General features: G+C 47.8%; 47 protein-coding genes and 4 tRNA genes (2 of these 51 running past the window's edge). 25 read left to right on the top strand and 26 right to left on the bottom strand.

Annotated elements, in window-relative coordinates; genetic code table 11:
- From DXD78_RS02820 to DXD78_RS02780, 9 genes are all read left to right on the top strand, one after another.
- Positions 1–862: the 3' portion of an efflux RND transporter periplasmic adaptor subunit gene (locus DXD78_RS02820; protein ID WP_005828067.1), read on the top strand. Its footprint begins 368 nt before the window's first position; the window shows 862 of its 1,230 coding nt (coding positions 369–1,230); its start codon lies off the left edge, out of view; it ends in the stop codon at positions 860–862.
- 15 nt (positions 863–877) lie between these two features.
- Positions 878–1,624 (top strand): ABC transporter ATP-binding protein, encoded by a 747-nt coding sequence (locus tag DXD78_RS02815; protein WP_117652478.1) that lies wholly within the window; start codon positions 878–880, stop codon positions 1,622–1,624.
- Positions 1,625–1,677: 53 nt separating this feature from the next.
- Entirely contained in the window at positions 1,678–2,895 is a 1,218-nt protein-coding gene (locus DXD78_RS02810; protein WP_117652477.1) for an ABC transporter permease, read from the top strand.
- Positions 2,896–2,907: 12 nt separating this feature from the next.
- Positions 2,908–3,186, top strand: coding sequence for a hypothetical protein (locus DXD78_RS02805; protein WP_009036876.1), 279 nt, complete (start codon positions 2,908–2,910; stop codon positions 3,184–3,186).
- On the top strand, positions 3,164–4,231 hold the full coding sequence (locus tag DXD78_RS02800; protein WP_034528704.1) for a sensor histidine kinase: 1,068 nt from the start codon (positions 3,164–3,166) through the stop codon (positions 4,229–4,231). Before DXD78_RS02805 ends, DXD78_RS02800 begins: the two co-directional genes overlap by 23 nt.
- On the top strand, positions 4,228–4,929 hold the full coding sequence (locus DXD78_RS02795; protein WP_005836276.1) for a LytTR family DNA-binding domain-containing protein: 702 nt from the start codon (positions 4,228–4,230) through the stop codon (positions 4,927–4,929). The genes DXD78_RS02800 and DXD78_RS02795 overlap by 4 nt, the downstream gene beginning before the upstream one ends.
- 412 nt (positions 4,930–5,341) lie before the next feature.
- Positions 5,342–6,028 carry an energy transducer TonB gene (locus DXD78_RS02790; RefSeq protein WP_005828058.1) on the top strand — a complete coding sequence of 229 codons (687 nt, stop codon included), beginning with the start codon at positions 5,342–5,344 and terminating at the stop codon, positions 6,026–6,028.
- Between the two features lie 316 nt (positions 6,029–6,344).
- Entirely contained in the window at positions 6,345–6,989 is a 645-nt protein-coding gene (gene pdxH, locus DXD78_RS02785) for a pyridoxamine 5'-phosphate oxidase (protein ID WP_005828057.1), read from the top strand.
- Positions 6,990–7,088: 99 nt separating this feature from the next.
- Positions 7,089–8,132: a DUF2776 family protein gene (locus tag DXD78_RS02780; protein ID WP_009036873.1), complete on the top strand. Its 1,044-nt coding sequence runs from the start codon at positions 7,089–7,091 to the stop codon at positions 8,130–8,132.
- On the opposite strand, the gene pgl is transcribed toward DXD78_RS02780, so the two are convergent.
- From pgl to gnd, 3 genes are read right to left on the bottom strand one after another with little or no spacing between them, the layout of a single operon-like run.
- Positions 8,125–8,841 carry a 6-phosphogluconolactonase gene (pgl, locus tag DXD78_RS02775; RefSeq protein ID WP_009036872.1) on the bottom strand — a complete coding sequence of 239 codons (717 nt, stop codon included), beginning with the start codon at positions 8,839–8,841 and terminating at the stop codon, positions 8,125–8,127. The genes DXD78_RS02780 and pgl overlap by 8 nt on opposite strands.
- Positions 8,838–10,334, bottom strand: a complete 1,497-nt coding sequence (gene zwf / locus DXD78_RS02770; RefSeq protein WP_034528973.1) for a glucose-6-phosphate dehydrogenase — start codon at positions 10,332–10,334, stop codon at positions 8,838–8,840. Before zwf ends, pgl begins: the two co-directional genes overlap by 4 nt.
- Positions 10,335–10,351: 17 nt before the next feature.
- Positions 10,352–11,827: a decarboxylating NADP(+)-dependent phosphogluconate dehydrogenase gene (gnd, locus tag DXD78_RS02765; RefSeq protein WP_034528970.1), complete on the bottom strand. Its 1,476-nt coding sequence runs from the start codon at positions 11,825–11,827 to the stop codon at positions 10,352–10,354.
- Between the two features lie 128 nt (positions 11,828–11,955).
- On the opposite strand from gnd, the gene DXD78_RS02760 reads away from it, so the two are divergent.
- From DXD78_RS02760 to DXD78_RS02730, 7 genes are all read left to right on the top strand, one after another.
- Entirely contained in the window at positions 11,956–13,116 is a 1,161-nt protein-coding gene (locus DXD78_RS02760) for a dicarboxylate/amino acid:cation symporter (protein WP_005837656.1), read from the top strand.
- 74 nt (positions 13,117–13,190) lie between these two features.
- Positions 13,191–14,267, top strand: coding sequence for a GDP-mannose 4,6-dehydratase (gmd, locus tag DXD78_RS02755; protein WP_005836261.1), 1,077 nt, complete (start codon positions 13,191–13,193; stop codon positions 14,265–14,267).
- A 26-nt stretch (positions 14,268–14,293) separates the two neighbouring features.
- On the top strand, positions 14,294–15,370 hold the full coding sequence (locus DXD78_RS02750; RefSeq protein ID WP_022401522.1) for a GDP-L-fucose synthase: 1,077 nt from the start codon (positions 14,294–14,296) through the stop codon (positions 15,368–15,370).
- Between the two features lie 20 nt (positions 15,371–15,390).
- Complete coding sequence (locus tag DXD78_RS02745) at positions 15,391–17,805, top strand: TonB-dependent receptor (protein ID WP_034528698.1); 2,415 nt, start codon at positions 15,391–15,393, stop codon at positions 17,803–17,805.
- A 100-nt stretch (positions 17,806–17,905) separates the two neighbouring features.
- Positions 17,906–19,564, top strand: a complete 1,659-nt coding sequence (locus DXD78_RS02740; RefSeq protein ID WP_005828046.1) for a long-chain fatty acid--CoA ligase — start codon at positions 17,906–17,908, stop codon at positions 19,562–19,564.
- Positions 19,565–19,619: 55 nt separating this feature from the next.
- On the top strand, positions 19,620–21,167 hold the full coding sequence (locus DXD78_RS02735) for a sulfatase (RefSeq protein ID WP_005828045.1): 1,548 nt from the start codon (positions 19,620–19,622) through the stop codon (positions 21,165–21,167).
- Positions 21,168–21,176: 9 nt separating this feature from the next.
- The gene (locus DXD78_RS02730; protein WP_009036867.1) at positions 21,177–22,463 is read left to right on the top strand and encodes an LA_2272 family surface repeat-containing protein; all 1,287 of its coding nucleotides are present in this window, start codon (positions 21,177–21,179) and stop codon (positions 22,461–22,463) included.
- Position 22,464: 1 nt separating this feature from the next.
- Here DXD78_RS02730 and DXD78_RS02725 read toward each other — a convergent pair whose 3' ends face one another.
- The 9 genes from DXD78_RS02725 to DXD78_RS02685 form a co-directional block, all read right to left on the bottom strand.
- A complete protein-coding gene (locus DXD78_RS02725) occupies positions 22,465–24,453 on the bottom strand; it encodes a fructose-1,6-bisphosphatase (protein ID WP_005828043.1) in 1,989 nt (662 codons plus the stop codon).
- A gap of 54 nt (positions 24,454–24,507) precedes the next feature.
- Positions 24,508–26,178, bottom strand: a complete 1,671-nt coding sequence (locus tag DXD78_RS02720; RefSeq protein ID WP_005828042.1) for a putative transporter — start codon at positions 26,176–26,178, stop codon at positions 24,508–24,510.
- Between the two features lie 93 nt (positions 26,179–26,271).
- Entirely contained in the window at positions 26,272–27,285 is a 1,014-nt protein-coding gene (locus DXD78_RS02715; RefSeq protein WP_005828041.1) for an inorganic phosphate transporter, read from the bottom strand.
- Between the two features lie 12 nt (positions 27,286–27,297).
- Positions 27,298–27,945, bottom strand: a complete 648-nt coding sequence (locus tag DXD78_RS02710; protein ID WP_005828040.1) for a DUF47 domain-containing protein — start codon at positions 27,943–27,945, stop codon at positions 27,298–27,300.
- Positions 27,946–27,973: 28 nt separating this feature from the next.
- Positions 27,974–28,621, bottom strand: coding sequence for a DedA family protein (locus DXD78_RS02705; RefSeq protein ID WP_009036866.1), 648 nt, complete (start codon positions 28,619–28,621; stop codon positions 27,974–27,976).
- 95 nt (positions 28,622–28,716) lie between these two features.
- Complete coding sequence (locus tag DXD78_RS02700; RefSeq protein WP_005828038.1) at positions 28,717–29,130, bottom strand: hypothetical protein; 414 nt, start codon at positions 29,128–29,130, stop codon at positions 28,717–28,719.
- 96 nt (positions 29,131–29,226) lie between these two features.
- Positions 29,227–29,298, bottom strand: a tRNA-Glu gene (locus DXD78_RS02695).
- A 15-nt stretch (positions 29,299–29,313) separates the two neighbouring features.
- A tRNA-Lys gene (locus DXD78_RS02690) sits at positions 29,314–29,386 on the bottom strand.
- A gap of 3 nt (positions 29,387–29,389) precedes the next feature.
- Positions 29,390–29,479 (bottom strand) — tRNA-Ser (locus tag DXD78_RS02685).
- A gap of 228 nt (positions 29,480–29,707) precedes the next feature.
- Between DXD78_RS02685 and DXD78_RS02680 the strand changes: the two genes are divergently transcribed.
- The 3 genes from DXD78_RS02680 to DXD78_RS02670 all read left to right on the top strand — a co-directional run bounded on the left by DXD78_RS02680 (position 29,708) and on the right by DXD78_RS02670 (position 33,249).
- Complete coding sequence (locus DXD78_RS02680) at positions 29,708–31,057, top strand: MATE family efflux transporter (RefSeq protein WP_009036865.1); 1,350 nt, start codon at positions 29,708–29,710, stop codon at positions 31,055–31,057.
- Between the two features lie 87 nt (positions 31,058–31,144).
- Positions 31,145–31,729: a Crp/Fnr family transcriptional regulator gene (locus DXD78_RS02675; RefSeq protein ID WP_009036864.1), complete on the top strand. Its 585-nt coding sequence runs from the start codon at positions 31,145–31,147 to the stop codon at positions 31,727–31,729.
- Positions 31,730–31,890: 161 nt separating this feature from the next.
- Complete coding sequence (locus DXD78_RS02670) at positions 31,891–33,249, top strand: transposase (protein ID WP_009036863.1); 1,359 nt, start codon at positions 31,891–31,893, stop codon at positions 33,247–33,249.
- Positions 33,250–33,479: 230 nt separating this feature from the next.
- On the opposite strand, the gene DXD78_RS02665 is transcribed toward DXD78_RS02670, so the two are convergent.
- The 7 genes from DXD78_RS02665 to DXD78_RS02635 form a co-directional block, all read right to left on the bottom strand.
- On the bottom strand, positions 33,480–34,241 hold the full coding sequence (locus DXD78_RS02665) for a creatininase family protein (RefSeq protein ID WP_009036862.1): 762 nt from the start codon (positions 34,239–34,241) through the stop codon (positions 33,480–33,482).
- 62 nt (positions 34,242–34,303) lie between these two features.
- Positions 34,304–35,182: an AraC family transcriptional regulator gene (locus DXD78_RS02660; RefSeq protein ID WP_009036861.1), complete on the bottom strand. Its 879-nt coding sequence runs from the start codon at positions 35,180–35,182 to the stop codon at positions 34,304–34,306.
- 74 nt (positions 35,183–35,256) lie between these two features.
- Positions 35,257–37,581: a TonB-dependent receptor gene (locus DXD78_RS02655; RefSeq protein WP_009036860.1), complete on the bottom strand. Its 2,325-nt coding sequence runs from the start codon at positions 37,579–37,581 to the stop codon at positions 35,257–35,259.
- Positions 37,582–37,732: 151 nt separating this feature from the next.
- Positions 37,733–38,071, bottom strand: coding sequence for a hypothetical protein (locus tag DXD78_RS02650; protein WP_009036859.1), 339 nt, complete (start codon positions 38,069–38,071; stop codon positions 37,733–37,735).
- 45 nt (positions 38,072–38,116) lie between these two features.
- Entirely contained in the window at positions 38,117–39,862 is a 1,746-nt protein-coding gene (locus DXD78_RS02645; RefSeq protein ID WP_009036858.1) for a bifunctional UDP-sugar hydrolase/5'-nucleotidase, read from the bottom strand.
- 26 nt (positions 39,863–39,888) lie between these two features.
- Positions 39,889–41,799: a HAMP domain-containing sensor histidine kinase gene (locus DXD78_RS02640; RefSeq protein ID WP_034528967.1), complete on the bottom strand. Its 1,911-nt coding sequence runs from the start codon at positions 41,797–41,799 to the stop codon at positions 39,889–39,891.
- The gene (locus DXD78_RS02635) at positions 41,792–42,355 is read right to left on the bottom strand and encodes a hypothetical protein (RefSeq protein ID WP_008663017.1); all 564 of its coding nucleotides are present in this window, start codon (positions 42,353–42,355) and stop codon (positions 41,792–41,794) included. Before DXD78_RS02635 ends, DXD78_RS02640 begins: the two co-directional genes overlap by 8 nt.
- A 133-nt stretch (positions 42,356–42,488) precedes the next feature.
- Here DXD78_RS02635 and DXD78_RS02630 point away from each other — a divergent pair, with 133 nt between their 5' ends.
- Positions 42,489–44,624, top strand: coding sequence for a Tex family protein (locus DXD78_RS02630; RefSeq protein WP_009036856.1), 2,136 nt, complete (start codon positions 42,489–42,491; stop codon positions 44,622–44,624).
- A 67-nt stretch (positions 44,625–44,691) separates the two neighbouring features.
- Here DXD78_RS02630 and DXD78_RS02625 read toward each other — a convergent pair whose 3' ends face one another.
- Positions 44,692–45,588 carry a CPBP family intramembrane glutamic endopeptidase gene (locus DXD78_RS02625; protein ID WP_009036855.1) on the bottom strand — a complete coding sequence of 299 codons (897 nt, stop codon included), beginning with the start codon at positions 45,586–45,588 and terminating at the stop codon, positions 44,692–44,694.
- A gap of 112 nt (positions 45,589–45,700) precedes the next feature.
- On the opposite strand from DXD78_RS02625, the gene DXD78_RS02620 reads away from it, so the two are divergent.
- Positions 45,701–46,753, top strand: coding sequence for a leucine-rich repeat domain-containing protein (locus DXD78_RS02620; protein WP_009036854.1), 1,053 nt, complete (start codon positions 45,701–45,703; stop codon positions 46,751–46,753).
- A gap of 258 nt (positions 46,754–47,011) precedes the next feature.
- On the opposite strand, the gene DXD78_RS02615 is transcribed toward DXD78_RS02620, so the two are convergent.
- On the bottom strand, positions 47,012–48,631 hold the full coding sequence (locus DXD78_RS02615) for an ABC-F family ATP-binding cassette domain-containing protein (RefSeq protein ID WP_005827934.1): 1,620 nt from the start codon (positions 48,629–48,631) through the stop codon (positions 47,012–47,014).
- A gap of 221 nt (positions 48,632–48,852) precedes the next feature.
- Between DXD78_RS02615 and DXD78_RS02610 the strand changes: the two genes are divergently transcribed.
- Both DXD78_RS02610 and dnaJ read left to right on the top strand, forming a co-directional pair.
- Positions 48,853–49,485, top strand: a complete 633-nt coding sequence (locus DXD78_RS02610; RefSeq protein ID WP_005827933.1) for a nucleotide exchange factor GrpE — start codon at positions 48,853–48,855, stop codon at positions 49,483–49,485.
- Between the two features lie 11 nt (positions 49,486–49,496).
- Positions 49,497–50,672: a molecular chaperone DnaJ gene (dnaJ, locus tag DXD78_RS02605; protein WP_005827932.1), complete on the top strand. Its 1,176-nt coding sequence runs from the start codon at positions 49,497–49,499 to the stop codon at positions 50,670–50,672.
- 81 nt (positions 50,673–50,753) lie between these two features.
- On the opposite strand, the gene DXD78_RS02600 is transcribed toward dnaJ, so the two are convergent.
- The 5 genes from DXD78_RS02600 to DXD78_RS02580 all read right to left on the bottom strand — a co-directional run bounded on the left by DXD78_RS02600 (position 50,754) and on the right by DXD78_RS02580 (position 56,935).
- Positions 50,754–51,215, bottom strand: a complete 462-nt coding sequence (locus DXD78_RS02600) for a WbuC family cupin fold metalloprotein (RefSeq protein WP_009036853.1) — start codon at positions 51,213–51,215, stop codon at positions 50,754–50,756.
- Positions 51,212–51,559 carry a UpxY family transcription antiterminator gene (locus DXD78_RS02595; RefSeq protein WP_005827910.1) on the bottom strand — a complete coding sequence of 116 codons (348 nt, stop codon included), beginning with the start codon at positions 51,557–51,559 and terminating at the stop codon, positions 51,212–51,214. Before DXD78_RS02595 ends, DXD78_RS02600 begins: the two co-directional genes overlap by 4 nt.
- Positions 51,538–52,644: a Wzz/FepE/Etk N-terminal domain-containing protein gene (locus DXD78_RS02590; protein WP_005836078.1), complete on the bottom strand. Its 1,107-nt coding sequence runs from the start codon at positions 52,642–52,644 to the stop codon at positions 51,538–51,540. Before DXD78_RS02590 ends, DXD78_RS02595 begins: the two co-directional genes overlap by 22 nt.
- A gap of 8 nt (positions 52,645–52,652) precedes the next feature.
- The gene (locus DXD78_RS02585; RefSeq protein ID WP_009036852.1) at positions 52,653–55,121 is read right to left on the bottom strand and encodes an SLBB domain-containing protein; all 2,469 of its coding nucleotides are present in this window, start codon (positions 55,119–55,121) and stop codon (positions 52,653–52,655) included.
- Between the two features lie 140 nt (positions 55,122–55,261).
- A complete protein-coding gene (locus DXD78_RS02580) occupies positions 55,262–56,935 on the bottom strand; it encodes an SDR family NAD(P)-dependent oxidoreductase (protein WP_034528693.1) in 1,674 nt (557 codons plus the stop codon).
- A gap of 199 nt (positions 56,936–57,134) precedes the next feature.
- Here DXD78_RS02580 and DXD78_RS02575 point away from each other — a divergent pair.
- A tRNA-Thr gene (locus DXD78_RS02575) sits at positions 57,135–57,207 on the top strand.
- A gap of 380 nt (positions 57,208–57,587) precedes the next feature.
- On the top strand, positions 57,588–57,671 hold the start of the coding sequence (locus DXD78_RS02570) for a hypothetical protein (protein ID WP_009036850.1). 222 nt of this gene lie beyond the right edge of the window; 84 of the gene's 306 nt are visible here — the first part of the coding sequence; it begins with the start codon at positions 57,588–57,590; its stop codon lies beyond the right edge, outside the window.

Genomic DNA, 57,671 nt, shown 5'->3' with positions numbered 1-57,671 from the left:
CAACAAGACGCTGAACGAAAAGCAGCTCATCGCCGCCACGGACTATGAGCAGTCCGTCTATAACTACGAGAAGGCCAAGAGCAACTACGAAAGCAGCCAGGCATCACTGGCAAAGGCTGAACGCAACCTCTCCTACGCCACCATCACCTCTCCCATCGACGGTGTGGTCATCAGCCGCGACGTGGAAGCAGGACAGACCGTGGCTTCCGGCTTCGAGACACCGACACTGTTCACCATCGCTGCCGACCTGACGCAGATGCAGGTTGTGGCCGACGTGGACGAAGCGGACATAGGCGGTGTGGAAGAGGGACAGCGCGCCACGTTTACCGTAGACGCCTACCCGAATGACGTGTTCGAAGGAGTGGTCACACAAATTCGTCTGGGAGATGCCAGCTCAAGCAGCACGTCGAGCACCAGCACCAGCACGGTTGTGACCTACGAAGTAGTCATCTCCGCCCACAACCCGGACCTGAAACTGAAACCACGCCTGACAGCCAACGTCACCATCTTCACCCTCGACCGCAAAGACGTACTGTGCGCTCCTGCCCGTGCCCTGCGCTTCAACCCCGAAAAACCGCTTATCGGCGACAATGATATCGTGAAGGATTGCGAAGGGGAACATAAACTCTGGACCCGCGAAGGCAACACCTTTACCGCCCATCCGGTGAAGATAGGTATCTCCAACGGAGTCAACACGGAAATTATCAGCGGCATTAACGAAGGTACCGTAGTGGTGACCGAAGCCACCATCGGCAGCATGCCCGGCAGCGGCGCTCCGGACATGAGCCAGGAAGCTCCCGGAGGTGAGAAGAGTCCGTTCATGCCTGGCCCTCCGGGAAGTAAGAAGAAGAGCGGAAAATAATACAAAAAAAGAATTATGAATAAAGCAGTCATTGAACTTCAAAATATCAAACGCAACTTCCAGGTGGGGGACGAAACCGTGCATGCCCTGCGCGGCGTCTCGTTCACCATCCGTGAAGGCGAGTTTGTCACCATCATGGGTACATCGGGCTCCGGAAAGTCGACTTTGCTGAATACCCTCGGCTGCCTGGACACGCCCACCAGCGGCGAATACCTGCTGGACGGTATCTCCGTACGCACCATGAGCAAGCCTCAACGCGCCGTACTACGCAACCGTAAAATCGGCTTCGTATTCCAGAGTTACAACCTGCTGCCCAAAACCACTGCCGTGGAAAATGTGGAGCTACCGCTGATGTATAACTCCTCCGTCTCGGCTTCCGAAAGGCGGAGACGTGCCATCGAAGCCCTGCGAGCCGTGGGGCTGGGCGACCGACTGGAACATAAGTCCAATCAGATGTCCGGCGGTCAGATGCAACGCGTAGCCATCGCCCGCGCCTTGGTGAACAATCCCGCCGTTATCCTGGCAGACGAAGCTACGGGTAACCTGGACACCCGTACTTCTTTCGAGATTCTGGTACTGTTCCAAAAGCTGCATGCCGAAGGACGCACCATCATCTTCGTCACCCACAACCCCGAAATAGCCCAGTACAGCAGCCGCAACATCGTGCTGCGCGACGGACAAATCAAGGACGATACCATCAACACCCAAATCCAGAATGCAGCCGAAGCCCTGGCAGCATTGCCTAAGCAGGAGGAGGAATGAGGGATAAGGGATTAAGGATTAGGGATTAATTTTAAACTTTCCATTAAAACGATATGAACGGAACAAACCTTTTCAAAATAGCCTTGCGAGCCTTGAACAACAACAAGCTGCGCGCATTCCTCACCATGCTGGGCATCATCATCGGCGTGGCGTCCGTCATCACGATGCTTGCCATCGGACAAGGTTCGAAGAAAAGCATCCAGGCGCAAATCTCCGAAATGGGCTCCAACATGATTATGATTCACCCCGGTGCCGACATGCGCGGCGGTGTCCGCCAAGACCCCAGCGCCATGCAGACCTTGAAGCTGACCGACTACGAAGCCCTGCGAAACGAAACCAACTTTCTGGCTGCCGTCAGCCCCAATGTCTCCTCCAGCGGGCAGCTCATCGCGGGCAACAACAACTATCCCTCCTCCGTGAGCGGCGTGGGCACGGACTATCTCGAAATCCGGCAGCTCAGCGTGGAGAACGGCGAGATGTTTACCGAAGCCGACATACAGACCTCTGCCAAGGTGTGCGTCATCGGAAAGACCATCCAAGACAACCTCTTCCCCGGCGGAGAGGACCCCGTGGGACGTATCATCCGTTTCAACCAAGTGCCCTTCCGCGTGGTGGGCGTGCTGAAGTCCAAAGGCTACAACTCCATGGGCATGGACCAGGACGACGTAGTGCTTGCCCCCTACAGCACCGTGATGAAACGCCTGCTGGCACAGACCTACCTTAGCGGCATCTTCGCCTCCGCCCTCACCGAGGACATGACGGACAATGCCACCGACGAAATCACCGAAATACTGCGCCGTAACCACAAACTGAAGGAGAGTGACGACGACTTCACCATCCGCAGCCAGCAGGAGCTCAGCACCATGCTGAACTCCACCACCGACCTGATGACCACGCTGCTTGCCTGCATCGCCGGCATCTCGCTCGTAGTGGGCGGCATCGGCATTATGAACATCATGTACGTATCGGTGACGGAACGCACGCGCGAAATCGGCCTGCGCATGAGTGTAGGCGCACGCGGTGTCGACATCTTGAGCCAGTTCCTTATCGAAGCCATCCTTATCAGCATCACCGGAGGCATCATCGGCGTCATCATAGGATGCGGAGCCAGCTGGATAGTGAAGAGCGTTGCCCACTGGCCCATCTTCATCCAGCCGTGGAGTGTATTCCTCTCCTTCGCCGTATGTACCGTCACCGGAGTGTTCTTCGGTTGGTATCCCGCCAAGAAAGCTGCCGACCTCGACCCGATAGAGGCCATACGCTACGAATAACCTATCTCTCTCTTGCCAGAAGTTATCAAGACACGTCCTAAAGTATTAAAGAAAAACTTTCTAAGTATTAAGAAAAAACTTTCTGCCAATAAAGAGAAAAGTTATGCCGAATTAAGGATAATCTCTATCCCAAGCTTTGGGATAGACATCCGCAAGCTTGGGATACATATCCGCAACCTGGAAACGCTTATCCGCAACCTGCGAACAGAGATTTGCTTCGCAGGCAGCGGATATTTCCAATATCCATTAAAATCTGTATCTTTGTATCATGATGAAACAACAGCTCCCTAACCCACGCCACCGCGGCATCGAAACCCTGATACACATCATTGTCTGGGGTATCGTCATCGGTTTCCCCTTTCTGATGATGACACGCAGCGGCTTCAACATCAGCCTCGCGGACTATCTGCGCCACGGTAGCAGCAGTACCCTCTCGTTCTTCCTTGTATTCTACATCAACTACTGCCTCCTCATTCCCCGCTACTTGTTCGAGGGACGCATCCGGCAGTATCTCCTGCTGAACACACTGCTCATCATCTGCATTACCACCGGCGCCCACCTTTGGCAAGAATACACATTCCAAAACCATCTGCGCGGCGATGATGGCGGTCAGCACATAGGTCCTCCCAAATGGATATTCATCTTGCGCGACATCTCGACCATGATTCTTACCGCCGGCCTCAGCGCTGCCATCAAGCTGAGCCGCCGCTGGGCGCAGATGGACGCCGCCCGCCGGGAAGCCGAGAAAAGCCGCACGGAAGCCGAGTTGAAGAACCTGCGCAACCAGCTCAACCCGCACTTCCTGCTCAATACGCTGAACAACATCTACGCCCTCATCGCCTTCGATGCCGACAAGGCACAGACTGCCGTGCAGGAACTGAGCCGACTGCTGCGCCATGTGCTGTATGACAATCAGCAGAACTTCGTCACCCTGGACAAGGAGATGGACTTCATCCGCAACTACATCGAACTGATGCGCATCCGTCTCTCCGCCAACGTCCGTGTGGAAACAAAGATAGACGTCCGACCGGACAGCCGTACGGAAATAGCTCCGCTCATCTTTATTTCCCTCATAGAGAATGCCTTCAAGCATGGCATCTCCCCCACTGAGCCCAGCTTTATCCGTATCCACTTCAGTGAAAGCCCCGGAGAGATACATTGCGAAATAACCAACAGCTATCATCCCAAAAGCGTGGCAGATAAAAGCGGAAGCGGCATCGGCTTGGAACAAGTGCGCAAGCGTCTGGAGCTGACCTATCCCGGTCATTACGACTGGCAGCAAGGAGTGAGTGAGGACATGAAAGAGTATAAATCTATTTTAATTATAAAGATATGAATCTGAAGTGCGCCATTGTAGACGACGAGCCCCTCGCCCTAGGGTTGCTGGAAAGCTACGTCAACAAGACCCCGTTTCTGGAGTTGGTCGGTAAATACTCCAGTGCCGTACAAGCCATCAAGGAGTTGCCCGAGAAGCACATCGACCTGCTTTTCCTAGACATCCAGATGCCCGAACTGAACGGACTGGAATTTTCGAAGATGGTCGATTCCGGCACCCGCATTGTCTTTACCACCGCCTTCGACCAGTATGCCATAGACGGCTACAAAGTCAATGCGCTGGACTACCTGCTGAAACCCATCTCCTACGTCGACTTTCTGCAGGCTGCCAACAAGGCTGTGCAATGGTTTGAATTGCTGCAACAGCCCAAGGAAGAGATTCAGAGCATCTTCGTAAAGAGCGAGTATAAGCTGGTGCAAATCGAATTGAGTAAAATTCTGTACATAGAGGGGCTGAAAGACTATCTCAAAATCTACGAGGAGGATTCTCCCAAGCCTATCCTGTCTCTCATGAGCATGAAGGCAATGGAGGAACTTCTGCCTGCCTCGCGTTTCATGCGCGTCCACCGTTCCTACATTGTTCAGAAGAATAAAATACGTATTATAGACCGTGGCCGCATCGTGTTCGGAAAGAATTACATCCCGATAAGTGACAGCTATAAACAAGCTTTTCAAGAATTTTTAGACCAAAGAAGCTAAAAAAATCGACTAATCCGTCGATAAAATCGGAAAAAACGTCGATTTATTATAGAATCCTTTTGCATATTAAAATATGTTTTTTTATCTTTGCACCGAACAGATAGGAGTTGTGAAACTCCCCCAATAGAATAGTTTAGTTAAGTCTAGTTTAGTTTTTGTGTGAAGCACTTCCTCCGTAAGCGAACGCTGGAAGTGCTTTTTACATATCAACACTATTTAATCCACAAGCAGAAAAATTATCAAAGCAAATTTAAAAAACTATATATAACTACATACCAAACACCAACATAACATTCATTTTCTTATCTTTAATACAGAAACAAGTGGGCACGCATGTTTTATGATTTTACTAATCACATCTGTATAATGTTAGTTTCGCGACAACCATTATACGGTAATAATCTTGTAAATTATGGAAATCAAGAAAACATCCAAAGCAAGCCTGGAAAACAAGAAGTCAAGTTGGCTACTTGTAGGTTATGTAATTGTGCTGGTCTTCATGTTCGTTGCATTTGAATGGTCGAAGCGTGATGTTAGGATTGACATGAGCGGTGCTATTACCGAGAACGTATTTGAGCAGGAAATTGAAATTCCTATCACGGAGCAACCCGAATTAGTAGCTCCACCACCCCCTCAAGCTCCTGCAATTGCCGAGGTATTGACAATTGTGGATGATAATGACAATGTGAAAGAAACAGCCATTGCCTCTTCCGAAGAAATCGGTGAAGCTGTAATCATCAAACCCATATCTCCAACCGTAGATGAAGAGATTCCGGTAGAGGATGAGATTTTTGAAGTTGTAGAGAAGAATCCCGAGTTTTCTTATAATGGCATGAGTCTGATGCAATATCTGGGTAAGAGTATAAAATACCCGACTATTGCACAAGAGACCGGAACCCAGGGGCGCGTAATAGTACAATTCGTTGTCAACAAAGACGGCAGCATCGTAGATGTAAAAGTAGTAAGAGGCGTAGATCCCTATCTGGACAAAGAAGCTATCCGTGTGATTTCCACCATGCCCAAATGGAAACCCGGTGAGCAACGAGGCAAACCGGTCCGTTGTAAATTCACAGTTCCCGTAATGTTTAAATTACAATAGCAGACATGCCAGTGTCCACTTTCCACTTGTCTTCATAAGGTAATCTCCAATATCCGAGGGTGTGTCGAAACTGGTATTCACCACAGATTACACAGATTTGCACAGATAAGCATCTTTGATTATCAGTAGATTAAGCTCATTCTGTGTTAATCCGTGTAATCTGTGGTGAATTTTGACACACCCCCATTTTTTTAAGTATCAACACAGCCATTTCCTTCTTCCATATTTTTCTTTCCGCAGAAAAACAAAAACATTCAGCCCTCTCAGACTGTTACATAGAAAAACAATATATCACTCCTGATAAAACCACACGATAATGAAATCACAACTCTTTGACATCAGAAGAGAATATAAGAAAGGCAGGCTGACACCGGGTAACCTCAACGACAATCCCTTTGAGCAATTCGACCATTGGCTGAACGATGCTATCCATAGTGATGAGTACGAGCCCACCGCCATGACGGTAGCTACAGTCTCGACAGACGGGCATCCTTCTACACGCACAGTGTTGCTGAAAGGGGTGGAAAATGGCCGTTTCATCTTCTTCACCAACTACGAAAGCAGAAAAGGCCGGCAACTGACTGCAAATCCGTATATATCCTTATCTTTCGTATGGCACAAACTGGAAAGGCAAATACACATTGAAGGAAAAGCTGAAAGATGCGCTCCTGCCGATTCTGACGCCTATTTTGCAAGCAGGCCTTACAAAAGTAAAATCGGGGCGAGGATTTCACCCCAAAGTCACGTCATCGGCAGCCGTATGGAGATAATGCGCGCGTTCGTCCGCGAAGCGGCAACATGGATAGGGCAAAGTATCAAACGTCCCGACAACTGGGGAGGTTTTGCCGTCACCCCTTTCCGTTTTGAATTCTGGCAAGGACGGGAAAGCAGGCTACACGACCGTTTCCTCTATTCCCAACAAGCGGATGGCAGCTGGAAAAAGGAGAGGCTGGCTCCCTAAATACGGACAGGCAAACACTTCTCATCACAAATAAATCTTAAAAGGAGGAACAAAGCTGCAGAAACGCTGTTTGAAGGGGAAACTCTAAAAACAACAGTTATGAATTACGGTATCAGTATTCTTTTCAGGGCCATACCCTTGTTGATGGCCCTTTTCTGTTTCGGCTACGGAGCCTTTGTGCTCCACGAAGGACTGGATTCGGCAAAATTTGTGGCCGGTCCGGTAGTATTTTCCTTAGGGATGATTTGCATTGCCTTGTTCGCCACAGCGGCAACAATCATTAGACAAATCATTCATACCTACAATCCGATAGTCAGATACGCACTTCCGGTTATCGGTTACCTGGCAGCCGTACTCACAGTAATCTATGGTTGGAGTTACATGCACGAAGCTGCCACGGCAAGCAATTTCGTGGCAGGACACGTGATTTGCGGAGTCGGTTTCATCACAGCTTGTGTAGCTACCACAGCCACAGCCTCCACCCGCTTCACCCTCATTCCCGCCAACTCGGAACGTACCGACCAGCTACAACCTGCCGATGCATTCAATTCCTCCCAGGGATATATCCTGATAGCAGTTGCCACCCTTATGGCAGTAATGGCATGGATATGGGCCTTCTGGCTATTGTCAAAAAGCAGCGAGCACAATGCATATTATGTAGCAGGCCATGTCATGGCAGGACTTGCTTGTATCTGTTCCAGCCTGGTAGCGCTGGTTGCAACCATCGTCCGCCAGATACGTAACAACTATACAAAGGCTGAGCGGAAACGGTGGCCGGCCCTTGTTTTGATAATGGGCAGCATCAGCATTCTCTGGGGACTTCTGGTCTTAGCCAACAGCAATCCGGCACTCTCCTCCACAGGATATATTATGATAGGCCTGGGACTGGTATGCTACAGCATTTCCAGCAAAGTCATCCTGCTTGCCGCCATCTGGCGGAACACTTTCAAGCTGGCCAACCGCATCCCGCTGATTCCGGTCTTCACGGCCCTGGCTTGTCTGTTTCTCTCCGCCTTTCTGTTTGAGATGGCAGGCCTGCACAATGCCTATTTTGTCCCTGCACGCGTACTGGCCGGTTTGGGAGGCATCTGCTTTACATTATTCTCCATCGTAAGCATTCTGGAGAGCGGTACATCTAAGTAGACATTTTCCCGCCATTGGCCTGAGCATCGAGGAACAATTCCACACGCTCGGCATGGTGGGCCACGTAAGCTGCCGGACCGGTATCCCCGGAATCAAGAATATCGCGGACCACATCCGCCTTATTCTTGCCGGTAACAAAGAAAATAAGATTCTTCGCAGCAAACAAAAGGCAGCCGGTCATGGCTATGCGTTTCTGCCCATTATAGGGATTGACACTCACCTCATAAGGATGAAAGGAAGAAAGCAGATATTCCTGCCCCGGAAAGATAGAGGAGGTATGCCCGTCGTCTCCAGCACCGAGCAAAACGACATCGAAGGCCGGGAAACCACCCCAAAGCGGAACCGTGCGGCAAACCAGCGTCGAATAGTTCTTTGCTTCAATCTCCGGGCGGTTCACTCCATAAATAGGATAAACGTATTCATCGGGAATGCCTACTTCATCCAACAGCAAACGGCGCATGGTACCATAATTGCTCTCATAATCCTCTGCCGGCACACACCGTTCATCCACCCAATAAATCCGCATCCGCATCCAAGGAGTCACCTCCTTGTACTCGTTGGCCCAAATGTCAAACATCAGCGAAGGAGTACTTCCCCCACTGAATGCAAAATAAAAGGTCTTTTCCGGCTCACGCTCCATCATCGCAATCAAATGTTCAATCAACGCATGTGCCGTAGCTGTAGCCGAATGGTAAACATAACTTTTCATAACTCGCAATATTCATCTGTATTAGTCAAATTCTTACACGGATTAGTCCACTCAGCACCATGTTCGTGCATCATCGCTTCACTTTCCAAAGGTCCCCACGTACCTACGGGATACCCATATAAAGGAGCATCCGTATGCTCTTTCCAATAACGCAACACGGGATCGAAAAAGCGCCATGAAGCCTCTACCGCGTCGCTGCGGGTAAAGAGTGTAGGGTCACCTTGTATGCAGTCCTCTATCAGACGGGCATAGGCATCGCCGGTAGGCAACCCGCCCAACTGGTCATAACTGAAGTCCATCATCACCTGCTTCACGTCAAATCCCGGTCCGGGAGTCTTCATGCCGAATTTCAGCACAATGCCTTCATTGGGTTGCAGGCGGAGAATCAGCTTATTCGCGCGGGGACAATGTCCACCCTCGCAACGAAACATCTGATGGGGCGTCTCACGGAAATGTACAACAATCTCAGTCACCTTTGTCGGCATTTGTTTGCCGGTACGGATATAGAAAGGAACACCCTTCCACCGCCAGTTGTTAATACCGATTTTCATGGCAATATACGTTTCGGTACGCGAATCAGGTGCCACGTTCTTCTCTTCCCTATACCCGGCTTTCGAGCCCGAAGCCGTATATTGTCCGCGGACAATGTGTTCCTCCAAATCCTCCTCTGTCAAGGGGGCCAATGACTCATAGACCTTCACCACCTCGTTGCGGAAATTATCGGCATTGAAAACGGCAGGCGGTTCCAATGCTGTGAGCGCCACAAGCTGTATGAGGTGGTTTTGTACCATATCGCGCAGGGCTCCGGCACCTTCATAGAATCCGCCACGTCCTTCGATACCCAGATTCTCTACGGCTGTAATCTCCACATAGTCTATATAATTACGGTTCCATAGCGGTTCGAAGATTCCGTTGGCAAAACGGAAGGCGAGAATGTTCTGCGCCGTTTCCTTACCCAAAAAATGGTCGATGCGGTAAATCTGATGCTCCTTGAAAACGGAAGCATAAATGCTATTCAGCTTTCTGGCTGACTCCAAATCGTAACCGAACGGCTTTTCAACGATGATACGCGTATCAGGACGGTTCAGACCGGCCGCCTTCAAGTGCAAGGGAATGACACCGTACAAGGAAGGTGGAGTAGCCAGATAGAACAGCAGGTTGTCCGGTTTCTGCTCACCGGTAAGCTCTTGTAAACGTCCGTCCAGCAGATGATAGCCTTCAACCTCGGCGGGATCCAATGTCTGGTAATGCAGATGGCTGCAAAAATCCCTCATTTTATCTTCCACCTGCTCTTTGGAAGCTACGAACTTACTCAATTCACTCATTATATATTCTTGGTAACGGGCATCCGTATACTCGGTGCGTCCTATCCCCAGAATGGAGAATCCTTCCGGCAACCGCCCGCCACTATACAAAGTATAGAGCGCCGGCATCAGTTTGCGCTTCGTCAAGTCACCCGAAGCGCCGAATATAACAATCACTAATTTCTTCATCATCTTCTCCCCCTTTCTCACACATTGTACGTACCCGATTTCGTATCTCCTCCGTGTCCCGTCCAATTTTCATGGAAAAACTGTCCACGCAACTCGTCTGTCCTTTCAAAGGTATGCGCACCAAAATAGTCACGTTGCGCCTGAATCATATTGGCAGGCAACTTGGCAGACACCAGCGAATAGAAATAATTCAAGGCGGACGAGAATGCAGGCACCGGAAGTTCCTCTTTCATGGATTGTGCCACCAGATGTTTCCAGCCGGAAAGCAACAGCTGCATTTCATTTTTGAAATAAGGAGCCAACAGCAGATGTTTGGGCTTGTCTTTTGCCTCGAAAGCCGTAGCTATGTCGTTCAGGAAAATACTACGGATGATGCAGCCGCCCCGCCACATGCGTGCGATGGATGCCAAATCGAGGTTCCAGGCAAAAGCGTCGGATGCACGCTGCAACACGGCGAATCCCTGAGCATATGACACTAATTTGGAAGCATAGAGTGCGGAATAGATATCCTTCACCATCTCCGACTTGTTGTACACCGCCTGCGAGCGTCGGCATACAAATTGCTTGGAAGCCGTTTCACGCAAGCCCTTCTGTGCCGACAAACTACGTTCGAACACAGCCGTAGCAATCAGCCCCAACGGCATGCCCAGCTCCATCGCATTGATAACGGACCACTTGCCCGTACCTTTCTGTCCGGCGGTATCCAATATCTTATCTATCAGGTAACCTCCTGATTTGTCCTTATGACGCAGTATGTTGGCGGTAATTTCAATGAGATAGCTACGCAACTTACCCTCATTCCAATCAGCAAAGATTTCCGCCATCTGTCCATTGTCCAGACCAAGCAGATTCTTCATCACCCAATAAGCTTCGGCAATAAGCTGCATATCTCCATATTCGATACCGTTATGTATCATCTTGACGAAATGACCGGAACCGGCAGGACCAATCCACTGGCAGCACGGGGTACCGTCAGATGCTTTTGCCGCAATACTCTGCAGGATAGGCTTCACCTCAGACCAGGCACTTTCAGAGCCTCCGGGCATGATAGACGCGCCGTTCAGCGCTCCTTCCTCTCCACCGGAAACTCCGGCTCCCACAAAACGGAAGCCTTTCTTTTCGGCCAATGCCACACGCCGGTTGGTGTCCTCATAATTGGAATTGCCACCGTCAATCAGGATATCCCCTTCGGACAAATGGGGAAACAGCTGTTCCATCAGTTCATCCACCGCACTGCCGGCACGAACCATCATCATTATTTTGCGGGGTATGGCAATGGAAGTTACAAATTCGGCTATATCTGTATAGCCTTCAATTTTTTTCCCTTTGGCGCGGCCGTTCACAAAACGCTCCACCACCCCTTCTTCCACTCCCGGAACCGTACGATTATATACCGAAACATTCCATCCCTTATCTGCCATATTGAGGGCCAAATTCTCGCCCATAACTGCCAGACCGATAAGTCCAATGTCTGTTTTATTTAAATTCTTCATATTCATGTAAATTTTGTCTTTATATGGAAACAAAATGCTAACAGCATTTGTTCGTATGAATTACGAAAATAAAATAGTACTTTTGTCAGCGAAAGCCTATTTTTCAACCAGACAGAAAACCAATGCTCATGAAGAACTTCCACATCGGACTATTGCCACGCATCATCATTGCCATTATCTTAGGTATACTTTTCGGAAATTTCCTACCGGCTTCGCTGGTACGGCTGTTCGTAACATTCAATGCCATTTTCAGTGAATTCCTGAACTTCTCCATCCCCCTCATCATTGTGGGACTGGTCACGATTGCCATTGCCGACATCGGCAAAGGAGCCGGACGGATGCTGGTCGTCACGGCGCTCATTGCTTACGGAGCTACCTTATTCTCCGGCTTTCTCTCCTATTTCACCGGTATGGCGGTATTTCCTTCCCTCATAGAAACCGGGGTGCCGTTAGAAGAAGTCAGTGAGTCTCAAGGCATTCTTCCCTATTTTTCCGTGGGTATCCCGCCCTTGATGAATGTTATGACCGCACTCGTACTTGCCTTCACACTGGGGCTGGGCCTGGCTCATCTGAAAAGTGAGGTACTGAAAAATGCGGCACGCGATTTTCAAGAGATTGTCATCCGCATGATCAGTGCAGTGATATTGCCGCTGCTTCCCATCTATATTTTCGGCATTTTCCTCAACATGACGCACAGTGGACAAGTATTCGGCATCCTGATGGTCTTTATTAAGATTATCGGTGTAATCTTCCTGCTTCACATCTTTCTCCTGGTATTCCAATACAGCATTGCGGCACTGTTTGTCCGCAAGAACCCTCTCAAACTACTGGGACGAATGATGCCTGCCTACTTCACGGCTCTAGGCACTCAATCCAGTGCCGCCACTATCCCTGTAACATTGGAGCAAAGTCGGAAGAACGGCGTCTCTGCCGATATTGCCGGATTCGTCATCCCACTTTGCGCCACCATCCATCTGTCGGGCAGCACATTGAAGATTGTGGCATGCGCCCTGGCACTGATGATAATGCAAGGCATGCCCCATGATTTCCCTCTATTTGCAGGATTTATCTTCATGCTGGGCATCACTATGGTAGCCGCTCCCGGGGTACCGGGAGGCGCCATCATGGCATCACTGGGCATCCTGCAATCCATGCTGGGCTTCGACGAGTCGGCACAAGCGCTGATGATTGCACTATACATAGCGATGGACAGCTTCGGTACTGCCTGCAATGTGACGGGCGACGGGGCAATCGCACTGATTATCGACAAAGTGATGGGAAAGAAATAGTTTATATTTTGCCATCTCGTGGAAAATAACGAATATTGCAGTCCGAAAAGACATAATAACAAGAAGCATACATTATGAAGAAAGCCCTTATCTCCGGCATTACCGGGCAGGACGGCTCGTTCCTTGCCGAATTCCTCCTGCAGAAAGGATATGAAGTGCACGGTATCCTGCGTCGCTCTTCCTCTTTCAACACCGGCCGCATCGAACACCTCTACTTCGATGAGTGGGTACGCGACATGAAACAGAAACGTACCATTAACCTGCACTATGGAGACATGACAGACTCCAGCTCTCTCATCCGTATCATCCAGAGTGTGCAGCCAGACGAAATATATAACCTTGCCGCCCAAAGCCATGTCAAAGTATCCTTCGACGTGCCCGAATATACCGCCGAAACCGATGCCGTAGGCACCCTGCGCATGCTCGAAGCCGTACGCATTCTCGGTATGGAAAAGAAGACACGCATCTACCAGGCCTCCACTTCCGAGCTCTTCGGAAAAGTGCAGGAAGTGCCGCAAAGCGAAACGACCCCGTTCTATCCCCGCAGCCCCTATGGCGTAGCCAAACAGTATGGCTTTTGGATTACAAAGAACTACCGCGAAAGCTATGGCATGTTTGCTGTAAACGGCATACTCTTCAACCACGAGAGCGAACGCCGAGGTGAAACCTTCGTGACAAGAAAAATCACACTGGCGGCTGCCCGCATCGCCCAAGGCTTCCAGGACAAGCTGTATCTGGGCAATCTGGATGCCCGGCGCGACTGGGGATATGCCAAAGACTACATCGAGTGCATGTGGCTCATCCTGCAGCACGACACCCCCGAAGACTTCGTCATTGCCACCGGAGAAATGCATACCGTACGCGAATTTGCGACACTGGCATTCCGAGAGGTAGGCATCACTCTGTGCTGGGAAGGCCAGGGAGTGGATGAGAAGGGTATCGACACACAGACCGGAAAAGTCCTCGTGGAAGTCGACCCCAAATATTTCCGGCCTGCCGAAGTGGAACAATTGCTGGGCGACCCCACCAAAGCAAAAACACTGCTGGGATGGAATCCGAGGCAGACCAGTTTTGAAGAGTTGGTACGCATCATGGCAGAGCACGACATGAAATTTGTGAAGAAACTGTATTTAAGAAGCAAAGAGCTTTGAATGAACTATTAAACTTTCAGACAACAATGTTAGACAAAAATGCCAAAATATATGTAGCAGGCCACCGGGGACTGGTAGGTTCTGCCATCTGGAAAAATCTTGAGGAGAAAGGATACACCAATCTCATCGGCAAGACCCACACAGAACTCGATCTGCTCGACGGAGTTGCCGTACGCCGCTTCTTCGACGAGGAACAGCCCGAATATGTATTCCTTGCCGCCGCCTTTGTGGGTGGCATCATGGCCAACAGTATCTACCGTGCCGACTTCATCTACAAGAACTTGCAGATACAGCAGAACGTCATCGGCGAAAGCTTCCGCCACGGAGTGAAAAAACTTCTCTTTCTGGGCAGCACCTGCATCTATCCCCGTGATGCCGAACAGCCGATGAAAGAAGACGCACTCCTCACTTCTCCGCTGGAATACACGAACGAGCCCTATGCCATCGCCAAAATAGCCGGACTGAAAATGTGCGAAAGCTTCAATCTTCAATACGGTACGAACTACATTGCCGTGATGCCCACCAACCTTTACGGTCCCAACGACAACTTCGACCTGGAACGCAGCCACGTGCTCCCTGCCATGATACGCAAGATACACCTCGCCCACTGCCTGAAACAAGGCGACTGGGATGCCGTACGCCACGACATGAACCTGCGTCCGGTGGAAGGCATCAACGGCGACAGCAGCAAAGAGGACATTCTGAATATCCTCCGGAAATACGGCATCAGCGAAGAAGAAGTGAGATTATGGGGTTCCGGCACCCCCTTGCGCGAATTCCTCTGGAGCGAGGAGATGGCAGATGCCAGCGTCTTCGTCATGGAACACGTCGACTTCAAAGATACCTTCAAGCCGGGCGACAAGGAAATCCGCAACTGTCACATCAATATCGGTACGGGCAAGGAAATCACTATCCGCCAGTTGGCAGAGCTGATTGTCAACACCGTAGGCTATCAGGGCCGGTTGACCTTCGACACTTCCAAACCCGACGGCACCATGCGCAAACTGACCGATCCCGGTAAGTTACATGCATTGGGATGGCATCATAAGATTGATATCGAGGAAGGTGTGCAACGCATGTACCGATGGTACTTGGGAAAGTAATTAGTGACGTCTGATTAGCCATGAATGCCATACGGTACAAGGTGGGAACTGTATTGTTTATATTGCTGATACTTTTATCAGGTATCAGCCCAACCATGAATGCCATGATAGCTCCCGTGACCTATTCCGTTCGCGGCAAAGTCATCGACAGACAGTCCAGACAACCCGTGGCCTACGCCAACGTTTTCGTTGCCGGCATCCCCGGGAAAGGGGCATCCACCGATTCACTCGGCACATTCAAGATAGAGCAGGTACCTCCGGGCATCTATAGCCTTGAGACATCCTGCATAGGATACCAGACTGTTTCCACCCCCGAATATATCGTTTCAGCCTCAACCCCGTTCATCGAGATAGAGATGGAAGAGGATGCCAATCTGCTGAACACAGTAGTGGTGGTGCCTTCCCCCTTCCGGCGAAGTATCGAAAGCCCGGTCAGCATGCGTATCATCGGCTTGCAGGAAATAGAGAAAAGTCCCGGAGCCAACCGGGATGTTTCGCGCATCGTACGCTCCTATCCCGGCGTCTCTTTCTCTCCCATCGGCTATCGCAACGACTTGATTGTTCGGGGCGGTTCTCCTTCCGAAAACCGCTTTTATATGGATGGCATCGAAATCCCCAACATCAACCACTTTGCCACTCAGGGTGCATCCGGAGGACCGGTAAGTATTGTCAATGCCGACCTGATACGCGAGATTACATTTTATACGGGCGCCTTCCCCGCCAACCGCTCCGGAGCCTTGAGTTCCGTCCTCGACTTCCGCCTCAAGGACGGAAATCCGGACAAGCAGGCGTTCAAAGCCACCATCGGCGCATCGGAAGTCTCGCTCAGCGGAGCAGGCCATCTGGGGCAGCGCACCACTTATCTGTTCTCCGCACGCCAGTCCTACCTGCAACTTTTGTTCAAGGCTTTGGGACTGCCCTTCCTGCCCAATTTCATTGACGGACAATTCAAAACAAAAACCCGTTTCAACGAGCACAGCGAGCTGACCCTGCTTGGTCTTGCAGGCATTGACAAGATGAAACTGAATACCGATGAAAAAGGAGAAGATGCCGAATATCTGCTCAGCTATCTCCCCACTATCCATCAGGAAACATTCACTTTCGGAGCCTCTTACAGACACTACAATGGAAGGCACGTACAATCCCTTATACTGAGCCATAACTACCTGAACAACCGCAATCTGAAATACCGCAACAACGATGACTCTTCCGAAGACAACCTGACCCTGCGCCTACGCTCCACAGAACAAAAGACCACCCTGCGTTTCGAAAACCAAACGCGCTTGGGAGCATGGACCCTAAAGGAAGGAGCAGAACTGAACAACTCCATCTATGCAAACCACAGCCGGCAAAGACTATACGGCAGTCATTCGGGTACGCTCTCCATCTACGAAACCTCACTCAACATCTTCGGCTGGGGGGCTTTCTTCTCTTCCGACTATACCACCGCCGACAAGCGTCTGGCACTTTCTGCCGGTATCCGTATGGATGGCAACACTTACAACCGAAAGATGCGGCAGCTATGGAAACAGTTCTCCCCACGCCTCTCTGCATCCTACAAACTCTCGGAACAATGGACCCTGAGCGGAAGTACCGGCCTCTACCACCAATTGCCTCCCTACACCGCTTTGGGATATAAAGACAATGAAGGGCAATATCTCAACAAAAACCTGAAGTACATGCAGGTCTTTGAAAGCAGCCTCGGTGTGGACTGGCACCTGCAAGACCGGTTCATGGTTTCTGCAGAAGGTTTCTTCAAGCGTTACAGCCGTATGCCACTTTCCCTTCAAGACAACATTCCGTTGGCATGCAAAGGAAACGATTACGGTGTCACCGGCAACGAAGCACTCGTCCCTACAGCCAGCGGCAGGGCCTACGGACTGGAAACCATGTTCCGCTGGCAGGCATCCGGCAAGTTCAATCTCGTATCCTCCTTCACCTTATACCGCAGCGAATACCGCAACCGCCCAGATGGAGACTTCATTCCATCTGCCTGGGACAACCGTTTCATACTCAACATGAGCGGTACATACAACCTGCCCCGGCGCTGGAGCATAGGAGGCAAGCTAAGCTATATAGGCGGCAGCCCCTACACTCCCTATGATGAAGACAAATCATCACTCGTAGAAGCATGGGATGCCAAAGGACAGCCCTACTACGACTATGCGTACTATAATACCGGGCGACTTCCCAACTTTGCCCAGTTAGACTTGCGTGTGGACAAGTCCTTCTACTTCCATCACTGCATGATAGGAATCTATCTGGACATACAGAATATCACCGGCAACAAACTGAAGCAACCGGATGTGATAATGAGTACGGGCATCATCGAAAATCCGTCTGCTCCTGTTACCGAACAGCGCTATAAAATGAAATACCTCAAGCAGGAAAGCGGCACTATCCTGCCTACTTTAGGTATAACTGTCGAGTTTTAGCAAATAGCCGCCATAAAAACTATTTTCCCTATAAAAGTTTGCTTTCTATATATAAACCCTTATATTTGCACAATTTTCAACCAAATGTGCAATTAATATCATGGAACAAAGTTTTATCGCCTATATAGAGAATAGCATAAAGGAAAATTGGGATTTAGACGCTCTGACCGACTATAAGGGAGCAACCCTACAATATAAGGACGTAGCCCGCAAAATAGAAAAGCTGCATATCATTTTCGAGGCAAGCGGCATCAAGAAAGGCGATAAGATTGCCGTCTGTGGCCGCAACAGTTCCCACTGGGGCGTAACGTTCCTCGCAACATTGACCTACGGTGCGGTAATCGTCCCCATCCTTCACGAGTTCAAGGCAGACAATGTACACAACATCGTGAACCATTCCGAAGCCAAACTGCTTTTCGTAGGCGACCAGGTTTGGGAAAACCTCAACGAAAGTGCCATGCCGCTGCTGGAGGGCATCATGATGATGGCAGACTTCTACATTCTTGTCTCCCGTAGCGAAAAGTTGGACTATGCCCGCGAACATCTCAACGAAATGTTCGGTAAGAAATACCCCAAGAACTTCCGCAAGGAGCATGTCAGTTATCACAAGGACCAGCCCGACGAACTAGCGGTCATCAACTATACATCCGGCACCACCAGTTACTCCAAAGGAGTGATGCTGCCCTACCGCAGCCTTTGGTCAAACACCACTTTTGCTTTCGAAGTATTGCCGCTGAAAGCCGGTGACAAGATTGTCTCCATGCTGCCAATGGCACATATGTACGGACTTGCATTCGAGTTTCTGTATGAATTCGCCGTAGGTTGCCACATATTCTTCCTCACTCGTATGCCCAGCCCCAAAATCATTTTCCAGGCTTTCACCGAAGTGAAGCCTAACCTGATTGTGGCTGTTCCGCTCATTATCGAAAAGATTATAAAGAAGAGCGTACTGCCCAAGCTGGAAACTCCTGCCATGAAGCTGTTGCTGAAAGTACCCATCATCAATGACAAGATAAAGGCGACCGTACGCGAACAAATGATTCAAGCCTTTGGCGGAAACTTTGCAGAAATCATTGTAGGAGGAGCTGCCTTCAACCAGGAAGTGGAGCAGTTCTTAAAGATGATAGATTTCCCCTATACGGTAGGCTATGGAATGACGGAATGCGGCCCCATCATCTGTTACGAGGATTGGACCCGCTTCAAACCCGGTTCTTGCGGAAAGGCCGCACCGCGTATGGAGGTGAAAATCCTATCATCCGATCCCGAAAACATTCCGGGAGAGATTGTCTGCCGTGGTCCCAATGTCATGCTGGGTTACTACAAGAACGACGAGGCCACCGTACAGGTACTCGACAAAGACGGCTGGCTGCACACCGGAGACCTTGCCCTGATGGATGCCGAAGGCAACGTAAGCATCAAGGGACGCAGCAAGAACATGCTCCTTGGTCCGAGCGGTCAGAATATCTACCCGGAAGAGATAGAAGACAAACTGAACAATATGCCGTATGTAGCCGAAAGCATCATCGTGCAGCAGAATGAGAAACTGGTAGGTCTGGTTTACCCCGACTTCGATGATGCCTTTGCCCATGGGCTGAACAATGACGACATCGAACGCGTCATGGAGGAAAACCGTGTGGCACTGAATGCAGAACTGCCCGCATACAGCCAGATATTCAAAATGAAAATCTATCCTGAAGAATTTGAAAAAACGCCGAAGAAATCTATCAAACGCTTCTTGTATCAGGAGGCCAAAGGATAATGTAAAAAAACAATTAAACTACAACCTATCTAACCCTTTCTAAATTATTATCTAAATGAGAAACGAATTATTATTATCCGCCATGCTTCCGATATGCGGAATGGCGGGAGAAGCGTATGGCATGCCGCCTGGGGATGCCGTACCTGCTCCAAAAGAGCAGCCAAACATCATTCTGTTCCTAGTGGATGACATGGGATGGCAAGACACGTCCCTCCCCTTTTGGACACAGCGTACCAAGTACAACGATACGTACCATACTCCCAACATGGAACGGATGGCTACACAAGGCAAAATGTTTACGCAGGCCTATGCATGCAGCATCAGTTCACCTACGCGTGTCAGCCTTTTTACGGGAATGAATGCTGCCAGGCATCGAGTCACCAGTTGGACCCTCCGCAAGAACACTACCCATGAACAACCCGACTCGGTCATGATTTATCCGGAATGGAACGTTAACGGCATTTGTCAAGAGCCTGGCGTGGAACGGACCACACAAGTCACCTCCCTGGCCGAAGTGCTCAAAGACCATGGCTATCACACCATTCATTGCGGAAAAGCCCACTTCGGTGCTGAAGGCACTCCCGGAGCCGACCCGTTGAAAATGGGGTTTGAAGTGAACATAGCCGGACATGCTGCCGGTTCACCTGCCAGCTACTATGGCAAGGAGAATTTCGGCAACAAAACAGACGGTAAAAGCCCGCTGGCTGCCGTACCCGGTCTGGAGAAATATCATGGAACCGACACTTTCCTAAGTGAAGCCCTTACCATAGAGGCCATGAAGGCACTGGACGATGCACAGCAGACTGACAAGCCATTCTTTCTATACATGGCACACTATGCCATCCATACCCCTATACAACCTGACATGCGTTTCTACCAGAAGTACCTGGACAAAGGCCTTCCTCCGGTAGAAGCCGCCTATGCTACTCTCATTGAGGGTATGGACAAAAGTCTGGGAGACATCATGGACTATCTGGACAAGAACAACCTGACGGAAAACACTATCCTCATCTTCATGTCCGACAATGGCGGTTTGGCGGCCCATACCCGCGCCGGACAACTGCATGTCCAGAACTATCCGCTCAATAGTGGTAAAGGTTCCGCCTACGAAGGAGGCATACGTGAACCGATGATTGTCCGCTGGCCGGGCATCGTAGCGCCCCAAACCCAATGCGACCATTACCTGATGATAGAGGACTTCTTCCCCACCATCCTTGAGATGGCAGGCGTAGACAACTATACAACCGTACAGCAACGCGACGGCATCAGTTTCATGCCATTGCTCACCGGAAAAGGTAAAATGAAAGACCGTGATATCTACTGGCATTATCCCAATAGCTGGGGTCCTTCCGGCCCGGGCATCGGAGCCACTTGCTCCATCCGTTCGGGCGAGTGGAAGCTGGTGTATTATTTCGGTGACGGTAGACGGGAACTTTTCAACATCCCCGCCGACATCAGTGAAAAACATGATATGGCCCGAGAGAAGCCTGAAGTTGTCAAAGAGTTGTCACGGAAATTAAGTAATTACCTCCGGTCTGTGGATGCGCAGCGCCCTCTGTTGCGTGCCACCCGCCAACCAGCTCCCTGGCCGGACGAAATATAGAAAAAAAGTATGAAACGAAACCTTTCCCTCCTCCTTGTGTCCCTGCTTCTTGCAGGGACAGCTCTTGCCCAAGAACATAATCCGGGCAGCGTACAGCCGGATACGATTCAGAAATCCTCCGAAAAATCTTTCCGGAAACAACGCTCTCCACGAACAGACCATGGCCCGGTAGGTATCAATATCTCCTTATGGAAAAACATCTCCACACAGCGGACTGATACCATAGGAAGCACCTGCTTCAATCTGGGTGTGTTCTCCTCCATGAACCGTCTGAATGGCCTCGGCATGAATATTCTTGGCAGTGTAACCGGCAGGGATGTGAACGGTGTACAGATGGCAGGTCTGTCAAATATGGTGGGGGGAAGCATGCGAGGCATGCAGATAGCAGGAATTACCAACATCAATGGCAACAACCTTATCGGAGTATCCGTTTCGGGACTGGTAGGTATCACCGGAAACCATGCGCAAGGCGTCATCATTTCCGGTCTGGCAAACATCAGTGGGGACTATAATCGTGGCGCCTCCATAGGCGGCCTGTTGAATATCAGCGGAGAAGGTGCTTCCGGCATACACTTTGCCGGACTCGCCAATATTTCCGGTGGAAATTTCAAAGGATTTTCAGGGGCCGGCCTGCTAAGTGTAATCGGTGAAGACTTGAATGGCATGCAGATGTCCGCCCTTACCAACATCACCGCCGGAGATATGACCGGTGTTCAGGTTTCCGGCCTGGGCAATGTGGTGGGTGGTACAGCCCGAGGATTACAAATAGGCGCTGCCAATATGGCCATACGTGCCAAAGGGCTTCAAATAGGTCTATTCAACTACTACAAAGAAAAATTAGATGGTTTCCAGTTGGGATTAGTCAATGCCAATCCCCAAACAAAAGTTCAACTGATGTTTTTCGGTGGTAATGCCACCAAGCTGAATGTAGGTGCCCGTTTCAAGAACCGGCTCTTCTATACCATCCTCGGTGGCGGTACCCATTATCTGGATTTTGGCGATAAGTTTTCCGCTGCCCTCTTCTACCGTGCCGGTCTTGAATTACCGCTCTACAAACAGCTGTTCATCAGCGGAGATCTGGGATACCAACATATAGAAACCTTCAAGAACAAGGACTACGGCATTCCGGCACGTCTCTATGCCCTCCAGGCACGTGTCAATCTGGAATACCACCTGACCGAGCGCTTTGGCATATTCCTCACCGGCGGTTATGGCGGCAGCCGCTACTACACCCAAGGGAAAACCTATGACAAAGGCATCATTGTAGAGGGCGGGGTGACGATACTGAAATTATAAATTATTGTTTCTCCTTAATCAGCCCCGTCCTATACGCCACCAGCAGTTTCATCAAATCCTGAATCTGCGTAACGAGTTCACTTCCTTTATCCGTATCCTTCACCATCATACGCTGCGAATTGAATTCGACAACCAGGGTTGTAGACTTGATGTCTTGTCCTTCTTCAATGGCTTTCTGACGGCTCTGGAACGGCTCATGCTGCACCAACTGCAAGCCGTGGGAATGATATACCAGCGTATATCCCGCAATTCCCGTTTCCGGCTGATAGGCTTTTGAAAAACCACCGTCAATCACCAGCAGCTTACCATCCGCTTTAATGGGTTTCTCACCTTTAATGGTCTTTACCGGTACATGTCCGTTGATGATATGCGAATGTGGCCCCGGCTTCACGCCGAACTCTTCAAGAATGCGGTCACACACCTCAGCCTCGTTGCGCAAAGCATAGTAATGCCCTTTCGTCTCCTTATGCAATGTTTTGTCGGCCACAAAATAGCGTTCAAAGGTAGCCATCTTGTCTTTATCGAAGGAAGGGGCATCCGGTCCGCACCACATGTACCAGACATAATCCAGTGCAAACTGTTTCTCGTCCGAACCGTCCTCGTCAAAGTAAGCGGTACGTATCAGCTGGTCGGTCTTTTTCAGCAACTTACGTCCCCAGTATTCCTTTTGGCCGATGCGAACATGTTTAAAACTGCCGTCCGCATTCAGAGGCACGGAAGCATGATAAAGCAGGTTACTGTTGCACACCAGATACATGCCGCCATACGTAAACAAGCAGCGCATGTGCTTCTTCATCTTCTCGCTGTTCATGAAAGAAGAATGAATCCGGTGCATCAGTTCGCGCTCTTCGTCCGACAGACGATACGGGTCCGCCGGGTCTACGGTGGGGAAATTCACATCGCGCAACGGATATTCCTTGCCTTCGTATACAAACACACCACGCTCGAAATCCACCAGATGCAGCAGTTTCCGGTTCTCCATACCGAACTCAGGACGGCGGCTGATGATTTCCGCCTCCAGTTTCAACTGGATAACCGTAATCGCCTTGTGCATCTGTGTAATCAGCCGCAAGGTCTTCTCATTGTATTCCGCATCGGCAAAGTTCATTTTCGGCGCAAAGATGGTGCAAGGGTCATCCGCATAGGTATCCATGGCAAACGTTGCAAGCGGCAACAGATTGATGCCATAACCATCCTCCAGCGTTGCTAAATTGGCATAGCGCATCGACATACGGATTACGTTGGCTATACAAGCATCATTACCTGATGCGGCACCCATCCACAGAATATCGTGGTTACCCCATTGGATGTCGAAATTATGATAATCACAGAGAGTATCCATGATAATATGCGCACCCGGTCCGCGGTCGTATATATCGCCCACGATATGCAGCGAGTCGATGGTCAAGCGCTGGATAAGGTTGCACATCGCCACAATAAAATCATCCGCACGCTTCGTAGAGATAATGGTACTGATTATGACATTGATATAGGCATGCTTGTTAGGTTCGATGCTCGATTCGTGCAACAGCTCTTGAATGATATACGAGAACTCTGCTGGAAGTGCCTTGCGTACTTTCGAACGGGTATATTTGGACGAAACGTTCTGGCATACTTTTACCAACTGGTTCAGTGTTATCAAATACCAGTCATCCAGGTCCGTTTCCTGCTCCTTGATAAGTTGCAGCTTCTCTTCCGGATAATAAATTAACGTACAGATTTCCTTCTTCTCACTTTCGCGCAGTGTATGCCCGAATATTTCGTTCACCTTACGTTTCACTGCCCCCGATGCATTCTTCAGCACATGCTGAAAAGCCTCATACTCGCCATGAATATCCGTCAGAAAATGCTCTGTACCTTTCGGCAGATTCAGAATGGCCTCCAGATTGATGATTTCTGTACTGGCATCAGCAATGGTAGGAAAACTGCGTGATAATAATTGCAAATAACGCAAGTCATTGACAATACTTTCCGGAGTTATATTTCCCATAGTTATTTAATTGATAGTTGATAATTGACAGTTGATAATATCCCTCATTCTTCATTATCCATTAATGAAGAACATGAGCAGCACTTGGGCTATAATTACCCGTAGAAACATGCACAGCGGATAAACCGTAGCATAAGCTACAGACGGATTGTCTCCCGGAATGGTGTCGTTGGCGTAGTTCAGCGCCATGGGGTTTGCCATGCTTCCGCACAGCATACCCGCCATTGTTCCGAAATCTATCTTCAGCCACTTGAAGGTAACGATACCCATAATCAATACCGGAACCACAGTCAACGCAAAACCCGTAGCAATCCATAACAGCCCTTCCGGCCGGAATACCGTATCGAAGAAATGGGCACCTGCATCCAGTCCCAGGCAAGCCAGGTAAAGAGACAATCCCAATGCACGGAGCATCAGGTTCGCACTGCGCGTAGTATAAGTCACCATGTGCATCCTCGGACCGAATGTCCCGATAAGAATACCTACGATGATAGGGCCTCCTGCCAATCCGAGCCGCACGGGAGCGCTGATGCCGGGAATGGAAATAGGAATTGCTCCCAAAGCCAGACCGATGACAATGCCGATAAATACCGCCACCAAGTTCGGTTCCTTCAGGCTTTTCACAGCATTGCCCAGCACCTTCTCCACATTTTGTATAGCAGCGGCTTCGCCCACTACGGTCAGGCGGTCACCCAATTGCAAGGTCAGTTCCGCTGTGGCCAGCAGCTGCACGCCGCTACGATAAACCCGGCTGATATTGATACCGTAATGATTACGCAGATGGAGAGAACCCAGCTTCTTGCCGTTCAACTCCGGGCGCGTCACCACGATACGTTGCGAAATCAACTGGCTGTCTATGGCATTCCAGTCTATATCTTCCTTGTTCCAATCAGTATGCTCCTGCTCGCCGAAAAGCACGGTCAGAGCCGGCGTATTTTTCTCCGAGGTAATCACCAGCAGGCGGTCACCTTCCTTTATAATCTTTTCCGAGGTAGGAATACTCACATTCCCATCCCGCCACAAGCGGGAAATCACGAACTTCGGATAGCTGTTCAGCCCGCCTATTTCCTTGATACTCTTGTTGAAGATGGCAGGATTGTGCACCTGGAACGCAACAATGTAAGGCTTGTTCACGTCATCCTTCTCTTTCAATTCCAGGTCTTCCTTATGCGCCAGCGTCTTACGGATGAACAGTACGGCCAGAATGACCCCTACCACCCCCAGCGGATATGCCACCGCACACCCCAAAGCAGGGGTACTGGACTCCAATCCCATCTGTTTCAATGTCTGCTGTGCCGCACCGAGTGCCGGTGTGTTTGTCGTGGCACCGCAAAGTATGCCCACCATATCCGGCAGGGATACCCCCAACCCATAGCTGCCCAGTACAGTCAGCAGGGTGCCGATAAGCACTACACCCGTGGCGAGCATATTCAGTTGTACCCCTCCTTTACGGAAAGAGCTGAAAAAACCCGGTCCCACCTGCAAACCCAAAGCATACACAAATATCACCAGCCCGAAGCTTTCCGCATAATTCAGCATCTGCGGGTCTATGGACAACCCGAAATGCCCGGCAATGATGCCGGCAAAGAATACAAACGTCACTCCCAATGAAATGCCGCAAACATGTATCTTCCCCAATCCCAATCCGATAGCAGAAATCAGTGAGAGTACCACAACCGCCTGCAAGGCGGAGTGCTCGACGAATAAACTATATAGCCAGTCCAATGTGCATTCTATTTTACAGTTTCAGGCTGCAAAGATAGTGCAAACCTCATGCAAAATAAAACGAACCCGTCTATTTTTTATGCGGCAGCACTTCTAAAAAAGGGATACGATACAATAAATCCCTGCTGCCAGCAAAGCACTGACGGGGATAGTCAGCACCCAAGCGGTCATCAGACTCTTCGTAACTCCCCAACGCACAGCCGAAAGCCGCTTCGTGGCCCCTACTCCGATAATAGCTCCCGTAATGGTGTGTGTCGTACTTACCGGAATCTTCAGATACTCCGTCAGATAAAGCGTAAACGCACCGGCAGTTTCCGCAATCACCCCTTCCAGTGGCGTCACCTTCGTAATCTTAGTCCCCATGGTCTTCACAATCTTCCACCCGCCGGACATGGTACCGAGTGAAATGGCCGTAAAACAAGAGAATGCCACCCAGTCCGGCAGGTCATCAATACTGTTTATCCCCATTCCCAGTCCTTCCGAATGTCCGGCTATCATAGCCGCAGCAATGATACCCATTACCTTCTGTGAATCATTCAGACCGTGCCCGATGCTGAACAAAGCCGAAGACACCAGCTGCAGTTTCTTGAACCACACCTCGGCCGTATGGGGATGCGCCCTGCGGCAAATGTACAAGACCAACAACGTAAAACCAAATGCCACCACCATACCAATCAAGGGAGCCAGAAAAATGAATGCCGCAATCTTCAGAATGATACTCAACTGGATGGCCTCAAAACCGTGTGCCATGATGGCAGCTCCGGCAAAACCTCCGATAAGCGTGTGCGAAGAAGAGGAAGGGATTCCCTTCCACCAAGTGAACAGATTCCAGGCAATAGCCGCAATCACGCCGGCCAGAATGATAGGCAAAGTAATGTAAGGCTCCATCACCGTTTTCGATACGGTGTTGGCAATGCCGAAACCGCCGATGACACACTTGGCGATGAAAAAGGCCACAAAATTGAAGAAAGCCGCCCATATCACCGCCTGAAACGGTGTAAGCACTTTGGTAGACACAATGGTGGCAATAGAATTGGCCGCATCATGAAAACCGTTGATATAATCGAATATCAGAGCCAGTACAATGATAATCACTAATAGTTCCATGCGTCCGTTCGTTTATGCGTATTTCACAATCAGGCTCCTCAAAATCTTGCCCACGTGTTCGGCTGCGTCCGTCGTTTTTTCCAACTCATACATAATCTCCTTGATTTTGATGAGTTCAATGCAGTCCTTCTCTTCTTCAAAAAGCCTGGTGATGAAAAATTCATAAATATCATCTGCCCGGTTTTCTATGTCATGCAGCTGGTTGCAATATGCGCGCAGCTTATCCGGACTCTTGCGGAATGCCTCCAGTTCATCCATGGCCTGGCCGATGAGGGCCGCTTCTTGTTGAACCATATGTCCCAGCTCTTTCCCCTTGTCCGAAATAGGATGCGGATTATAGATAGTGATACGCTTGGCACAGCTGTTTATTCCATCAATCACATCATCCATGCCCGAAGCCAGGTCATGGATATCCTCCCGGTCAAAAGGAGTAATGAAAGTAGTGCCCAGTTCATCCAGAATCAGATTGGTCAGCTTATCGCCCTCGCGCTCCAAATCTTTGATTCGTTTATAATCTTCCGCCCTCTTCTCAGGCGAGTCATGGCCCAATATTTCTATCAACAGAGCCGACGAGGACAATAAAATCTCAGACAATTGCTTCAGCAAAGGAAAGAATTTCGGTTCTTTCGGTGTGAACCGGCTAAAAAAAGAATTCTTCATAATGGATAAATGTACTAAGTATATTAATTTATTTTTGTTTTCGTTGTTTCAGTCTTGCACGCAGCACTTCTACCACGGCCGGCAGTATGGAAACCACAATAATGGCCACAATCAGCAGTTTGAGGTTCTCTTGTACAAACGGAAGGTCACCGAAGAAATAACCCGCATAACAGAAAATGGCAATCCAGCAGGCGCCCCCAATCAGGTTGTACAGCATGAAGTAATAGTAATGCATCTTACCCATCCCCGCCACGAATGGCGCAAACGTACGGACGATAGGCACAAAACGAGCTATGATAATTGTCTTGCCTCCATACTTCTTATAGAACTCATGGGTCTTGTCGAGATGGTTTTGCTTGAATATTCTGGAATCGGGATTATTGAAGAGCCTTCGCCCGAAGAAATGCCCTATCATGTAGTTGCAAGAGTCGCCCAATACCGCGGCAACAAACAATATCAAAGCCAGCACATTGACCTCGAGAGGCATGTCGGGCAGTGCGGCAATAGCTCCCGCCACAAAAAGCAGGGAATCGCCCGGCAGGAAAGGTGTGACCACCAGCCCCGTTTCGCAGAAAATAATCAGAAACAATATGGCATACGCCCACATATGATATTCCTGCACTATATCAATCATATACTGATCGATATGGAGAATAAAATCCAATAGAAAATCCATTATATATTGATTATCAGTACTTAAAAAATAGAGAAAAACTCGGCATGGGGAGACGGGCAATCTCTCCGGCTCCCGAAAGAGAGGAGGGGAAAGTACTAAATAAGAATACGCCTCAGCGTATATACATAATATCTATATGAAATCTTATGGGGATGGAAAGTAAAGGGGAAAGAAGTTGTCTTTTCTTCCGGGAGCAGAGTTTTCAGGGTTCTCGCAACCTTGGCGGCAATGAAGTCCGGATTAAGCCTCAACAATTTCGAGCAAGAGGCATGCCGTAATGAGAAGGTATTTCCTATGCAACCGGCATCTGCCAGGCAATTATAATTCGCGTCCTCCCCTTTTTCCTGGCATTGTCTGCCATCTGCCCCCGACAAGCTGTGCTGGGCTCCGGAGAAATAATGCACATCCGCAGTAGGGAGTGTCTTACATCCCTCCATATCATCAGAAACGGAAGTGAACTTCGATATGAGGAACAACCCTAACAAGATATAGAATATACATTTCGCCATAGCGGGTGCAAATATAGAAACTATTTTCGGATTACAACAGAAAAATGAAAAACAAAAAGCGGTTAACCGTTTCATCAGTCAACCGCTTTCTTGTTGTAGTGGGTACGAGAATCGAACTCGTATACCATGCGTGAGAGGCATGTATCCTAACCGTTAGATGAACCCACCCTCGCATTTGTCTTGTACACCCTCAGGGATTCGAACCCTGGACCCACTGATTAAGAGTCAGTTGCTCTACCAACTGAGCTAAGAGTGCATCTGGCGGAAGCTGGGGGATTCGAACCCCCGGTACGGTTACCCGTACGTCAGTTTAGCAAACTGGTGGTTTCAGCCACTCACCCAAACTTCCTTTTTTATAACCAGCATTCTTTTCAAATGCGGTGCAAATGTAGGGCAAACTTTTGGACTGTGCAAATCTTTCCTACATATTTTTTTCACCGTTTTCATACAATTTGAGATAACACGTTAACACTCAAACCCTAAAACAAGAAAAAAAATTTGATACATATCAAACCGTCCTTTTCAACCTTTCCTTATCTTTGCGCGATTTTTAAAGTATAGTGCACATACACGGACAATGATACAACAAGAAAGCCTGAAAAAGCGGCTTGCCAAGCTGGCCGCCCCCATTTTTATAGAGACACTTCTCATCATGATGCTCGGTGCGGTGGACACCATCATGCTGAGCCGCCACTCGGACAACAGTGTTGCCGCCGTAGGGGTAGTCAACCAAATTATCATGCTCACTTTCCTCGTTTTCGAAGTCATCAACCTCGGAACGTCCGTTCTGTGTTCCCAGTATCTCGGTGCGAAACTACACAAGAAAGTAGTGCAAGTAGTCGGCGTATCCATCCTCGTCAACCTGGCGGTAGGTATCACGGTCAGCCTGGTACTGTTCTCCTGCGCCCATCCCATCCTCCGGCTGATGGGGCTCACCGCTGAACTGATGCAGGACGGCATGGACTATATGCGTATCGTAGGCGCTTTCGCCTTCTTCCAGGCACTATCCCTCACCCTCTCCGCCTCCCTGCGCAGTGCCAACAAGGCCATCTACCCGATGATGGTCACCGTCGTAGTCAATATCCTAAATATCATCGGCAACTACTCCCTCATCTTCGGTCGCTTCGGCTTTCCGGAACTGGGCGTGGAAGGCGCCGCCATCTCCACAGCCTTCAGCCGGGGTGTCTCCATGATTATACTGTTCGTCATACTGTTCCGCAAGCACATCCACCGTTTCCCACCGGCATACTTCCGCCCTTTTCCGTGGATAGAACTAAAGAACCTGATGAAGGTAGGCCTGCCCTCCGCCGGCGAACAATTGTCGTACAGCTCGTCGCAAGTCGTCATCACCTACTTCATCAACATGCTGGGAGTGGAAGCGCTCGCCACCCGTACCTATTGTGTCAACATCATCATGTTCGCTTATCTGTTCAGCATCTCCATGGCACAAGGCGGAGCCATCTGTATCGGGCATCTGATAGGCGAGAAGAAACCTCACGCAGCCTTCCTTATGGGAAAATACGTCATGAAGAAATCCGTCATGATTACCGTCATGCTGTCCTGCATCCTCGCTCTTTCGGGGCATGCCATCTTTGGCTGGCTCACGTCCAACCCCGACATCATACGTATGGGTGCCACCATCCTTATCATAGATGTACTCCTCGAAATAGGCCGCCCCATCAACATCTTCGCCACCAACGCCCTTCGTGCGGCAGGAGATGTCAATTACCCCTTCTACGTAGGGTTGGTGGTGCAGTGGAGTGTAGCTGTAGGTGTGGGATACCTTTTCGGTTTCCCCCTCGGCTGGGGTATCTGCGGCATGTGGGTAGCCTTCCTGTTGGACGAGAATATCCGCGGCTTCATTTTCGTCCGCCGCTGGTATGGCATGAAATGGGTAAACAAAAGCTTCATCCGGAATTGTTTTTAATTCCAAAAGTCCTATCTTTGCTCCCCGAAAGCAGAAGCGGACCGAACTTTACCGGCCTTACTTACTGAACAAATAAATCATGGTCTTATGGATGCACTATTGAAAGAAACCGTAGATGCCGCTATCAACTCCCGCTATCCGGACATGGCTCCCGAGGGAAGAAGGTTGATAGAGGAAATCCTCATTCGCAAGGAAGTAGAAAAGGGCGCATTATTACTCAATGAAGGGCAAATAAGCCATAATATCGTATTTGTAGGAAAAGGCATGTTGCGCCAATTCTATTATAAAAACGGCAAAGACGTCACCGAACACTTTTCCTATGAAGGCTGCATCATCATCTGCATAGAAAGTACCCTGAAGCAGGAACCCACCCACCTCATGATTGAGGCACTCGAGTCGAGTGTCGTATACCTGCTGCCATACAACAAGCTGTTGACACTTACCGAAATCTCATGGGAAATAAACATGTTCTATCGGAAGATTCTGGAATATTCCCTGATTGTCTCACAGATAAAGGCTGACTCCTGGCGGTTTGAGGCTGCACGCGAGCGCTATAACCAGCTCATGGAACATCAGCCCGAAGTCATCAAGCGGGCTCCCTTGTCGCATATTGCGTCCTATCTGCTGATGACCCCCGAAACACTGAGTCGGGTACGTTCGGGCATACTGTAACCCTCCACCTGTCTGCCCGGAGAATACATAGGGATATTCCTAAAATAATAAAATTTAAGGCAACTAACTTGCAATGAGTTAGTTGCCTTTTTTGTATCTTTAAGCATTCCCCCCAAAAACGGTTTGACGGCCAAAACGGGGGTAATTAAAAATAAAAACACATGGTAAAGATACAAAAAATTTCAGAAATCGAACCTTGTTTAGGTTTTACCGAGTTCGATATGCTTAAAAAATATCGTCAAAGTTTTGTAACGAGTGAATTAGGTCGCCTCCATTCTCTATTCCCTTTCTCGGAACTGGCCCGACAAATGCATTTGAAGTCTTCTCCTTTGGGTCGTAAAAGTTATTTTTCTCCCGAAGGTAAAATAGCCTTGATGGTCCTGAAGTCCTATACCAACTTTTCCGATGCACAACTGATTGAACATTTAAACGGTAATATTCATTACCAGTTGTTTTGTGGTGTTCAGATTGATCCGCTTCATCCGCTGACCAATCCTAAAATCGTCAGTGCGATCCGCCAGTTCCTGACGAATCGCCTTGATGTTGAGTCCCTCCAGCTTATTCTTGCCGGGCATTGGAAACCTTATCTTGAGAACCTTCATGTCTGTATGACCGATACCACCTGTTATGAAAGCCGTCTGCGTTTCCCTACTGATACCAAACTCTTATGGGAAGGTATCGTATGGCTTCATCGTCATCTGTGCAAACATTGCCGGAGATTGCACATACAACGTCCCCGTAACAAGTATCTTGATGTAAGCCGTGCCTACCTTGTTTACAGTAAACTGCGTAAACGCAGGAAATCACAGACCCGTATGATTACACGCAGGCTACTTCAGTTGTTGGAAAAGTTGCTTGACCAGTTGGAGCGGATCCATTCATCCTACGGGAACAGGCTTACACTATCCTCTGATTACCAAAGACGATTCTCGGTCATACAGACGGTTCTTGAGCAAGGGAAGAATTTATTTGCAGGCCAAAAAGTGTCCGACCGTATCGTGAGTATCGACCGGCATTACCTTCGCCCCATTATCAGAGGCAAGGAAACCAAATCCGTTGAATTCGGAGCCAAGGTCAACAATATACAGATAGATGGAATCTCCTTTATAGAACATATCTCCTTTAAGGCTTTTAACGAAGGAGTACGTTTGAAAGACTGTATTCATCTGCAACAACAACTGACCAAGGTTAGGGTTAAGGCGCTTGCAGCGGATTCAATCTATGCCAATAATGCCAACCGGAAATTTTGTACTAAATATCATATAAGTACTTCCTTCAAGCGTAAGGGCAGAGCCGCCAAAGATGAGCCGCTTCGGAGGATCTTACGGTCGGAACTCAGCCGTGAAAGAGCTACCCGGCTGGAAGGAAGCTTTGGAACGCAGAAACAACATTACTCACTGGCCAGGATAAAAGCCAGAAACAGGAAAACGGAAATGCTTTGGATTTTCTTTGGGATACATACGGCCAATGCGGTATGCATGATAGAAAAGGTCGAAAAGAAAAAAAGAACTGCTGCATAATCAGACTAAAATAACAGGAAAAGAGGAGAGGTTTTAACTTCCCCTAAAAAAGACATGTACATAATGCATGGGTGGAAAGGAAAAAATAAGAATATGTAAATAATATTCTATGAAAAGACAGAAAACTGGGGAGGTTCAACGAAAATAATCAAGAGAAAAGCTCACGTAAAGTAAAACTTTTCTCTTAATTTATTAGAAAGAGGAACATTTACGGAATATCCCCAAGTACATCAATACAGACTTCCTTGACCGACTTCCGTAAAGAGCTTCGACAACTTCTCCACCACCGGTTTCATATAACGTTCTCCTTTCTCGGCAGAAGCTTTTTTGGGGTTCCCTACCCCGCTGTCGACTGTAGCCTTATTCCAATGGCGGGGAGCCCAGCCCACCTTTTCATTCAGGGAAGGAATAGCAAACGGTTGGGATTCTCCGTCACCGGCCTCAGCCAGATTCACCAGCTCGGGATGGTAATGCATCATGACGGAAGTCTCAGACTCGCCGGCATGGTCGTCGACAACAGCCTCAAAGTAGTCTTTGGGAGGGACGATGCTGAACCAGTCGGCAGCGATAATCAGAAAATCGGGATACACAAACGCCAGGTCACGAATCATTCCCTTGAAGTTGTTGCCGCCATGACCGCTGAGAATAATCAGCTTGCGCATGCCTTGTGCATAGAGGGAGGCAACTATGTCTTCCAGAATGGCCTGCTGGGTGGAATAGCGGGTATGGATGCAGAACGGAAGTTCGCGCTGCCCCGGATTGTGTGCACCGAAAGGTACGGGAGGCATCACCATGCAGCGTACACCGGAATTCTGTAAAGCCAATGCAGCCGCGTCTACGGCAATGTCATGCGGCAGAATACAATCAGTGAGATAAGGCAGATGCAGATTATGGGGCTCCGTAGCTCCCCAAGGCAGGATGACAACGTCATACTTCACTCCTTTCACCTTTCCATAGCAGGAAACAGTAAGGTCAATTTCTCTTTTTTCCATGATAGTTTATTTTGGGGGTAAATCTTTACCGCAAAAATAAACATTATTCCGTCACATTGAACCTATTGCCGGCGATATTCTTTAGGTGACATACCGGTGTGATGCTTGAAATACTTGCCAAAGAACGACTGGTTGGCAAAGTGCAGCTCGTCCGCAATTTCCTGAATGCTCAGCTCGGAAGACTTCAACAAGGCTTTGGCTTCCAAAACGACGAGACTGTCAATCCATTCGCCTGCCGTCTTTCCGCTGATTTCCTTCACTACGGTGGAAAGGTGCTTGGCGGTGAGGAACATCTTATCGGCATAATAGGACACACTTCGCTCTTCCTTATAGGACTCTGAAACGGCACGGATAAAGCGTTCGAACAAGTCTTCCTTCCTGCTTTTGGGTATGCGCTCCTGAACGGCATGCCCTTGATAGATGTTGTATATCTCATAGAACAGTGCCAGCAGCAATCCCTGGGTGATTTCCTTACGGAAAGGATTGTCCTTCAGCTTCACCTTGCTCCAGAGGAAAGAGTGATACTCCTGGAATGATTGGGATTCCTCCGGAGTGATGTGGACGAAAGGCCGTTCCTTAATCATGAAGAACATGGGGAAAAGCTGTTGCATGGTGGGTATCACCATATCCATAAAATCTTTTGAGACGGCAATGAAAAGTCCGGCAAAGTCATCGGAGCGTTCTCCTTGCAGAACAATCTGGTCGGGAAGGATAATACCCAACATACCTTCCCGCATTTCACATTGCTGCAAGTTGAGTTCCAGTTTGCACCACCCTTTCAGGCAGACAGTCAGGCAAGCAGCATTCAAACGGGTGGGATAAGAGCTCAAAGACATGTCCTTGATGTCATCAAAAATAGCAAAATCATTGCCGATGAAATCGATCATCGGCAAATGATGTATCTGGGAAATATCTACATTTCGTATTCTCTTAGTATCCATGGTTTTTGTGCTTTGGCGACAAATGTAGGACTATTTTGCGGAATTTAGCTCTAAAAATCCTTAAATGGAAACTTTTAGTTCATTATCTTGAAGCCGACAAAGAAGGTTCTCGGCTGCGTAGGTCCGTAGAAATAGCCCGCATCGCGGAATTCCCCTTTATCCAGGTCTTTCTGGAAACTGTTGAAGATATTCTGTACACCCGTATTCAACTGAAGCTTGATATGGTCGTGAAGCACAAAGGTGTAGTTCAGCTTCACATTCAGGTCCAGGAATTGGGGGGTATGCTCCATGCGGTCCGAGGTGATATTGCAGAAGGCACCCTCGGGAGCATCTTCCGGTGCGTAGTGCGGCACAATCATCTTTCCCGTATAAGTGCCGGAAAGGGAGAAATCGAAATTCTTCACCGGTGCCGAGGAGAAAGTGAAGTACCCGTAATAGTCCGGTGTACGGGGCATGCGCTTGGTGGTAAGGTCTTTGCCGTCCACCTTTGTCCAGACTTCTTCATGGGTGTAGCGGCTGCGCTGCGCCGTGAAGCCGAGCTGGAACTGCGCCTCCTTGCCGTGGGCAATCTTCGCATCCAGATTGGCACCGTATACGCGTGCGCCGTTTCCGTTGCGGCGCTCCTTGATGACATCCCCTACTTCGTTCTTGCCGATATCTTCGAGCACAAAGACGTGGCGCAGGTCTGTATAGAAACCCTCCACCAGGATGTTTGCCTGCCAGTGTCCCAGATGGGCAGTCCAGTCCACCGAACCGCTGTAACTGTTGGAGCGTTCTTCACTCAGGTTATCGGCGAGTTTGATTTGGACTCCCTTGCCGCCTACTGCCGTCACGTGCAAGTCCTCATCGTATGCCTGCGGAGCGCGGAAACCGGTAGAGTAAGTCAAGCGTGCCTGAAAATCATCTGCCGGCTTGTAGAGCAGGTTGACGCGGGGGCTGAAAATAAGCTTGTCTATCAGGTTGTGCTTGTCCAGGCGGGCGCCGACCAGCATGGTCAGTACGTTCATCTTCCACTCATTCTGCACGAAGGCGCTGGCAATGCGGACATCCTGCTCCATGTCACGATGATAGCCGGTCATGATGTCGTGCAGGGAGTTGTTCTGATATTCCAGTCCGCCGGTGAAGGTGGCGGGGGCAAAGAAGCAGTTGTCCATATTGCCCACATACATGCCGCCGGCAACCCAGGTCAGGTCTTTCGTCTTGCCGTAAGCATTCATGTTCTTTTGGGCACCATAGTAGCTGTTGCGGTCGGTGTGCTGTATGGAGGTGTAAGCCGAAATCTTATGCTTGTACTCCTTCCAGAACAAATCGTAGCTCACGCCTCCGCTATTGATGATATGCTTGGTCTGCTCGGTGATGTCCGTCTCGTGCGGCTGCAAATCGAATTTGTTGCCTCCGCGACGAAGTTCGTTGGTGGTATGGTATTCCAGATTGATGCGGCTGAAATGCGTAGGACGGTAATAGGCGCGGAAGCCGAAAGTATTCATGTTCAGCTTGCCCAGCTCGGAAAAGCCATCGCCATCGCGGTCGTAGGGGTTGCGGTTGCGGTAACTCTCATAAAAGGCAATGCCGTAAGAGTTATCTTTGGCAACCAGCGACACATTGCCACCCATATATTGCTCCCAGGACTTGCCGTCCATATTGGAGAACATGCTCGATACCTGAAAGGAATTGTTGATGGGGTCTTTGGTTATAATATTGATAGTTCCTCCCACAGCATTGGCGCCAAACAAGGCAGAGCCTCCGCCACGCACCACTTCTACCCGTTCAATCATGTTCACGGGGATTTGCTCCAATCCGTACACACCGCTCAATGCACTGATGATGGGACGGCTGTTTATCAATATCTGCGAATACGGACCTTCCAAGCCATTGATGCGCACCTGGGGGAAACCACAGTTCTGGCAGTTGTTCTCCACACGCAAGCCCGATTGGTAGTTCAGTGTCTTGGCAAGGTCGGTGGAGTTGACCATCTCGAACAATTTGGTACTCATCACATTTACAACTACCGGAGCTGCCTTGCGGCTTACCTCGTTGCGGTTGGCGGATACCACCACTTCATCGGTCATGAAACTCTCCTCTTCCATCGGGAAATGTATGACGGCAGTAAAGTCCTTGCTCACCGTCACCTCCTTCTCTTGGGTCTTGTAACCCACTGCCGACACACGGAGCTTGTATTTTCCCGCCGGAAGCTTGCGGAACTCAAATTGTCCTTCTTCATTGGAAACCGTTCCCTGACCACTGCCGATAATCAAAACCGTGGCATACGGTATATTTTCCTCCGTACCTTTCACTATCACATGGCCGGAAATCATATTGCCTTCTTTTATAGGATTTACGGCAAAAGCTACGCTGGCACTTACCACTGCAAGTACCAACGCCAAAATGTATTGTTTCATCAAATTAGCGCTCTAAATAAAAAAAATAATTCAAGTCTGAAAAAAGATAATCATCCGAGATGCCGCACTTCGTTCACTGAAATGCCGGACTTCGAGACTAAAATGCCTGGTATCTACATACAAAAAATCCAGGCGTTTTTAAACCTAATGACTATGAAAAAAGAGCGGGAGGAGCGCGAAGGGAAAGGGTACGTATCACTTCCCCCTTAACAGTAGGTGTTGCCGGTTTGGCTCTGAGCATGGCCAGCAAAGGACGCATCGGGTGCTGAACCTCATACACATCCACTCCGGAAGAGTAGAATGCCGACAAATGCCCGATAACCAAAAGGGAAGTCTGAGAGTGAGAGTGTGTGCCATGAAAAGGGTGCGAGTGCGTTATCATCACCCCATTCACATAATGGACGTGAGTGAACGCAGTGATACTTGCCTGGTACATGATAAACAGTACCAGCAAGCTCAATGCACCTATAATTTTTTTCTTCTGCTTCACGTCCAAAAACTTATACTATAGATTTTGAGCCGCAAAGATAGTGAATTATTCTTTAACTTTGCCAAACAAGAACTCATAATCACGCTTGGAAGCCGGAGCCGCCCACTCTTCGGGAATAAACTTCCACTGATTCAGCGTACGCGGTTCAATCACCTTCTTCTGCTCAATGTACTGCATCAGATAATAGCGTAAGTCCTTATCCGTAGAGTGGATGATGCGTTCCTTCAATTCATCCTGCGAGATGCCGGCCCCCTTTGTCAGCAATTCGCCGCCACCGTTTCCGCGATAAGAATTCACCGCTACCTTATACATTTTATCCATATCGAACGGAGTACCGTCTGCCATACTGAGAATGGCTACCTTCTCGCCATCCGGCTTGGTCACATCCACCGTGTAGATAATACCCGCCGCAGAATCGAAGTTGAAGCTGAAATTCTTGAATGAGGCCCTATCCGTAGCACCTTCGCGGCGCTTCTCACGGAAGAGAAGGATATGGTCGTCCGGAGACTTCATCCGATTGGTCCACAAATCATACGACATCTCCAAGGCATCGCGTATCTCCTTCCCCGTCAGACGCATGGTGTAAAGCATATTTTCGTACTTATACAGATTGAACATATCGTTCACAAAAATGTCTCCTTTACGGATTTCCGTATCATAGGACAAAGGAGCCGCAAAAGAAATATCCGCTCCGCTGATTGCCAACTGCAATTCGTGGATAAGGTCTATAAAAGCGGAAGAACCGAAATAGGCAGGACGTGTGGAGATAGTCTCGGTAAAGGAACCAATTTTCTTGGAAACAAAATTCTGCACAGCTTCATTTTCGGGGGCAAAGCGTTGCATGAACTCTTCGCTGACGCCGTAGTCTTGCGTATCGGACAGTATGCCGTCTATCTTCTTGTCTATAACTTTACCATCACGCAGTTTCAAGGTTATATCCACATTACTCACAACAACACCGTTGCTGGCAGGGTCCATCACCAGTACCGAGTCACCGGCTATGTTGCACACCCTCTTGCATTCGCGCGCATGGTCGTGCCCCATCAGGACAATATCGAATCCCGGCACGTTGCACGCCACTTCCACCGAAGCGTTTTCGCGATACTTGCCTCCCATCAGCTGGGCATCCTGGCCGGCATGGAACATACCGATAACCAAATCAGGCTTTTCCTGCTCACGGATAATCTTCATCCATTTGCGGGCAGTCTCCTCCATATCGTCGAAACGCAGCCCTTTCCACAGATTCTCTGAAAGCCATACGGGGATGGCAGGAGTTATCATACCGAGAACCACAATTTTCACTCCGTCACGTTCCAGCACCTCATAGGGTTTGAAATGGGTTTCTCCGGTAGCAGTATCCACAATATTGGCACCCAATATCGGAAAACGGCAGTCACCTGCCCAACGGTCGAAAACGGTACGGCCGGTCTCTACGTCATGGTTACCCATATTGCCGGCATTATACCCCATGAAATTCATCATCTCCGCTGCCAGATGAGGGGCAACGGTATCTATGTAATTATAATAATAGGCTGTGGGCTGTCCCTGCAGAATGTCACCATTGTCCAAGAGAATCAGATTTTTGCCATAAGCCTCACGTTCTTTTTGCACCAAAGCATGCACACGTGCCAGACTGCCGGTTGCCTCCCGGCGGCGTATAAAGTCGTAGGGATAGTAGTTGCCGTGTATATCACTGGTCTGTACGACTTTCAGTTTCACCTCTCTTTCCTGCGCAGGCAGTATGCTTGTCAGGACAAAAATCCAGATAAAAAAACAACTAAATCTTTTCATTATATTTCCTTATTTCTTGTCGGTTCTTATAAGTTCATAGGATGGGTAAACATAAACCGCGCTCCATCCGTATAGGCAGGATCTATCCAAATCTCGCCGCCCCACTTCTCAACGGTCAGCTTACAGATGGACAAGCCCAAGCCGGTTCCCTGCACATATTCGTTCAGCTTCTCGAAACGTTCGAACACCCGTTTCTGTTTGTCCAATGGAATGCCGCAACCAGTGTCAGTCACCGAGAATACTGCAACATTCCTCGCCGTATCCGGCTCCAGCTTCAAGGTTATCGTACCTTCTTTTGTAAACTTGTCCGCATTGGAAAGCAGATTTATCACAACCTGCTGTAAACGCTGCACATCCGTCCGCATCTCCACTACCTCACGTTCACACTCAAATAAGAATTGATTGGTCGACCTGCGTGCCTGGGCCACGGAAGCTACTACCTGCTGGCATATCTGCACTACATTGCAGCTCTCCAAAGAAAGGATGACGCGGTCGGCCTCCAAACGGGACACATCCAATATGTCATTAATCAACCGAAGCAGCAAATCAGAGTTGGTCCTAATAATCTCGAAATAGCCACGCTGTTCTTCTTCCGAGGCTCCTCCGGCAGACAGCACGTCCGAGAAGCCCACAATCGCATTCAATGGAGTACGGATTTCGTGGCTCATATTGGCAAGGAAAGCACTCTTCAGACGGCTGGATTCTTCGGCACGGTCTTTTGCTTCGCGCAAGGCACCCTCGGATACCTCCAGTTCATCCTTCAACTTCTTTGTATGATAATAAAAGTAAAGGGAAACGAACAAACCGCCCAACAGCACCAACAGAACAGCACCGACAGACCAGATATGATACTTGTACTGTTCGTAGAAAGAAGGGGTTACGTTCAGCATCTTTACCGGCTGCGGAAGGCCGGTGATATTCAGTTTCTTTTCCTTCACAAGTTTACCGTCCAGTATGGTCTCATTCGGAATGATTTCCATATGGGTCTCACTATCCTGAGGGGTGGTCAGCAGGCGGTAGGACTGTCTTGCCATCTCCTTGCCCAAAGCACGGTAGGCAGGAACGACACCTGCCACAGCCCAATATCCCAAGCCTACGGAACTGAGCGAGAAAGTGGGCAAAGTGGGAGCTGCTTCCATCATGGCGTAGGTTGCATTCCGCATGAAGTAACCATCGTTCATGTCCACACGCCATGTCCCCATCAATATAGCTGTATTTTCCGGTAACTCATGCAATCTGTCACAAATGGTATATATGGTATGGACGCGTCCGTCCAGCAGAATCAGGTTGAGTTCCGGAAACTTCTGCATCTCCTTCACTACATAGGCTTGCATGGCAACGCCGCCATAACTGTTGTCTGAGACAAAAGCGATATTCTTGGTGCCGGGATACATCTGCTTTATCATATTGATGTTGGCCTCCACATCATACTCATAAACGAAGCCAGCCTTGATAGGCGAACTGGGGAAATCCGTGAAGAAGTCGACGGATTCGGGCATCCAGGTCTTTAAGTCGACCGTATCGCCCGGCAACAATATGGCGTTACGGCTGGACAATGCACTTACGACCGGAGTATTGCCGCGTATAGAGTCGGGCAGAGAAAGATAGGCAGCCCAAGCCTCCTGCCCAATAAGGACGGTCAGCGCCGGACTGTTATCGCCCTGGTATTTGGACAATAGCTCCACCATCCTCCGTTCCCAAAGGGGAGATTCGGAGAAGCTTTTGCAGTTCATGTTTTCCAATGCGATGGTGTTTGTCCCGCCCAGGCGTTGGAACTCCTCCATAAAGTCTGAGATGTTGCCGGAAGTACGGCCAGCATCCGGGTTATAGGAACTGATAATCAGTATCGGATGCTCCCCCGTAATAGAGAACACTGGTAACAGACAGCAGAATAATGCTATGATACATGACGATATGGTACGAAACACATCAGTCATGAAGGTCATAGTCATTAATGCCATAAAGTATGGCGTAGGACTTTGCTAAATTTGCTTTTTCAAATTTAGCCATAAATGTGGTGTCACTCTCGGCATTGGTATCACGATGTTTTGCTTCGTTAAAGTCATAAATATCCTTCAGGCCTACGGGAACGCCCTCCTCATCAAAGAAGATTGTCGCACAGCCCAAGGCATAATCAAATTCATCATTCTCATAGAAAGAAATGGTTTGGGAATAATAGACCTTTCCTTTAATGATTACCTTCTGTGGGCCATGAAACAGCTTCTCGCTTGCCGCACGCGAGGCAACAGCCGCTTTCGCAATCCGCTCAAAGACTTCTGACGACACGGTCATAGTTTGACCTTTTTTTGTAAAATACCAAAGCAGGCATTGTTTTTCAAAATCGCTATTCACTTTTGCCATGAAATGCTTCAATACCTCCTCAAGGTTTTTGCCGAAATGTGTTTGAGCCTCATTTTCGGCTGCTTTCACTAACGTATTGATAAATGTAGTGAGCATTTTATCTAAAATCGATTGACCTTTAGCTTCTTCCATATTTATTGTTTATTAGTTCGTTATAGTTGACAAACTTCGCAATAATAAATGATTTTTCCAAGAATATGGGGTTTATTTTCGTACGACGATTGTTTTTCGTACTTTTGGCATCCATTATAAAAAGAGAGAACCGATGATACAACATTTCCACCGCATGATATCTGCCGCCCTCGGCATATCAGAGAAACAAATAGTACAGACCCTCGGATTGCTGAACGATGGTGCCACCATCCCCTTCATCAGCCGCTACCGAAAAGAAGTGACGGGAGGACTGGACGAAGTGCAGATTGAATCCATAAAGACCCACTACGAAAAGCTGAACGAAATCGCCAAACGTAAAGAAACCATCCTGAACACCATACAGGAACAAGGTAAACTGACCACCGAACTTCAGAAACGTATCGAGGAGACTTGGGACAATACCCTACTGGAGGACATCTACCTCCCCTACAAGCCCAAACGGAAAACACGTGCCGAAGCAGCCCGTCAAAAAGGACTGGAACCCCTCGCCACCCTGCTGATGCTGCAACGTGAGCCTCATCCGGAGGAACGCGCCGCCAGTTACGTGAAAGGAGACGTGAAGAACGTGGAAGATGCACTGAAAGGTGCCCGTGACATCATAGCCGAGCATGTTAGCGAAGACGAACGTGCCCGAAACAGCGTGCGCAACGCATTTGCCCGCCAAGGCACACTGACCGCCAAGGTGGTGAAAGGCAAAGAAGAGGAAGCGACCAAATACCGCGACTACTTCGATTGCTCCGAATCGTTGAAGCGATGCAGCTCCCACCGCCTGCTCGCCATCCGGCGTGCCGAAGCGGAAGGCCTGCTGAAAGTCAGCATCAGCCCAGACGATGAGGAGTGCGTGGAACGGCTGGAACGCCAATTCGTGCGGAGCAACAACCCCTGCGGACAGCAAGTGGCGGAAGCCGTGCAGGATTCCTACAAACGCCTATTGAAGCCATCCATAGAGACGGAATTTGCCACGCAAAGTAAGGAACGTGCTGATGAGGAAGCCATCAAGGTATTTGCCGAAAACCTCCGTCAGTTGTTGCTGGCTTCACCACTGGGGCAAAAGCGTGTGATGGGTATAGACCCCGGATTTCGTACGGGTTGTAAAGTTGTGTGCCTCGATGCACAAGGAAATCTGCTCCACAATGAGAACATCTACCCCCACCCTCCGGTCAGCAAGCAGAAAGAGGCATTTGCCAAGCTGCAAATGATGATAGAGTCTTATAAGATAGATGCCGTAGCCATAGGTAACGGAACTGCCAGCCGCGAAACGGAGGAGTTCTTGAAACATCAGCGCTTCAACCGCGACATACAGATATTCATCGTCAGCGAGCAGGGAGCTTCCATCTATTCGGCCTCTAAAATTGCACGGGACGAGTTTCCCGACTACGACGTCACCGTACGCGGTGCTGTGTCCATAGGCAGACGACTGATGGACCCGCTGGCAGAGTTGGTAAAGATTGACCCGAAATCTATTGGTGTGGGGCAATACCAGCATGATGTGGACCAAACCAAGCTGAAAAAATCATTGGACCAGACCGTAGAAAACTGTGTAAACTTGGTAGGTGTCAACCTGAACACCGCAAGCAGCCATCTGCTGACCTACATCTCGGGATTGGGGCCGCAACTGGCACAGAACATTGTGAACTATCGCGCCGAAAACGGTGCCTTCACCTCGCGCAAGGAACTGATGAAAGTACCTCGTATGGGTGCCAAGGCGTTTGAGCAATGTGCCGGCTTCCTACGCATTCCGCAGGCAAAGAATCCGCTGGACAATACTGCCGTACACCCGGAAAGCTATTGCATCGTAGAACAAATGGCAAAGGACTTGGGTTGCAGCGTAGCCGAGCTGATAGCCAACCGGGAGCTGCGTCTGAAGATTAATCCGGAACGCTACCTCTCCCCCACCGTGGGCATGCCGACACTGAAAGACATCCTGCAAGAGCTGGACAAGCCCGGACGTGACCCACGCGGACCGATAAAAATATTTGAATTTGATAAGAACGTGCGCACCATCAGCGACCTGCGCGAAGGCATGGAATTGCCCGGCATCGTAGGAAACATCACCAACTTCGGCGCATTTGTCGATATAGGCATCAAGGAAAACGGACTGGTACACCTCTCCCAACTCGCCGACAGATTCATATCAGACCCTAATGAAGTAGTGTCCATTCATCAACATATACGCGTAAAGGTACTCAGCATAGATATGGACCGGAAACGCATACAGCTGACAATGAAAGGAGTGGAACAGAATTAGTGATTAGGGATTAGTGATTAATGGTTAGTGGTTAATGGTTTCCGTATTAATCATTAATCATTAATCATTAATCCCTAATCACTAATCCCTTATAATAGTGTCTTAAGATAATTACTGTACCAAGCACTAAAAGTAGTGAACACAGAATAGAGCCTTCGAACCCGAAAGTTCCTCCATTTATCAGATTTTCTTCCGGAAAGTGAAGAATCAGCAGATTCTTATTGCTAAATTCATTTCCACTGACTTTATATCCCAAAACAGAACCTTGAATCCAGTTCCAGAACCAATGCAAGGCAATGGGGAAACAGAGGTTACGCGTGTATATATAGGAAGCTCCCAAGAAACAACCCGCCAGCATGATATTCAAAAACGGGACGAAGGCAAAGCTGGGATTGAAAAGATGCATCAACGAAAATAACACCGCAGAGATAAGCAATGCCACAAACTTATTGACGCCTCCATCCAGCATACGCCCTAAAATGAAACCGCGTCCAATAACTTCTTCCGTAACTGCCACTAAAAAATAAAGCAAAAGACTCGACAACAACGAAATGGGAGAAAACAAGACCCCTGCCACTTCCACAGCCCCCAACAATAAAGACAAGCCAAAACCAACTGCATACAAGAACACGACAAACAAAGCTCCGTTCAGCAGGCTTCTGCCCCATCCCTTCAAAGACAAGCCCAAGCTCGAAAAAGGAAGCTTCCTGAAGCCCAGCACCATACAAGCGGCAATAAGCCCACTGGCCAACATCAAGACTTCATTCAACATCATTAAATAGACGCTCATCCCACCAGCTTGTGTCTTCAACTCAGGGAAAGCAATCGCAAAAGGTATGGCAAACAAAAACAGAAAAATCATAAAAAGTACAGTAAACAGTACTATATCAACGAATGCCAGCCAAATACGTTTTGTTTTACTCATAGCAACACACTCTTCCTTCACCGTTTCTTCCGTCTCCATTTGTATCTCATTTTGATTAATATCCGACAAAAATAATAATAAAAAGAAAAAACTTCATGTATTCCTGCCGGTTTCTTCTTATATTTGAAAAATCAATCTGGAATCGACAAACATGAAACTAAGAAAAATACTTTTAGCCGTTGCCGGACTGGCGTTAATGCTGAATGCCTCGGCACAAAAATCCAAAAGATACTACGTGGCCAAACCTGGCACCCTGGTGGAACTGATGACAGAAGCGGAAGCCAATGAAATCACCCAACTGACCCTGCAGGGCAAGCTGAATGCCGTAGATTTCAGGCATCTACGGGATGAATTCAAAAACCTGCAACTGCTGGACATTTCCAATGCCTCCATCAGCATGTATGCAGGCAAGAACGGGACTTATCCAAACCGTTTTTATGTATATCCTGCCAATTGCATTCCGGCATATGCCTTCTGCAAGCAAATGGACGACAGTACCTTCATCGGCAAGGAGACACTGACCAGGATTATCCTTTCCGACAAGACCAAGAACATCGAAGATGCTGCCTTTAAGGGATGCAAAAATCTCAAGATATGCCAGATACGGAAGAAAACGGCTCCCAATCTGTTGTCCGAAGCATTGGCCGATAGCGTTACAGCCATATTTGTTCCATTGGGATGCAGTGACTCCTATCGTACCAAAAAGAAATGGGAGACCTTTGCATTCATTGAAGGAGAACCACTGACAGTAAATGTGCAGATTGGTAAAATGGGCAGCCTTGCCAGCGAACTGTTAAGAGCCGGATTTCAGCCCAAAGACGTTAACTTTCTGACCGTTGAAGGAAAAATGGACGAAGCCGACTTCACATTGATACGCGACTATATGCCCAATCTGGTTTCCATCGACATGACCAACAGTAATGCCACTGCAATTCCCGACTATACTTTCACCCAAAAGAAGTATCTGCTGAACGTACGGCTCCCGCAAGAACTTAGAAGCATCGGACAGCGTGCATTCAGTGGCTGCGGCCGTTTGTGCGGCACGCTGGTGCTTCCTGCCAGTGTAACCGCCATTGAGTACGGAGCATTTATGGGATGCGACAACCTGCGCTATGTGCTTGCCACGGGGAATAAGATTACCACGCTAGGCGACAACCTTTTCGGCGAAAGCCAAGGCAAAATTATATATAAGGAGAAACAATAACTCAGACTATTCCCCGCCTTAATAAGAACAAAGAGACTCTTTTAATAGCAAAAGAAGGTGTGTCAGAATGATAGCTAAAAATCATTCTAACACACCTTCTTCTTTTTTTCAATATCGCACAAGCCTTTATTAAACAAAAAAGATATGAAAGAAGAATCGTTCCATCATGAGGAAAAAATCGTTCCACCATGGTGGAACGATTTTTTCCTCATGATGGAACGATTTAAAATATGCTTATTTAGTCCTTAGCTTCCGTTATCACTTTGTTGCGTACATACGTGCACGCAACTCCTTGATGTGGTCTGAAGTGATGTATTCGTCATACTCCATCATCTTGTCGATAATACCGTTCGGAGTCAATTCGATGATACGGTTGGCAACCGTCTGAATGAACTCGTGGTCGTGGGATGAGAAAAGGATATTGCCTTTATAGGTCTTTAGATTATTGTTGAATGCCTGGATAGACTCCAAGTCGAGGTGATTGGTAGGTGTATCCAGAATCAAGCAATTGGCATTGCGCAGCTGCATACGTGCAATCATGCAACGCATCTTCTCACCTCCCGACAATACGCTTGCTTTCTTCAGCACCTCCTCGCCGGAGAACAGCATACGTCCCAGGAAGCTCTTCATATAGACTTCATTGCCTTCACCGAACTGGCTCAACCAGTCCACCAGATTCAGGTCTGTATTAAAGAATGCAGTATTGTCCAGCGGCAGGTAAGCGGTGGTGATAGTCACACCCCAGTTGAAAGTACCTGCATCCGGTTTCATATTCTCGTTGATAATCTCGAACAGGGCGGTCATGGCACGCGGGTCGTGCGAAAGGAATACAATCTTGTCTCCCTTCTCTACGTTGAAGTTGACGTCGCGGAACAGCACCGTACCATCTTCCAGCGTTTTCGTCAAACCGGAAACTTCCAGAATCTGATTACCCGGTTCGCGTTCGGGCGTAAAGATGATGCCCGGATACTTACGTGATGACGGCTTGATTTCTTCTACATTCAGTTTCTCCAACATCTTCTTGCGGCTGGTAGTCTGCTTGCTCTTTGCCACATTGGCACTGAATCGGCGGATAAACTCTTCCAGCTCTTTCTTCTTCTCCTCGGCCTTTGCCTTCTGGTTCTGCTGCTGACGGAGCGCCAGCTGGCTGGACTCGTACCAGAAGCTATAGTTACCGGCAAAGAGGTTAATCTTTCCGTAGTCGATGTCCACCGTATGCGTACAAACGGAATCGAGGAAGTGACGGTCGTGGCTTACCACCAGCACCGTATGCTCAAAGTTGGAGAGGTACTCTTCCAGCCAAGTCACGGTCTCCATATCCAAGTCATTGGTAGGCTCGTCCAGCAGCAAGTTATCAGGATTTCCATAGAGAGCTTGCGCCAGCATGACACGCACCTTTTCTTTGTTGTTCAACTCACCCATCAACAGATAATGCTTGTCTTCCTTGATACCCAAACCACTCAACAAGGCGGCAGCATCGCTTTCGGCATTCCAGCCGTCCAACTCGGCAAATTTCTCTTCCAATTCGGAAACCTTCAGCCCATCCTCGTCTGTGAAATCCTCTTTGGCATACAGCACTTCACGCTGCTTCATGATATCCCACAACACCGTGTGTCCCATCATCACCGTGTCCATCACCGTAAAAGCATCCCACTTAAAGTGGTCCTGGCTCAAAACGGAAAGACGCTCTCCCGGAGCCAGCATGATGGAGCCCGTCGTAGGGTCCAGCTCCCCGGAAATCGTTTTCAGGAAAGTAGATTTTCCGGCGCCGTTGGCACCGATGATACCATAACAGTTACCACTTGTAAACTTCAGGTTTACGTCATTGAACAACACTCTTTTACCAAACTGTACTGAGACATTAGAGACTGTAATCATCTTTATATTTACGATTTATTTATTTACAATTTACTATTTAATACCTATTAGTCTGCGAATTGCGAGTGCAAAGATAGTTATTTTTCCATGAATAGACACAGAGAAGCGCTGTCAATCTGACATAAAAGTATTACCTTTGCAGCGTTTTCGGCAAAAATATCCGTTTTGGCAAAGTTTTTGCTGGAGCACTAATATCGTATTAACTTAAACCCTTAACAGCAATGAAAGCTAAATCATTTTACAAGAATAATAAGCATAACAATATGAATCCGAAAGAAAAAGAAAACAACCAGGAAGAGGAGCTGAAAACTCAAGCTACTCCTAACGAATGTGACGAAGAAACTGTCGGACAAGAAACTTCACAAGAAAACGAAGCTCCCCTGACAGAAGAAGAAAAGCTCGCCCAGGAACTGGAAAAGGCCAATGAACAGATTGAAGAGCAGAAGGACAAATACCTGCGCTTGTCTGCCGAGTTTGACAATTACCGCAAACGTACCATGAAGGAGAAAGCAGAACTCATCCTGAACGGTGGTGAAAAGAGTATCAGCAGTATCCTACCCATTGTGGATGACTTTGAACGCGCCCTCAAAAACATGGAGACAGCCACCGACGTAGCTGCCGTAAAAGAAGGCGTTGAACTTATCTACAACAAATTCATGTCTGTATTGGGACAAAACGGCGTTAAGGTAATAGAGACAAAGGAACAACCGCTCGATACAGACTATCACGAAGCCATCGCCGTGATTCCGGCACCCAATGAAGCATTGAAAGGCAAAATTCTGGACTGTGTACAAACCGGTTACATCCTAAACGACAAAGTGATCCGTCATGCCAAAGTGGTAGTCGGAGAATAACATAAAACTGTATGGAAAAAAGAGATTACTACGAAGTATTGGAAGTCGAAAAGACAGCAACGGTAGAAGAAATAAAGAAAGCCTATCGCAAGAAAGCCATCCAATATCATCCGGACAAGAATCCGGGCGACAAAACAGCCGAAGAGAAATTCAAGGAAGCGGCAGAGGCATACGACGTACTAAGCAATCCGGACAAGCGTGCCCGCTACGATCAGTTCGGTCATGCCGGACTGGGTGGTGCCGCCGGTAATGGTGGTCCGTTCGGCGGCTTCAGTGGAGGCATGTCCATGGACGACATCTTCTCCATGTTCGGTGACATCTTTGGCGGACACAGTGGAGGAGGTTTCGGCGGTTTTGGAGGTTTCGGCGGAGGCGGTGGAGCACAACAACAACGCCGTTACCGTGGTTCGGACCTGCGTGTCAAGGTGAAACTGAACCTCAAGGAAATCTCTACCGGCGTGGAAAAGAAATTCAAACTGAAGAAATACGTGCCTTGTACCCACTGTCATGGTACGGGAGCCGAAGGTGACGGTGGTTCAGAGACCTGCCCGACTTGTAACGGCAGCGGCACGGTAATCCGTAACCAGCAAACCATACTCGGCACCATGCAGACAAGAACCACCTGCCCGACGTGTGGCGGTGAGGGCAAAATCATCAAGAACAAGTGTAAGGAGTGTGCCGGTGAAGGCATTGTATACGGTGAAGAAGTAGTAACCGTAAAAATTCCGAAAGGCGTTGCAGAAGGTATGCAACTCTCTATGGGAGGAAAAGGAAACGCAGGCAAGCACAACGGCGTGCCGGGAGACCTGCTGATTCTTGTAGAGGAAGAACAAGACCCGAACCTGATACGCGATGAAAACGACTTGATTTACAATCTGCTCCTCAGCTTCCCGACAGCAGCCTTGGGTGGTGCGGTAGAAATTCCCACGATTGATGGAAAGGTGAAAGTAAAAATTGACTCAGGTACGCAACCGGGAAAAGTGCTCCGCCTGCGCGGCAAAGGTTTACCCAACGTGAACGGATACGGCACGGGAGATTTGCTGGTAAATGTCAGCGTATACGTACCCGAAACGCTGAACAAGGATGAGAAGAAGGCGCTGGAGGAGATGGAAGAATCGGATAACTTCAAGCCAAATACTTCGATTAAGGAGAAAATATTCAAGAAGTTCAAGAGTCTGTTCGACTGAAAATATGGTGCATAAAGAAGCCTCCCGGTATACAATAAAAAATATCGGGAGGCTTTCCTATGTTTTTTTATCGGGAAAATGTTAAAGTTCCAACATCCGCTTCATAAAAGCCTTTATTCCTTCCGTATCAGAAGTCTGAGGAGCCCACGAAGCCAAATCCTCTGAGGGTAGAGGCTGATATGGGCCTTTTTTAATTTCAAAAATAACGGTACCTGACTCCAAGGCAATAATACTATGCCATGTATTAGAAGGAATTTCCAGACCATATTTACCTTCCGAAGGATTGAGGCATACCTTATCTGTTACATTACCGGCATCATCATAAAAAAATGCCAGCAGACTTCCACGCAAAACCAGATAAGTTTCTTCCTTACCTGTATGACGGTGAGGAGGAAGATAAGTTCCCGGTTCCAAAGCATTCAGCAACCGATGAATAGGAGCATCCATAGACGCATGAAAATTATAATTCATACGTAAACGGGAGTTCTCCTTAGCTCGTGAAGTAACGGTATCCAGCAGCTCTTCTGTTATCAGCTTCATCATAACTTCAGCAATTGGGCAAACTTGGCAGGAAGTTCTGCTTTGCCCGCCTCAATAGACAAACTTTTTCCTTCATTATCTACTAATATAGCAGCCTTCTGCGAGGAAGCCAATGAGGTAACTTCCGACACATTACCGGCAACAAACAAACATCCGGAAAAAAGAGGAGTAATCACCTTTCGGGTATGCCCTTTCCATTTTACAAACACAGCCTGCATCGGGCAATATGTAGTATATCCCGCAGCATTCAAACGCTGCATCAACTTATGTTCAGACTTGGGTGCTGTGTACAATGCATGCCAGCACATCATATCATTATCCGTCATCATATTGTTTGCTTTTTCCATCCCTTTAATAAATCTTTTACAAATAATATCCATCCCACACTGCCGACACCTGCCAAGAACATGAAGCCGATCAAAATCATCAATTTATTGGGCTTTGCAGGCTTCAAAGGTACCGTAGCCGGCTGGACAACCGTATATACCGGTGTAATCTCCTGCACCTTAGCTCTTGCCATCTGCAATTGTTGAGACACTTGTGTATATACTTGATAGGCTAAATTCATTTCATTCTGTAAACGCTCTTGCTCTGCGCGATAACTCAGTAATATTATATTCTGGTTTGCATCTACAAAATTTGCGTATTTCTTCTGGGCATCCTCATAACTGGCCTTTGCTTCTCCATAAAGTTTTTCGGTAAATGCCAAATCATGACGAGCCTTATTAGTCCGATAATCTGTGATGTAGTTCTGCAGGCAATGCATCACGGTATCCGTCAGCGAAGCAGATATCAAAGGATCCTGCATAGTAACAGACAAGGTTGTCACACCTGTCTTTTTGTCTACGGAAACAGAGATACGTTTACTTAAAGCATCTGCAATGGCAGACTCATCTCTAGTAAGACGAAAAGGATCCAGCTTTGCGTCCCCCTCTTCCGGTTCATCCTTAAACAAAGACAATGTCCATCCTAACACCTTAAAAGGAGCGGAGAAAATTGCACTCCACCAAGGAGAACGCTGTTCTTCTTTCAAATAAGCATATAAAGTCGTGTCTACTTTTGCTTTCTGATCCTTGACTTTAACATCGAACAGTTCAATCAGAAAAGGAGTAGAACTTACAATATCAGGATAAAGTTCGGGTGACAAAGCATCCTCACCAGAAGAAGTGCCCAAATTGATACCCGCCATGGCTGCAAGGGCTCCCATACTTCCACCACCAGATTTGCCACCACTCTCCGGAGCCAATGTCACACTTGTAGAGTACTCCTTAGGAATACTAAATGCAACAACCAGTCCTACAAGAGCAGCGATACCACACGCCTTAAAAACCAATTTGCGACTAGCCCATACTTTCTGGGCCAGTTCTATCAAATCTATTTCTTGTTCCTCAGGTTGTGGAGAGGTTATGTTTTGTATTCTTTCTTCGCTCATAATTCAAATTACTTAAAGAGATTAACCATAGTCGCAATCATCGCTGCAATAGAAGCTGTCGTACTTCCCATTCCCAGAATTTCAGCAGTAGTCATCTTCTTTTTCTGTTCTTTACTTGGAACAATTATTTCACAACCAGGTTCAATGGCTTTCTTGTTCCCTGCTTTTAAACGAGAAACTGTACCATTCATGTATATTACATAGACCTTACGTTTCTTGGCATCATTACCAAAACCACCAGCTTGATTGATGTAATATTTCAAGCTTTCACCCTTTTTATATAAAACTGTATTCGGATACATTACAGCACCGTTGATTTTCACTGTACTTACGTACTCCGGAACAAATAATACATCTCCCTCGCGAAGCACCATATCAGCATCTGAACCAGGATTTTTCAAGGCCTCTCCCAGATTTATACCTACAGAATAGGTATCGGACAAATCCAATCTTTTTACAGATATGGAATCTCCGCCTCCCGCTTGCGCCATACGCAGAGCATCTTCCTTACGGCGGAATTCTTCTTCGGTCATCCTACGTATAAGACGCGCTCCTTTTATATAAGCATCGGGAGTCACTCCACCAGCCTTAGCTATCAAGTCACTCAAACGTTCATTTTTTTTCGATAGTGCATAATTACCGCTAAAAAGAACTTCTCCTCCCACCATAACATTCTGTTGTTTAAAATAAGACGGACTCTTACGAATATAAACTTCATCAAAAGGTTCAAGATGGAAATCCTGGCTTCCTTCTCCCACCAATAAGCCATCTTTCAAATCAAAAGAGAAATTCTGGCCTACTGTAGTACTGAAAGATGTACTCTTCGTATCTTTCATACGCCGTGCCACTTCAACTTTCGTCGTAGCCGCTGCCTCCAACAAGCCACCAGCCTGCAACACCAAATCCTCTACTGTCATTTTATCAGAATAGAGATATGTACCCGGATTGGCAACTTCACCATGAATGGTAAGTGTAGCTTCTTCCTTCAAGTCATGAATACTTGGAATATATAAAATGTCATTCTTCTGCAAAGGAATATCTGCAGCCGTCCCGTTCAGCAAACCTTTCACATCTACTTGTATAACCTCATGCGACAAGTCTTCAAGTTCACGATCGATTATAGCACGGTTTAAGAATGCATCTCCGCGAAGTCCTTCCGCTTTCTTAATCAGCTGCTTCACTGTATTCATCGTACCGTCCAACTGATACAAACCTTCACGATATACAGCACCGCGGATTTCCACACGATTCTCAAAACGCTGTAAAACGGAATCAACCGTTATCTTATCACCGTCATCTACGCGGAATACGGAATAATCCATCTCATCCACATTATAAATTTGATGCTCACGTCCACTTTTACGGATTATACGTAATGCTTTCTTATAAGCATCACCCGTAAAACCACCTGAATACTTCAATAATGTACCTACGGTTTCAGTGGGTTTCATTTCATAAAACATCGGACGTTTTACCTTACCTAATATCTGTACCAGTGACTGGTAAGGATCCACAAGAATTACATCACCATCCTGCAGACGGATGTCATCCTTCATTTTTCCTTTCATAAGTAAATCGTAAACATCCAAATCCGCTATTGTATTTCCATTGCGAATCACTTTAATACTGCGCAAACTACCAATCGGGTTCACACCACCTGCACGATATAAAGCATGAAATACGGAAGCAAATGATGAGAGGGTATAAGTTCCGGGTACCACAACTTCACCCATAACGTTTACTTGAATAGAACGTATTTCTCCTAATGTCAGTTTAACTTGGGTAGACGGAACATTTCCGGTTACTCCGGAATATATTCTGGCAAATTCTTGTTTCAAATAATTATTGGCTTCCTTTACAGTTTTGCCACTCAGATAAACCGGTCCTAAATTATTCACAAGAATACTTCCTTCCGGAGAGATTGTTTGTCGAATCGTTGTTTCAGAAGCTCCCCACACATCAATAATCACCTCGTCACCAGGCCCCAGACGATAATTCTCGGGAGTAGCAACATTCACATTGGGTTCGAAAGTCAAATTATCGTTAGTAAAAATATTATGACCATAAATTTGCGAAGTCGGATCCTCTGTTTCCTTCTCTTGAGACAAGGAACGATTATCCATCATTTGTAAAGAATCCCCTGCAACATCCGTTTGTCTGGCAGAATAAGTTTCCGAAGTTGTACGCAGCCCTTTGACTACGCCACTCATTTCACCACGTTGACGAGAACGCTTCTCATCTTGGGTATTGCTCTGCGGACTTCCAGATTTAGAGTTTTCATACTTTTTCTGAATTCTTTCAACTTGTTCCTTTGTCACTCCCCGCCGCATTAATTCAGTAGTAATCTGCTTTTGATTTTTGCCCATCTGCTGAGCGCTTTTTACATACTGAACAACCTGATCATCTGACATCTGCTGAGCAAAAGCTACCCCTGACAAAGTAAATACCAAAAAGAATAGTGTTATTAATCTACGCATAAGATATTCTGATTAATCTTTTGAGTTCTTGTAATAAATATAAATCGGGCACAAAGGTAATATATTATTTTTATAATATACATTTATTCCACCTCTAAGTTTCAGAAAAAGCATTAAAAAGCTGTCACTTTCACGTCTTTTCATTGGGTAGAAGAAAGCGGGAAAATTGGCACTATTTTTTTCATTAGTCCAATCAAAATAGCCTTTTTTTCAGTATAACTATATTGCACCAAGGCCAGCACTTCTTCCCGCACATGTTCATAATCATCAACAGATGGCTTTTCACGCTTTATCTTTTCACTGATTACAGAATCCAAAAGTCCATCCCCAGGCCCTCCCACAATGTACACTTCTCCCCCATCCCCCATGACTCCCACTTCCAGGGTGAGCATACAAGCTTCAGACATGGTAATCAAACAATGAGTATTCGTCGGATACACCTCACCCAAACGTACTATGAACATATCAGTTTCCCCTTTGTCGCGTTTCAACCTGCAATCAGATGACTGCACATATATTTCCGCCACACGCTTACTATATTCCATAGCATTTTCCGGATGACGTGCATTAGCAGCAGATATCATAACCATACGGGACACTCTATACTTTACCGCCAGGTCTGCAATATTCACTGTCCCCGATATATTCGTTTGAATTGCCTCCGACACAAAATCATCCATCAGTTGTACATGCTTATAAGCAGCAGAATGAAAAACAAGTTGAGGACGTGTTTCTTCAAATATAGCCTCCAAACGCGTACGGTTAGCAACATCTGCAACCAATACACGGACCTCCAGATTCTTCCAATGATCAGACAATTCCAACTGTACATCATACAATGGGGATTCTGCCTGATCTACCAGAATCAACTGATAAGGATTCAGTGTAGCCAACTGGCGGACGATTTCCCTTCCTACAGCTCCCGCCGCTCCCGTAACCATTACTCTACGCCCCTCGATATGGGCCGTAATTTTACGCACGTCAACTTGTACCGGTTCTCTACGGAGCCAATCTTCTATTTGAATGTCCTTTATCAGTCCATCGTCCATACAATCGCTTAAGGGAGGAACGGTCATTACATGAATATCATGAGAGAACAGTTTATCCAGCATTCCGGAATTTTCCAAATCCGACACCTTGCTTGGAGAGATAATGATTGTATCCACTTTCTTTTTCTTTAGACGGTCAAACAGCTGCTCATCATTGGGATATACCCTGCATCCCATCGTATGTTTACCTATCATATCAGGTTCGTCCGAAATAAAGCCACGCAGGCGATAATGATTATTACGACTAACTCTCAAGGATTTTGCAACATTGACTCCAGTCCCATGGAATCCATAAATAAAAACATTCACGCAATGACGTGCATCAAAAGCAATAGCTTCATAAAGCATCTTCACAGCAATGCGCATACAAGCCATCAGAGAGAAGGTGAACATATATGCTATAAACAGAATGCTGTTCGGCAAAGTTTCTCCAAGCCCCGAAACAGACCAACAGTAATTCCCTAAAAACAGTACAGCATAGCTTATCGTAAGACTCCAAAACACACGATAAATATCTACAAAAGAGGAAAAACGGATAACACCCACATAAGTACGGAGAATATGAAAGAAACAGATATTACACAAGACAGCCCAAATGGTCAGCCATACATATAAAGAAATTTCATAAGATACGGACGAAAGCCTATATTGCAAAAAACATGCAGAAAGCATGGAAATCACAACGATAATTACATCTACCAACAGCACCGTCCATTTGGACGCTATGCGTGAAGAAAGATATTTATAATAGATTCTTAAATTCATAATCAGTATCAGACTTATTTGCTATAGGACCTACGACAAAGATGCTTCTTTTCGTTTTATTATCCAATTTTTATGGCAATAAAGTTCAAGACATTCAAATAGAAAATTATCCCACTAAAATATTTCTAAAAAAAACAGAGATTCTTTTTGCCTTTTCAAATAAAGATGTACCTTTGCACCCCGTAAACAAAAGCTTATTGCCGCTATAGCTCAGTTGGTAGAGCAACGCATTCGTAACGCGTAGGTCGCCAGTTCAAGTCTGGCTAGCGGCTCGATATTCAAGCACTGATTATCTGGAATAATCAGTGCTTTTTCTTTTCAAGAATCGTTAGAATAAAAAAACGCTCTTCTACCAATATATTTGCATAAAACATAATGCCCTTCCAAACAGTTTAATCCATAGCCGCATAATTATCCCAAAGCAAGTAAAGCAAGTTTAAAACAGCACCATCTGATTACAATGATAACTTGAAACATATAGGCACATTATTAAAAACATAATACACCTTATATTATACATAGTAATTCCCAATATTTGCGGCAACTTTTCAATAACCCGATTTTTCAATCTTAAATAAAGGATTGAGGTGATTGAAGAACACAAGCCAAAATCAAAAGGCTACCATAGGTTTCTATAACATACTATAAACAAATGAAAAGAATCAAGTTATTTACAGCGGCTTTGCTGCTGGCAGCTATATCCGCAGGAAATGATGTGTGGGCGCTTTCCGATTCA

The organism is Bacteroides sp. D20 (assembly GCF_003436255.1).
GTDB lineage: Bacteria > Bacteroidota > Bacteroidia > Bacteroidales > Bacteroidaceae > Bacteroides > Bacteroides uniformis.
This window is presented reverse-complemented; position numbering and strand designations above follow the sequence as displayed.

Excerpts from the sequence above, each read along its gene's own strand:
- DXD78_RS02815 (WP_117652478.1), top strand. The coding sequence starts at position 878 with ATGAATAAAGCAGTCATTGAACTTCAAAATATCAAACGCAACTTCCAG.
- DXD78_RS02810 (WP_117652477.1), top strand. The coding sequence starts at position 1,678 with ATGAACGGAACAAACCTTTTCAAAATAGCCTTGCGAGCCTTGAACAAC.
- DXD78_RS02800 (WP_034528704.1), top strand. The coding sequence starts at position 3,164 with ATGATGAAACAACAGCTCCCTAACCCACGCCACCGCGGCATCGAAACC.
- DXD78_RS02795 (WP_005836276.1), top strand. The coding sequence starts at position 4,228 with ATGAATCTGAAGTGCGCCATTGTAGACGACGAGCCCCTCGCCCTAGGG.
- DXD78_RS02790 (WP_005828058.1), top strand. The coding sequence starts at position 5,342 with ATGGAAATCAAGAAAACATCCAAAGCAAGCCTGGAAAACAAGAAGTCA.
- pdxH (WP_005828057.1), top strand. The coding sequence starts at position 6,345 with ATGAAATCACAACTCTTTGACATCAGAAGAGAATATAAGAAAGGCAGG.
- DXD78_RS02780 (WP_009036873.1), top strand. The coding sequence starts at position 7,089 with ATGAATTACGGTATCAGTATTCTTTTCAGGGCCATACCCTTGTTGATG.
- pgl (WP_009036872.1), bottom strand. The coding sequence starts at position 8,841 with ATGAAAAGTTATGTTTACCATTCGGCTACAGCTACGGCACATGCGTTG.
- zwf (WP_034528973.1), bottom strand. The coding sequence starts at position 10,334 with ATGAAGAAATTAGTGATTGTTATATTCGGCGCTTCGGGTGACTTGACG.
- gnd (WP_034528970.1), bottom strand. The coding sequence starts at position 11,827 with ATGAAGAATTTAAATAAAACAGACATTGGACTTATCGGTCTGGCAGTT.
- DXD78_RS02760 (WP_005837656.1), top strand. The coding sequence starts at position 11,956 with ATGAAGAACTTCCACATCGGACTATTGCCACGCATCATCATTGCCATT.
- gmd (WP_005836261.1), top strand. The coding sequence starts at position 13,191 with ATGAAGAAAGCCCTTATCTCCGGCATTACCGGGCAGGACGGCTCGTTC.
- DXD78_RS02750 (WP_022401522.1), top strand. The coding sequence starts at position 14,294 with ATGTTAGACAAAAATGCCAAAATATATGTAGCAGGCCACCGGGGACTG.
- DXD78_RS02745 (WP_034528698.1), top strand. The coding sequence starts at position 15,391 with ATGAATGCCATACGGTACAAGGTGGGAACTGTATTGTTTATATTGCTG.
- DXD78_RS02740 (WP_005828046.1), top strand. The coding sequence starts at position 17,906 with ATGGAACAAAGTTTTATCGCCTATATAGAGAATAGCATAAAGGAAAAT.
- DXD78_RS02735 (WP_005828045.1), top strand. The coding sequence starts at position 19,620 with ATGAGAAACGAATTATTATTATCCGCCATGCTTCCGATATGCGGAATG.
- DXD78_RS02730 (WP_009036867.1), top strand. The coding sequence starts at position 21,177 with ATGAAACGAAACCTTTCCCTCCTCCTTGTGTCCCTGCTTCTTGCAGGG.
- DXD78_RS02725 (WP_005828043.1), bottom strand. The coding sequence starts at position 24,453 with ATGGGAAATATAACTCCGGAAAGTATTGTCAATGACTTGCGTTATTTG.
- DXD78_RS02715 (WP_005828041.1), bottom strand. The coding sequence starts at position 27,285 with ATGGAACTATTAGTGATTATCATTGTACTGGCTCTGATATTCGATTAT.
- DXD78_RS02710 (WP_005828040.1), bottom strand. The coding sequence starts at position 27,945 with ATGAAGAATTCTTTTTTTAGCCGGTTCACACCGAAAGAACCGAAATTC.
- DXD78_RS02705 (WP_009036866.1), bottom strand. The coding sequence starts at position 28,621 with ATGGATTTTCTATTGGATTTTATTCTCCATATCGATCAGTATATGATT.
- DXD78_RS02700 (WP_005828038.1), bottom strand. The coding sequence starts at position 29,130 with ATGGCGAAATGTATATTCTATATCTTGTTAGGGTTGTTCCTCATATCG.
- DXD78_RS02680 (WP_009036865.1), top strand. The coding sequence starts at position 29,708 with ATGATACAACAAGAAAGCCTGAAAAAGCGGCTTGCCAAGCTGGCCGCC.
- DXD78_RS02675 (WP_009036864.1), top strand. The coding sequence starts at position 31,145 with ATGGATGCACTATTGAAAGAAACCGTAGATGCCGCTATCAACTCCCGC.
- DXD78_RS02670 (WP_009036863.1), top strand. The coding sequence starts at position 31,891 with ATGGTAAAGATACAAAAAATTTCAGAAATCGAACCTTGTTTAGGTTTT.
- DXD78_RS02665 (WP_009036862.1), bottom strand. The coding sequence starts at position 34,241 with ATGGAAAAAAGAGAAATTGACCTTACTGTTTCCTGCTATGGAAAGGTG.
- DXD78_RS02660 (WP_009036861.1), bottom strand. The coding sequence starts at position 35,182 with ATGGATACTAAGAGAATACGAAATGTAGATATTTCCCAGATACATCAT.
- DXD78_RS02655 (WP_009036860.1), bottom strand. The coding sequence starts at position 37,581 with ATGAAACAATACATTTTGGCGTTGGTACTTGCAGTGGTAAGTGCCAGC.
- DXD78_RS02645 (WP_009036858.1), bottom strand. The coding sequence starts at position 39,862 with ATGAAAAGATTTAGTTGTTTTTTTATCTGGATTTTTGTCCTGACAAGC.
- DXD78_RS02640 (WP_034528967.1), bottom strand. The coding sequence starts at position 41,799 with ATGACTGATGTGTTTCGTACCATATCGTCATGTATCATAGCATTATTC.
- DXD78_RS02635 (WP_008663017.1), bottom strand. The coding sequence starts at position 42,355 with ATGGAAGAAGCTAAAGGTCAATCGATTTTAGATAAAATGCTCACTACA.
- DXD78_RS02630 (WP_009036856.1), top strand. The coding sequence starts at position 42,489 with ATGATACAACATTTCCACCGCATGATATCTGCCGCCCTCGGCATATCA.
- DXD78_RS02625 (WP_009036855.1), bottom strand. The coding sequence starts at position 45,588 with ATGGAGACGGAAGAAACGGTGAAGGAAGAGTGTGTTGCTATGAGTAAA.
- DXD78_RS02620 (WP_009036854.1), top strand. The coding sequence starts at position 45,701 with ATGAAACTAAGAAAAATACTTTTAGCCGTTGCCGGACTGGCGTTAATG.
- DXD78_RS02615 (WP_005827934.1), bottom strand. The coding sequence starts at position 48,631 with ATGATTACAGTCTCTAATGTCTCAGTACAGTTTGGTAAAAGAGTGTTG.
- DXD78_RS02610 (WP_005827933.1), top strand. The coding sequence starts at position 48,853 with ATGAAAGCTAAATCATTTTACAAGAATAATAAGCATAACAATATGAAT.
- dnaJ (WP_005827932.1), top strand. The coding sequence starts at position 49,497 with ATGGAAAAAAGAGATTACTACGAAGTATTGGAAGTCGAAAAGACAGCA.
- DXD78_RS02600 (WP_009036853.1), bottom strand. The coding sequence starts at position 51,215 with ATGATGAAGCTGATAACAGAAGAGCTGCTGGATACCGTTACTTCACGA.
- DXD78_RS02595 (WP_005827910.1), bottom strand. The coding sequence starts at position 51,559 with ATGGAAAAAGCAAACAATATGATGACGGATAATGATATGATGTGCTGG.
- DXD78_RS02590 (WP_005836078.1), bottom strand. The coding sequence starts at position 52,644 with ATGAGCGAAGAAAGAATACAAAACATAACCTCTCCACAACCTGAGGAA.
- DXD78_RS02585 (WP_009036852.1), bottom strand. The coding sequence starts at position 55,121 with ATGCGTAGATTAATAACACTATTCTTTTTGGTATTTACTTTGTCAGGG.
- DXD78_RS02580 (WP_034528693.1), bottom strand. The coding sequence starts at position 56,935 with ATGAATTTAAGAATCTATTATAAATATCTTTCTTCACGCATAGCGTCC.